The organism is Desulfothermus sp. (genome assembly GCF_053993635.1).
On record NZ_JBMYBT010000013.1, the window covers coordinates 1 to 51,469 of the forward strand.

The window sequence follows — 51,469 nt, forward strand, 5'->3', positions numbered from 1 at the left end:
TCATTTTTTAACTTTTTCGACCAGTTTTTTACAGATTTTTAGCCTTTTCTGGTAGATTATATTACATTAATTAAGACAAATTAGCAAGTATTTTCAGTGAATTATATACTTTTTAAGCATCGACTAAGATAGGAGAAGAAGATAGCGAGTATTTGCCAATAATAGATAAATGGACGGAAAAAGAAATTTTGTTTTATGACCCCCTGGAGCTTAAAGTAACTGGAAACAGTAGAATATACGAAAAAGGAATGGAGTTGTTGCTTGAGCGGTAATTTTACTCTTATCAATACGCCCCTTCTCCCTTTATTACAGATTTAAAAGTCTGTAAAAGTATTACAATATCTAACCAGATACACCAATTTTGGATATACCATACATCCAACTTTTTTCTTTGTTCATAAGATGTGTTGTTTCTACCACTAACCTGCCAAAGACCAGTAATTCCTGGTTTTACCATTTTATAAAATTCTCCATCTTCTTTATAATATTCCTTTAATTCTTCCTCTGTCACAGGCCTTGGTCCAACTAAACTCATCTCCCCCTTAATAACATTAAAAAGCTGAGGGAGCTCGTCTAGAGAGGTCTTTCTTAAAAAATAACCTATTTTGGTAACCCTTGGATCTTTTTTTAATTTGAAGTTTAACTTCCATTCTTCTCTTGCCTCAGGATCTTCTTGAAGAATCTTTTCTAATCTTTCTTCTGCATCCCTATACATGGTCCTAAACTTATAGATCTTAAAAGGTCTCCCATTTCGCCCTATTCTGTTTTGTGTGTATATTATTGGACCTGGAGATGTTAATTTTATAATTAGTGCAATAACTATCATAATTGGCATGCATAATATTGATATTGGAATTATAAGACAATATTCTGAAATCCTTTTTAATATTCTATTAATTGGATTGGCCAAATTATTTTTTGTGTGTAACAAAAATATTTCTTCATAAAAAAGATAATCTAATTCAGATGTTATCAATGAAATTCCCTGAAGTTCTGGAACAATTAAAACATTTGGTACATAATGTCTAATTTTTATAAAAAGCTGTTTTATTTTTTCACTACCAATAGAAGGCATAGCTAAAATGGCTGTATGTATATTTTCTTTATCTGCCAATCTAAAAATTTCATTAATCCTTCCTAAAATTGGATAATTTTCTCCCTCAATATTCACCTCTCCTGTTTTATGGTCATCTAAGAAGCCTATAATCTTGTAATAATAACATTTATCTCTTTTAAAACCCCTTGCAACTGCAAGGCCTGCTCTTCCTGCGCCAAGGATTACCACTTTTTCTTGAATAGGTAAAATAGAAAATAAAATTCGCTTTGTGAATATTCTAATAAAAGGAATTGTAAAAAAATTAAAAGAAAAAGACAGAAGAAGTACTATTCTTGAAACTTTTGCTCCCAATTTTTGCAATGTAATTCCAGATAATACAACAACAGATGCTATTAAAATAGCCTTCCATGTTCTTTTTAACTCTTCCCAATACGATATTTTATTGGCATAAACATTCTCAAGTATCATAAAGAAAAAAAAGCAAAGAGGCATCCACCACAATAAAACATAAAAACGAAGAGAATGATCAAATAAAGGAAGCTGGGAGAAAAAATGCGAAATTATGGACTTTCTAACAAAAAATCCTGAAATAAGAGAAATGTGATAGGCCAATAAATCAGAAAATACGAGTAAAAATAAATACAACAATTTGAGATTATACTTTTTTTTCAGCCCCATATTGATCAACTCATAGCCGGCAACAGTGGATTTAACAATTTTGACTTTCAATCAAGTTACTATTAAATGGAACTTAATAGACATTGTAAATAATAACTTCTTCCTATTAAAATTTCAACAATAATAACTTCTTAATATGAGTTTACAAAAAGTTCTCAATTAATCTGTTGGAGAATCTAGCAAGGTCAAGGCAAAGAATTAGGTGCAAATTCCAGGAACAACTTAAAGCCAGCTTTTTTCAAAAGTTCTATTTTAGAACTTAAATTAATTTCTTTTTTTGGGAATAAATAGTAGTTTCTATACATTCTATCCATCCACATGGGTTCATTTCTTGGACTGTATATATATGTTTTGAGAGGAATTTCTTCATGCTTTGTCCTGGAAATTGTATAAGGCCAAAGACCTTTTACAAATACTCCTAAAGGAATAGGGGATGCCTTTGCTATCTCTGTAAGTAAATTAACATCTTTTAATTCTGGAGATAAAACTGCTCCCTTAAATCCCATATCAAATGCCAAATTTAAACCCTCACTATTTGTTATATTTGAAAATGGTCCAAGCCATGCATATATAGTATCCAAACAGGTAAGAGATGCATGGAACACAGAATTAAATATAAAAAATTTAACACCTTTGGACACAAGTTTATTAATACATTTTCTCCATCTATCTTCATCTTCTGGCCAGAGAACTGGCTCCATAAATATCCAGGTATCCTTTGGCAAAAATTCAGGATCGAAATCTGGATCAAAGACCCATATACCAGTTGTTCTTTTTTTGTGTCTTCTAACCATAGATGCATCTCTGTACACAGTGAGATAGACAATGGGAAGTCTTGACTTCTTAGGAATGATCCTTGTGTTTATGGGTCTTAACTCGCCTAGATTATATTTATATCTGTTTTTATTATCGGCTATCTTCAACCACTCTCCTCTTAGTTTGTCAATCTCATCTACAAGTTTAGATTCTTTTCTATCTATTAAAAACACAGGCTGACCTGCGTGTGTTTTGATATGTAAAGGATATTTTTTTCCTTTTTTAACAAACCTATTAATTTTTATTATGTTGTGGCCTTTTTTATCTTCATAGGAAATTCTTATCCTATCACCCGGCATTAGGTCTATTTTAGGTCTTATGTAACCCTTTCCCTTTGACTTAGAAGTCTTCCCAATCTCATATCCTGATGCAGATTCTCTGTATGGATCAATAGGGTTATATTTTCTGTGGGTGAGGAAAAAATAGTGGGTAGTAGGCCTTCCAAGGCTCATTTCAATTAATTCCATTGCCAATTTCTTTGCCTTAGAATCATTTATATTGTCTCTTAAAATCTTGTAGGCCTTTGTTATTAAATAGACATAATGGGGACTTTTTTTTCTGCCTTCAATCTTAAAACTCACTACCTGAGGAATCTTCATAAGTATTTTTATTAATACATCCAGGCCCAAATCCCTGCATGAAAAATACTTACCCTTCACATTATTAAATCTGTATGTACGTCGACATGGTTGCACACATTCTCCCCTAAGTCCCATCTTTCCACCAAGCATCCCGGACCAATAACACCTGCCAGACACACCATAACAAAGTGCTCCATGGACAAATACTTCTAGCCCAACATCTCCACAATTTTGAGCCAAATATTTCATCTCATCAATTGTAAATTCCCTTGGCACTACTACACGCTGAACACCAATTTTTTTTAAATAATCAAATGAAGAACCTAACGACACATTGGCAAGGGTTGAGATATGGATTTCAAAATCAAAATTTTTGTGGATTAAATTTAAAAGGCCTGGATCCTGAATGATCAATGCATCAGGCTTCACAAACTTATCTAACTCTTTTAAATAGTAATAAATCCTGGGGAGTTCGTCCTCCCGTATAGTAGAATTTAAAGCTACATATACTCTGACCCCTTTTAAATGTGCAAATTCCCTAAGGGTAATAAGTTCTTTTATATCAAAATTTGTTGCCTTGGCCCTGGCAGAAAATTCTTTTAATCCCACGTAAACTGCGTCTGCACCCGCTGAGATAGCAGCAAAAAAACACTCTTTGTCACCTGCTGGTGACAAAATTTCAGGCAACTTACCATCCATAATTCAGGCAATATTTAAATAAAAAAAGGGGGAATTATATTCCCCCTTTCCTTACGCAGGTTGATGGGCACTATCATGCCGTTTTTCAGGAGTAGGTCCTATGCCTAGAAGAATAGAGCCTGCTATATAAATTGAAGAATAAGTACCAACTATTATTCCTATAAAAAGAGAAAGGGCAAAATTAAAGATTACTCCTCCACCTAAAACCAACATGGACAAAACAACCAACAGTGTTGTTCCAGAAGTAAGTAGTGTCCTGCTAAGTGTTTGATTTATTGAGTCATTTATAATGTTAAATAAGGGCTTCTTCTTTTTAGGCCCTCTTAAATTTTCTCTTATCCTGTCAAATATCACTATTGTGTCGTTTAAAGAATATCCAATAATAGTCAAAAGGCCTGCAACCACTGTTAAATCAAACTCCCTGTTAAATAAGGAGAAAAATCCAACAGTGATCATTACATCGTGAATAAGGGCCACAACAGCTCCAAGCGCATAATTTAATTTAAGATACCAACATAAGACCAGAGTAATAATAATAGCAGCAATAATCAAAATTGAAATAGGCATATGAAGGAGCTTTAAAATATATACCCCTGTTGATAGGGCAATAGCCATTATGGCTGCAGTTCCCCACTTTTGTTCAAACCTCCCTGAGATATAAATGGATATCAACAACACAGCGTAAAACAACGCTTCAAGGGCCTTATTTTTTAGCTCTGAACCAATTTTTGGTCCAACCATCTCAAGACGTTGTATTTCAAAAGGTACTTTTAACTTTTTCAGACAATCCGCTACCCGATGTCTAATAATCTCAGGTTGTTCATCTGAGACCCCTGCTCTAAGTAAATATTGATTTAAGTCCTTTTGCCCAAATCTCTGGACCCTTAAACCTTTTAGATGAGCATCTTTTAAAACTTTTTTTATCTCTTTTACATCTAATGGTTGTGAAAATTTGACCTGGATATTAATCCCGCCAGCAAAATCAATCCCGTAATTTAATCCACCCTTAACAATTATACTTATTAGCCCAATTAAAATTAGTGAAACGGACAAAAAAGCAGCCAGCTTTCTCTTGCCCATAAAATCAATATTTGTATCTGGCTTAATCAGCTCTATACCCATGGTTTATGTATCCCCCAACTTCAAGTTTTATAATTTAAAGCTCGCACCCTGCTTTACTTTTTTTAACCACAGGGCGAAAAATATTTTTGAAACATAAATAGCTGTAAACATAGAAGCAAATGTACCAACAGATAGAGTCACAGCAAATCCACGAACAGGTCCACTACCAAATTGATATAAAATTATTGCAGCAAGTATAGTAGTTAAATTGGCATCTACTATAGTTAACGTTGACCTAGAAAAACCTATTTCCACAGCCTTTTGAGGAGGAAGACCTTTTCTTAATTCCTCCCTGATTCTCTCAAAAATAAGTACACTGGCATCAACTGCAGTACCAATTAACAGAATAAGTCCTGCAATACCTGGCATTGTCAATGTTGCGCCAAAACCTGCTAGCACGGCAATTACCAATATAAGATTTAGGATAAGGAGTGTATCAACTATTAACCCGCCCACACCATAGTAAATTATGGTGAAAATAAAGACCAGCGCACCTCCCACCAATATTGCTGTGAGCCCCTGTCTTATGGATTGCTCTCCTAAAGACGGCCCAACAGATGACTCATGAAGTACATGTACTGGAGCGGGCAGGGAACCAGCCCTTAAAACAATAGCAAGATCATGGGCCTCTTCTAAGGTAAATCTGCCAGTTATTGACGCCCTTCCACCACTTATTTTTTCCCTGATAACTGGTGCTGAATACACCTTGTTATCAAGGATAATAGCCAGCCTTTTATTTACATTTTCTCCAGTTATACGTTCAAAAATCCTGGCACCTTGCCTGTTAAAACTCAAGGTAACATATGGTTGATTAAATTGATCAAAGGCAACAGAGGCATCTGTGATATAATCTCCTGTAAGAACTGCAGTCTTTTTCACTACAATGGGCTCTTTTGCATAAGATCCATCTGGTCTTTTTCTATAGAGATATAAGACCTCATCGTCTATGGGGATATCTCCTTTTTCTATCTGTTCTTTGCTAACCCCATCATCCACAAGTTTAAATTCAAGATGTGCTGTTTTTTTGATAATATTTATAGCACGCTCGGCATCTTCAATACCTGGAAGTTGTACTTGTATCCTATAATTTTCTAACTTTCTAATATCTGGCTCAACTACTCCAAACTGATCAATCCTGTTTCTAATAACCTTTAAGACTTGATCAATAGTTAAATCTTTCAGCTTCTTTTTGTATTCCTCTTTGAGGGTAATTAAATACTTTTTCCTGGTTTTGATGTCCTCAATTTTGAGCACCTTAATTTGTGAATTAAAATACCTCTTAATTATATCATCCACTATTTGAGCCTTATCTCCATCTACTAGATAAAATGAAAGTTGATCTTTCCCTATTACACGAGGACGAATGATTATGGCTCCTTTTTTCCTGGCCTCTGCCCTTATGTCTTCACCTATCTGCTCAAGGGCATTTGATATGGCCTTATCCATGTCAACTCCCAGGACCAAATTGATCCCACCCTGGAGATCCAATCCCAGTTTAACCCTGTTGTCAGGTAAAAATTTTGCCAATGTAGATTCTTTGGATATAAAAGAAGGTAGAGCAAATAAAAGACCAAAACCCAAGACTATACACGCAACTACAACTCGCACCCTTAAGTTCCCGAACATTTTCCCCTTCCTCTAATTTTATTTAGATCCTTTTTCTTCTCTCTTGCGACTTGAAGCCATGGCAGAAATAAAATTTCTGTTTACTTTCACCACTACCTTATTTGCTACCTCCAAGGACAACTCATCTCCATTTATATCCACTATCCGACCATAAAGACCACCACTTGTTATAACCACATCCCCCTTTCTCAAACTCTCCAACATCTGCCTGTGCTCTTTTGCCTTTTTTTGTTGGGGCCGAATAAGTAAAAAATAAAAAATTGCAAATAAAATTATCAAAGGCATAAAAGCCATGATTGGATTCTGAGCACCAGCTCCACCCTGTGGTTGTGCCATTGCAAAGGCTATAGATTCAAAAAACATAACAACTCCCTTGTTCAAAGGTTAAAAAATTAATTGCCAATAATATTAGTGTATTGGTATATTGGTGTATTAGTGTATTGGTGTATTGGTGTATTGGTGAAAAACCACTAACCAATATACCAATATACCACTAACTACATTTAAAACTTCACACCAGATATCCTATAAAAATAAAGGGTGTCAAGTTTTTACCAGTATTTCTTCCATTTATTATACTCCTGCTCAAATTTTTTTAGCGCATTTTTTTCTTGATTTGATTTAGCAAGGGATTTTGCTCTACTCAAATATTTATTCATTCTATCCTTATCCCCGCTATATAGGGCTGCGTAGGCATAGTGGATATATCCGTAAAAGGGGGATACATATCTTCCCATAATTCGGCCTAATATTGTGTGTATTTCACTATCAAAGGGTACAAATTTTAAAATTTTTTTTAAATCATCAATTGCCAGCTTAGGTCTTTGCTTGTCTCCATATATCCTTGCTCTAAAATAAAGGGCAAAATAATCTTTATTGTTTATTTCTATAGCCTTATTTAGATATTTCAGGGCATAGTCCATTTTCCCAAGTTTAAAATAAAATCTACCTTTTTCCCTATACCAGAACTCAAGTCTCTTTTCACAATAGTCATTTCTAATTAGCTGTTCGGCTTCTTTTATCTTATTTTTTTTAACCAACACAAATATCTTGACTAATCTTCTACAGCACTGATCTTTTAATCTGTGAGCAAGATCCAGGGCCAGATCTGGATCTACATAGTGAGCTAGCACCAGGGCTTTAATTTTTTCAAATTCTTTATTTGATCTTGTTTTCCCTTTTGATGGAATAAACTTTTGCATATGTTCTAAATAGGATATCCTCTCCTCAATTCCTGGGTGAGTCAAAAAATATGGAGGCACGCTATTTTCTCCAGATAAGATCTTTTGCTTTTTTAATTTTAAAAAAGCTCCAACCATTGCAGAAGGAGGATAACCTGCTTTAACAAGATATTGAATGCCCACCTGATCTGCCTCTCTTTCTTGTTTTCTTGTATATTTTAAGATTGCACTATGAACGCCTGCAACAGAACCTACTGCAACAGCTTGACCTACAGAACTTCCCACAAGTGCACCAGCCAATACTCCTACCAGAGAGCCTATGGTAAATAATTTCTGCCTTTTTATACTAGCTGCAATATGCCTCTGCGTCACATGGGCAAATTCATGGGACAAAACAGATGCAAGTTCAGCCTCAGAATCCATAAGGGCAATTATGCCAGTGTATACAAATACATGTCCACCAGGTCCAGCAAAGGCATTTATTTGAGAATTGTAAATAACATCAACTGTTATATCAAATGGTTGAGGAGGAAGGACAGATTTGAGTCTATTTGCAACTCCTCTAATATAATTTACAATGTATGGATCATATACTATTGGAAAATGAGTGGTTATATAGACATAAAATTTTTTACCTAGCTTTGCTTCATCAGATATGGTAAAATCGCCCAATGAGGCAAAAGATATTTTATTTATCCATACTAAAATTATTAAAAAGACAATTATTTTCCTCTTCAATAAAAACCTTCTCCCATCTATCTATTTATTCATCATATCCAAAAATTCCCTGTTACTTTTTGTGCCCTTCATCTTATCCAACAAAAACTCCATACTATCTAAAGGACTCATGGTAGCCAATACCTTTCTAAGTATCCAAACCCTGTTTAACACATCCTTATCTAAAAGGAGTTCCTCTTTTCTGGTCCCAGATCTATTTACATCAATTGCAGGAAATACCCTCTTTTCTGCTAAATAACGATCTAGATAAATTTCCATATTGCCTGTTCCTTTAAATTCTTCAAATATTACCTCATCCATCCTAGAACCAGTATCTATAAGGGCAGTTGCAATAATAGTTAGGCTTCCTCCCTGCTCTATGTTTCTCGCTGCTCCAAAAAAACGCTTTGGTCTCTGGAGTGCATTGGCATCTAAACCACCAGATAAAACCCTGCCTGAAGATGGGGTAATGGCATTATATGCCCTGCCAAGTCTCGTAATACTATCAAGCAATATCACAACGTCATATTTTCTCTCAACCAACCTCTTTGCCTTTTCCAATACCATCTCAGCCACCTGAACATGTCTGTTGGGTGGTTCATCAAAGGTAGAGCTTATAACCTCACCTTTTACTGTACGCTCCATATCAGTTACTTCTTCTGGTCTCTCATCTATAAGTAACACAATCAAAAAAACCTCTGGGTGATTTACCATAATGGAATTGGCTATTGTCTGAAGTAAAACAGTCTTTCCTGTCCTAGGCGGAGCAACTATTAGTCCCCTTTGGCCCTTGCCAATTGGAGTGAGTAGATCAACTATACGTGCAGAATAATTCTCACCACCATTTTCTATCTTAAATTTTTCATTTGGATAAACAGGTGTTAAATTATCAAATAAAACCAAATTCTTGGAATATTCAGGAGGTCCATATCCCACCTGTTCTACCCTAAGGAGGGCAAAGTATCTCTCTCCCTCTTTAGGGGGTCTTATCTGACCTGATATAACATCCCCCTTTCTCAAACCAAATTTTCTAATTTGAGAAGGAGAAACGTAGATATCATCTGGACCAGGCATATAGTTGTATAAGGGGGACCTCAAAAAACCAAAACCATCAGGAAGTATTTCCAATACCCCTTCTCCATAAATATTACCATATTTTTGAGAATAAGCCTGAAGAATTGCAAAAATCAGTTCCTGTTTTCTGAGACTACTTGGATTTTCCACGTTGTACTGAGATGCAAGTCTCATCAACTCATCCATACTTTTCTTCTTCATCTCAGATAGATTCATCACTTTTGGATTCATATACTTTTCCTCTTAAGATAGTTTTTGAATTGAATAAAAATTTCCTACTGCCATGCTTTATTTAATAAAAGAACTTTTTTAGCTATATTATGGATGGTTATTTTTGAAGGAATTATTTATTTTGTTTGAATGATGTCTTTAAATATTCTATTGATCTCGTCTTTAATGTCTTCTTTATCCCTATTTAGAGAATAAGACAACTCAGTAGTTATTAGAGACATTGCATGCTCCATAAGACGTCTTTCCCCAAAGGACAATTCCTTATCCTGAGATATTAGGATGAGTTCCTTTAAAACATATGCCACATCAACCAAATCACCACTTTTTAATTTCTCTGCATATTCCCTATATCGCCTATTCCAGTTCTGTCCCGCATAACCTTTAAAATCGCTCCAATCTGCCAAATATTTCAACACATTTTGCCCATATTCAGGGTCACAGACACATCTGAGTCCAACATTTTTGGCATTATTTACAGGGATCATCACTGTACCATTGTTGCTTAGAATACGAATAATATAAAAATTAGTCTTAATACCACCAACTTCCTTTTCCATTATACTCTCTACTATTCCAACACCTTGAGCTGGGTATACAACTAATTGATTTTTTTTAAACACTTGTTTAAGCCCCCTTTAAATAAACCCCTATCAAAAAAAATATTACCTCAATATAAAATAGGCCCCCGACAGTGCAGGCAAGTTTACATGAAAACAATTCTTTAGTCCACTATTTTAGATTATATTGGTCAAAGTTTTCTACCCTGAAACCATTAATAAAATTTAAGGCTTTATCCTTACCTTCTAAAAAAAACCGGTAAATGCCTTCAATAGTACCATCCAAAACTCTCTCTATTATCCTTAACTCAATTTTTTTAAAAGGGGACAACACCCATTCAGTTATGGTCATTTTCTCGTCTGGACATGGTCTTCCAATACCTATTCTTATTCTAAAAAAATCCCTGGTACCAAGGCTATTTATTATAGATTTAATACCATTGTGACCTGCATCTGACCCCCCAAATTTAAATTTCATTCGTCCAAATAAAATATCAAGATCATCATGAACAACTATTATATTATGGGGGAAGATATTAAACTGTCTAACCATCTCCGCTACAGCTATACCACTGCGATTCATAAAAGTAAGGGGCTTTGCTACTATACAACCCGGAATTATCGGATCTGCCAACTCAAAGGATTCACAAATTTTATTTTTGTGCAGACTCCGGACAAAGACCTCTTTTTTGTCTTTTAGATGGTCAACAAATAAAAATCCAATGTTATGTCTTGTGGTTTCATACTCTGGGCCTGGATTTCCCAGGCCCACTATCAAATATCTTTCTTTCACTTGTTTTTTTTAGGACAAAAAATTTTTTGGAGTGGATACATTAGAGGGAAGTTAAATACTAGGCCTCTTCAGCTTCTTCAGATTCTTCCTCTTCTTCAGTGGCTTCCTTCTCTGGTGGCTCAACTCCTAACACAGCAAAATTATCCTCAACATCATCTAGTCTAACACCCTCAGGTAGTTTTATATCTTTTACATGGACATTGTCATTGATATCCAGCTCAGATACATCTATCTCAATCTTTTCAGGAATTGCTGTTGGGAGACAAACAACTGGTATGGTCTCCCTATACACGTTTAACACACCCCCTCTTTCTTCTCCCTTGGACTTACCAACAGGAACAACAGAGACATCAACATACACTTCTTCGGACAGATCCACACCCAAAAAATCCACATGCAAGGCAAAATTTTTCACAGGATCCCTTTGAACATCCCAGATCAAGGCATGCCTGGTCTCTTCTTCTCCTCCATTTTTTATCTTTAAGTCAACTATCTTTGTCTTATGTACCTGTGAATACATCTTTTCAAACTGGGATGTTTTAACTGTCAGTGGGATATTTTCCCCTTTATTGTTATAAAATATAGCAGGGACATATCCCTTGGCCCTAAGCTTTCTGGCTACACCCTTTCCTTTTCCTTCTCTTTTTTCAACTTCCAGAACAAATTCCCCAACCATTTGTATATCTCCTTAAAAAAATTTTACATAAATTATGTAAACAATACACTTACAGACGACTCATTATGTATGTTATTAATAGCCTGAGCAATTAGAGCAGCAATAGAAACCACCTCTATTTTACCGCATTCTCTCGCCTCTTTAGTGAGTGGTATTGTATCTGTCACTATTAACTTCTCAATATTGGATTTTGAGATCCTTTCCACTGCTGGACCTGATAAAACTGGATGTGAGGCACAGGCTATAACCCCTTTTGCACCATTTTCAAGCAAAGCATCCACAGCAGTCATAAGAGTACCTGCTGTATCTACCATATCATCAACAATTATAGCCAACTTAAATTTTACATCTCCAATAACATGCATGGCCTCAGCCTGATTGGGCTTATCCCTGCGTTTATCTATTATTGCCAGACCACAGTCAAGCCTCTTGGCAAAGGCCCTTGCCCTTTCCATACCTCCTGCATCTGGAGAAACAACCACCTTTTCTTCTTCTATTTCCTTTAAATATTCAAGTAGCACCTTTGATGCATAGAGATTATCAACAGGGATATCAAAAAAACCCTGGATCTGAGCTGCATGAAGATCTACTGTGAGCAATCTGCTGGCCCCTGCAACTGATATAAAATCAGCAACCATCTTTGCGCTAATTGGTACACGAGGAATAACCTTTCTGTCCTGCCTAGCATATCCATAATATGGCACAACAGCAGTAATCCTTTTAGCACTGGCCCTTTTTAAGGCATCTAACATGAGACACAATTCAATAAGATTGTCATTAACCGGCTTACAGGTGGACTGAATTACAAATACATCGCTACCCCTAACATTATCCCCTATTTCTATTCGAATCTCACCATCACTAAAAGGCTTGGCTATTCGTGGAGTCAGGGGACAGTCTAAATTCTCTGCTATTGCCTTTGCTAAAGACAAATTTGAATTTCCAGTAACTAATTTCAATGTTCCATTCCTACCCATTGTTACAAAATCTTCCTAAGATTTTTTTGTTAATAATAAAAACTTACGGAATCAATTTATTTTTTTAGGCGTGATTTATAGAAGGGAAATTTCTAAGACCCCTTCTTTTCTAGAATTATAACACAGGGGTGGGAGGATTCGAACCTCCGCATCACGGGGCCAAAACCCGTTGCCTTGCCACTTGGCTACACCCCTTTATTGACAAATACTCTCGTTCCCCTCTGTTCAAAAAAATTTTTTACCATATTAATGGAATCAAGTCCAGCAAACAATGCCACTATGGCTGAACCACTTCCGCTCAACACACAAGCTCTCGCGCCTAATTTATAACACCTGGATTTAATCTTTAAAAGATCAGGATAGGTCTCTAGCACCACATTTTCAAAGTCGTTTGACCACCATCTGTATCCAAAGTGGGTCATGTTTTTAATCTCAAAAGTATCAATTGTCAAGGAATTGGAATCAAGAGTTTCTCTTTTTTTATCCAGTTCTCTATATGCCCATTTTGTTGAGATACAAACTTGTGGACACAAGACTATTATATATTGTCTATGGAAATTGACTTGTATCTCTTTGATTTTATCTCCTATACCCTCCACAAGTGCTGGTTTTGATTTCAAAAAAAATGGCACATCTGCGCCACACCTTTTGGCAATATCCAATAAAACTTTCTCTTTATGCTCACATTTTAAGTAATTCCCCAAAAACCTCAAAAGGGTAGCAGCATCAGAACTTCCTCCTCCAAGACCACTTCCTATGGGAATATTTTTTTCAAGACTAACATTTAATCCTGGCCAGAGTCCTGTACTTTCTCCAAATAGTACGTAAGCTTTATGGATGATATTGTTATATTCTAACTCTTTTATATTACACTTTAAGTTAAGTCCCTTCTTATCTACCTTCTCAATATAGAGTTTATCATGGGGATTTTTTAAGGGAAGAAAGATACTAACAAGATCGTGGTATCCATCTTCCCTTCTGTCCAAGACCTTAAGGACGATATTTACCTTTGAAGGACAGAGCAATTCTACCATAACCTTTCTACTTCAAAGGAATAGTTCTAAAAATTGTCTGTCCCTTTCTTTTTATAAGAAGTAAAAGCGCTCCTTTTTTCTTACCATCTTTCTCAATTACTTCTCTCAAGTCACCAACTGTATTTAATTCTTTAAAATTCCCTTTTAACAAAATATCATAAACCCTGATATCTGCTTCATCTGCCTTTGAGCCTTGTCTTACATTTAAAACAAGTAATCCCTTATCACTATCCAGATTATATTTATCCACATCCTGCTGAGTTACTTCTCTAACTTTCATACCCAGAATATAGCCAGCCTGGCCTTCTGGAGCCTCCTCCTCACCCATTGCCATATTTATCTTTCTTTCACCCAACTTGACCCAAAATTCTTTGACCTTACCATTTCTCCACACAGTGATCTTGGCCTTAGAATGGGGTTTCAAAAGTCCTATTTTTCTAGTTAGGTCGTGGGAATCTGAAACAGGTTTATCATTAACAGCAATTATAACATCACCCACCTTAATTCCAGCCTTATCAGCAGGCTCACCTTTTAATACCGATGCAACCAAGGCACCTTTTGGTTCTTTTAGACCAAGGGCCTTTGCAGTATTTATGTCCACATCCTGAATGGTAACCCCAAGCCATCCCCGCTTTACTTTTTTATATTTTTTTAGCTGCTCAATCACTTGCTTGGCCATATTGCTTGGAATGGCAAAACCAATACCCTGTCCACTAGCAACTATTGCTGTATTTATACCAATAACTTCGCCCTTTAGATTTAAAAGTGGACCTCCGCTATTTCCTGGATTTATGGAAGCATCTGTTTGCAAAAAGTTATCATATGGTCCTGCACCAATCACCCTGCCTTTGGCACTTATTATCCCTGCTGTAACAGTGTGATCTAGACCAAATGGATTGCCTATGGCAATAACCCAATCACCTGGGCGCATCTTCTCAGAATCTCCAAAAGTCAAGTAGGGAAGATCTTCCTTGGTATCGATTTTTAACAAGGCCAGATCTGTCTCTGGATCAGTTCCTATAATTTTAGCTTTAAAAGATTTTTTCCCACCCTTTAATATAACCGTTATCTCATCTGCCTTTGACACAACATGATTATTTGTAACAATATATCCATCTGGAGAAATTATAAAACCAGAGCCAAGGGCATGTTCTTTTCTCTTTGACTCTGGAATTTCTCCAAAAAATTTTTTAAAAAATTCATTAAATGGATCGTTCTCACCAAATGGAGAAAAGAATCTTTTGAGTCTCTTGGAGACTTGAACAACTTTTACAGTGCTGATATTAACAACTGCAGGGCTGGCCTTTTCAGCAAGCTCACTAAAACTGGGCAATTTATTATTATCAAAAAAAGCATAAGAAGATGATGCCACAGTCACAAAACATAACGAGATAATAAAACAGATCAATTTTCTCATAACACTTCACCTCCAAATCTTGGTATAACTTTATTCTGAAAAAATAAAAAAACGGTTTATTATTTCAGCATCCTCATCATATGCACTGATTTTTAATTCCTTAACTTTGCCTTTACATATAAATTTTCCATCTTTTAAAAATACATATCCCCCCGAGATCACTTTGGAATAGGGTATCTGTTCCCTTATCTCTTCGTGGAGAATCCTTTCTGGAAACAAAATTGGGATAACATCTCCTGAAAAATCTTCAAAGATTAAATATTTCATAATAGCCTCCTAAAACTGTATACGCATATTTTTCTAACTAGGTTGCAGGGCTTCATTTATAAGATCAAGGGTCTGTTTTGCATCCTCTTCTTCCAACCGTCTAATGGCAAAACCAGCATGTATAAGGACGTAATCTCCAACTTTCACTTCTTCATCCATCAAAAGCAATGAAGCCTGAACTGTTCCCTCTCCAACCTTACAATAGACAACCTCATCCTCAATCTTTTCAACCCTCAAAGGCACTGCTATACACATACGTATCTCCTTAATTCATATTCTCTTCTAAGTTAGCAAATAACTCAAGTAAATCCTTTGCTACAAAATCAGGGTGTTCCTTTTTTAGGTCTTCTATTGGAGTGTTACCTGTTGCCACTGCTCCGCTAATGACACCTGCTCTTTTTGCACAGATAATATCTATTGGGTGATCGCCTATCATTATAGATTCTTGCTTTTTTGTTTCAAGTTTTTTAAGGGCTGTCTCAATATGATTTGGATCAGGTTTTACCCGTAAAACCTCTTCTCTTGGCAAAAACACGTCAATTGTGTCTTCTATATCAGGAAACACCATCTTAACTGCTGGGGTGCAATTTCTGGTGACCACAGCTACTTTTGCACCATTTTTCTTGCACTTATCCAGTATTTCATACGTGTAATCAAAGAGCTTTCCCCGTCTAGCAGCCCTCATTTCCATATCAACGAGTATTAACCTACATCTGGTATTAAATTCTTTGGCCAAATCCCCATCTAATTTTTTAAAATCTTCCGTTAATTTTTCAATACACTCAAGCAAAGGCAAATCAGGGACCTGTATATCTACCCCACAGTCCTTTACAAAAATATCCTTAAGTAACAAAATCTTGCGTTTAATCTTATCAAAATTAATGGTCAAATTTGCCAGAGTACCGTCAAAATCAAAAATTATTCCCTTAAATCTCATAAATAAATACCATACTCTAAATTTGCAACAGATTCTGAGTAAGCTTCTTATCAATTTAGATGAAAATAATTGGAAAATGCATAAAATAACCAATCTGCTGTGGATGAGATATTAAGGCATAATTGGAAAAAACACAATACAAAAAGGTGGCTAGGGCAAAAGATATCTGCCTAGGCCACCTTTGCAATCTTCACTGCACAGACCTTGTATTCTGGAATACCTGCCACTGGATCCAAAGCAGGATTGGTAAGCATATTGGCAGGAGCTTCACTATAATGGAATGGCATAAATACAACACCGTCCCTGGCCCTATGAGAAACCTTCACCTTTGCCACAACCTTTCCCCTTCTAGATGCTACTTCAACCATGTCACCATCTGATAATCCGTACGTGGCAGCATCCGTTGGAGATATTTCAACAAAACACTCTGGGGCTATTTTATTTAATCCCTCAACCCTTCTGGTCATGGTTCCAGTATGATATTGAAACAAGATCCTTCCAGTTGTTAGCCATAGCGGATATTCTTCATCTACTGACTCAGCAGGTGGGAGATATTCTATAGCATGGAACTTGCTTCTTCCAATTGGAAATTTTTCTGTGTGCAGTATTGGCGTGCCTGGATGATTTTCATCTGGACACGGCCAATGCAATCCTTCTTTCTCTATCCGATCAAAGGTTATACCTGCATAAGATGGGGTAACCTTTCTTATCTCTTCAAAAATCTCCTCAACAGAGCTATATTCCATCTTATATCCCATACGAGTGGCAAGTTCGCAAATTATCTCATGATCTGCTTTGGCCTCTCCTGGAGGCTCTATAGCCTTACGTACACGGGATACCCGTCTCTCAGTATTTGTAAAAGTACCATCCTTTTCTGCAAATGCTGCAGCTGGAAGTACTACATCTGCAAGCTTTGCTGTATCTGTCAAAAATATATCTTGCACCACTAGAAAATCCAGATTCTCCAGGGCCTTCTTAACATGGCTAATATCAGCATCAGAGACAATTGGATTCTCACCAACAATATATAATGCCCTAATTGATTTATCTAAGGCCATTGGCACCATTTCAGTGACTTTCAAACCCACTTTATCTGGCAACTGGCTAACGCCCCATGCCTTAGCCATTTTTTCTCTAATCTCAGAACTTGTAACCACCTGATAGCCAGTGTATACATTGGGTAATCCCCCCATGTCACAGGCGCCTTGTACATTATTCTGTCCCCTTAAGGGATTAACACCACCACCTGGGATGCCTAAATTCCCACACAACATTGCAAGATTTGCAAGGGATTTTACATTATCTGTTCCAGTTATATGCTGCGTAATGCCCATCGTGTAGCAAATAGCAGCAGATTTAGCCTTTGCATACATCCTAGCGGCTTCAATGAGTTTTTCCTTTGGAATAGATGTTATTTTCTCCACGTATTCTGGCGTATATTTCTCCACTACCTTTTTTAGTTCCTCAAATCCTTCAGTCCTCTGATCCACAAATTCTTTGTCCAACAAATCTTCTTTTATGATCACATGCATCATCCCATTGATCCAGGCGATATCAGTGCCAAGATTCTGCCTAAGCCAGATATCAGCAAACTCAGTCAATTTGATCTTTCTTGGATCAACAACAATTAACTTTGTTCCTTTATGTTTTACAGCCCTCTTTATAAAGGTTGAAATCACCGGGTGATTTTCAGTTGTGTTGGAACCAGTTACTAAAATCACCTCTGCATTTTCTAAATCTCCAATATTATTGGTCATTGCACCACTACCAAATGCAGCGGCCAGACCGGCCACTGTTGAAGAGTGTCAGAGACGCGCGCAATGGTCTATGTTATTTGTACCTAATACTGCCCTTGTAAATTTCTGAAGTATATAATTTTCCTCATTTGTAATCCTGGCTGAGGCAAAAACTCCGATACTATCAGGACCATGCTTTGTTTTAATTTCACTGAGTCTCTTGGCAACAAAATCCAAAGCCTCATCCCACGAGGCCTCTCTAAACTCTCCATTTTCTTTTATCAACGGTTTCTTTAACCTATCATCAGCACTTATAAATCTAAATCCAAACCTGCCTTTAACACATAAAGATCCATAGTTTGGTGCTCTGTTAGCTCCATTGACCAAAAATACTCTGTTATCCTTTACATACAACTCCAGCTGACAACCCACTCCACAGTATGAACAAGTAGTTACAACCTTTTTCATTTCCCATTTTTTTGGACCAAGCCACTCATAGGAAGATTTCAATGCACCAACTGGACACGCCTGCACACACTCTCCACAACTTACACAAAAATTTTCATCTGGTGCAGGTAAAATTGGCTCTTTAAAATCCGCCTTCAATCTTTCAATAATTTTTTTACTTTCCACCCTCGAGTCTTCAAACTCCTTATCTTCAACTTTTTTTGCCTCTCCATCAACTTCAAAGACCCGGATGGCATTGTTGACCTGAACATCAAAACAGGCCTGAATACAGCGTCCACATTGAACACACTTAGAAGAATCCCATCTAATAAAAGGCGTGATATATTTTACAACATATTCCTTTTTCGCCTTTGTAAAGTCAATACCTTTTGCACCATATCTAAAAACCAGATCCTGTAGTTCACAACTTCCTGGTACAGGACAGGTTGGACAATCATGATACCCCATTGCTAGCAAATTCTCTAAAATTTTCCTTCTGTGGATTATACATTTATCACTTTCAGTTAGTATCTCCATTCCATCTTCTGCTTTTGTAACACAGGCCCTAACAAGCTCGTCTTTACCTGCAATTTCAACGGCACATATATTACATTTACCAGTTGGAGTTGAGCTTTTCTTTAAATAACACAAGGTCGGTATAAATATATTATATCTCGTGGCGATCTCTAAAATTGTTTGTCCAGGATTAAATTCACACTCTATCCCATTTATTCTGCACTTCATAAAAAAGGCTCCTTTTAATCATGTAATTAAAGAGACACAGCCTTGATAGCTATTTCCAAGACCCTGTGAGGTAGAATGCCCAACATTAAGGTTCCAGCCAAAGAAATGATTAAGCCTATTCCATTATATATACTCCCTTTTGGAGACATAACCTCCACAGGTGTCTCTGACCTTGTATACATAACAATTATCACCCTTAAGTAGTAATAGGCCGCTACTGCACTATTTAAAACCCCTATTATCACCAACCAGATATAACCCGCCTTGATGGCAGAACTAAAAACTGCAAATTTTGCAACAAAACCACCTGTTGGTGGAAGTCCCATAAGGGAACACATAAATATTGACATGCATAAGCCTATAACTGGTCTCCTGAAGCCAAAACCTTTAAAAGAATCAATATTGTCCTTTTGTCCAAGGAGATTCTCAACATACACTACCACACCGAATGCACCTAAATTCATAAAAGTATATACCAAAAGATAATAGAGTATTGCACCATATCCATACTGGGATCCCGCTACCACTGCTACAAAAATATAACCAGCGTGAGCTATTGATGAATATGCCAGCATCCTTTTTAAACTATCTTGTAATAATGCACAGATATTGCCTATTGTCATAGTCAATACCGCCAATATCCACAGCAAGGTATTCCATTCAAAATTAAATTTTGGCAGTGCTTGTCCAAAAACCCTAATAAATACAGCAAAAGCAGCCGCTTTAACCCCTACAGCCATATAGGCTGTAATAGGAGTAGGCGCTCCTTCATACACATCTGGAGTCCACATATGAAAAGGGACAAGGGCTATTTTGAATCCAAGCCCAAATAAAACTAGTGACGCTCCCAAGACCAGGTATGTATTTGAAGTAATTTCTCCTTCAGATACCATGCTTGCGATTTTTAAGAGATCAAGGGTGCCTGTTGCTCCGTAAATGTATGTTAGACCATACAAGAAAAATGCTGCTGCAAACGCACCTAACAGAAGATACTTTAAGGATGCCTCTATGGAAACCCTCTTTTGTTTTGTTATACCCACTAAAATGTATATACCTAGCGAAAATATTTCTAATGCAAGGAATACCATAATAAGATTAATAGACTGAACCATAAGAATCATTCCAGCTGAACTAAATAAAAGAAGCATATAATACTCGTTTATTTCAGCTCCCTCTTTAGCCACTGCATTTCTAGAGATGAGTATTACTACCAAAGTACCTATTAAGATAGTAGCAGTTAAAAATAGAGCAAATTCATCAATTATTAACATACCATTAAATAAAATATGCCTCTTAAAAGCCACTAAAACATATAAACTTAAAATCGCTAGGACAGTACCTACAATGGCGACACCACTTCCATAACGACCACTATCCTCTCTGGCTGTAACTGCTGACCCAAGTAACACAATAAGTCCTGATGCCAACAAAATCAAAAATGGCAAACACCCAACACTATCTTTAATGTACTGAATTCCTGGTATCATGATCTTTCGCCCTTTATTATTTTCAAGATGTTAATACCGGCCATATCAACTTGTTTTTTATTTATTTTGTCATATTTTTTTACTATCTGTTTTATAGATGGCTCCATTTTAGATAAAAAGGTATTGGGGTGTACTCCAATCCATACAATAAATATTATTAGTGGAACCAAGAGGTATATTTCCCTTGGGACCAGATCATTTATCTTAAGATTCTCTTCCTTTGTCACCTTTCCAAACATCACCCGTTGATACATCCAGAGCATATACCAGGCTGCCAATATAACACCTGTTGCTGCCAAAACACCCCACCACCACTTGGCCCTAAAGGCTCCTACCATTATTAAAAACTCACCTATAAATCCATTTAATCCTGGAAGTCCTATGGAGGATAAGGTGACTATCATAAATAAAGTAGCAAACATAGGAAGTGGTTTTGCCAACCCTCCAAATTCAGCTATAAGCCTTGTATGTCTGCGCTCATAAATCATACCAACCAACAAAAAGAGAGCCCCTGTTGAAAGTCCATGATTTATCATCTGAATCAAGCCACCACTGAGCCCCTGCATATTTAAGGCAAAAACCCCCAACATAACAAAACCTAAATGACTCACACTTGAGTATGCAATGAGCCTCTTTAAGTCCTTTTGAACCAGGCACATAAAAGCACCATATATAATACCTATTATGGCCAAAATTGCCATCAGCTCCATAAAATATACCGAAGCATTGGGAAATAGAGTTAGATTAAACCTCACAAAACCATAAGTTCCCATCTTCAGCAATACACCTGCAAGAATTACACTCCCTATTGTTGGAGCCTCAGTATGTGCATCAGGAAGCCATGTATGAAATGGAAACATGGGAACCTTGATAGCGAACGCTATACCAAATGCAAGAAATAGCCAGAATTGATAATTAAAAGGCAGATCTAATTTCATGAGTTTTAAAAGATCAAAGGTGTATTCACCAGTGACCTTTGCATTGTAGAAATAGAGAACTAGGATCCCAACCAGCATCATCATGGATCCAGCCATGGTATAGAGAAAAAATTTAATAGATGCATACTTTCTCCTGGCTGGCGCACCCCACACCAATATGAGCAAAAACATGGGTATCAACATAAGTTCCCAGAAAATATAAAATAAGAACATATCCAGAGCGCAAAAAACACCTATCATGGAAATTTCTAAGAACAGGAAACAAATGAGAAATTCCTTTACTTTATCTTTTATATCACTCCAACAAGCAGCTATGCATATAGGACATAAAAACGTTGTAAGCAAAACTAACAATAAACTTATACCATCAATACCCACGTGATAACTAATTCCTAAAGATGGTATCCACTTGAGCTTTTCCACAAACTGAAACTGTCCAGTATTTTTAAAGAAAAAAAACAGAGTCAAGGAAATAATAAAATTTATTAACGTTGTCCAAAAGGCTATCCATTTTTGCAAATATCCGTCTGTTCTCTCTGTAAATGCTATAAATACTATGCCAACCAATGGAAAGAACGTTATTACTGAGAGTATGGGAAAGTTAAATTCATGCATAACTTAAAACCTTTCCTGTTTTTAAAATATATTTACGAGCAATACCACAACTGCCCCAATAAACATAATCAACCCATAAAATTGTACATAACCTGTATTAATACGTCTAAGGGTAGATGATGCATACACCATGGTCTTACCAGTACCATTTACAGCTGCATCAATAATATTTTGATCAACCACATATGATAAGATCTGGCTTAGATTATATAAAGGCTTGACTACTATTATCTGATATATTTCATCTACATAGTATTTATTGAACAGTAATCTGTATAGCCCCGCAAACTTCTCTCCAAGTCTCTTGGGGAGTTCTGGCTTTTTAATATAAAAATTATACGCAATATATATACCAATGCACGCAACAACTAAAGATAGAGCCATCAAAGCACCTTCTAACCATATTCCCGCCTCTGCCCCGTGTTCTATACCACCAATCTCATGAGCATGATGAAAAACTGGCTCTAAAAATCCACCTAAAATCTTTAAATTGTGGAAAAATGGTAGTTGAATCCAACCACCTATAAGAGACAATATCCCCAATACACAAAGGGGCAAGGCCATTCTCCATGATGGCTCATGGATGTGTTTTTCTACCTCTGGATCAACCCTGGACTCTCCATGAAATGCTATAAAATAGAGCCTGAACATGTAAAAAGCTGTCATAAGTGCACCAGCGATCCCAAGAAAATATAAAATATTATGGTGACCAATAAAGGTCTCAAAAAGTATCTCATCTTTACTAAAGAAACCAGCAAATGGGATTATCCCTGATATCGCTAAAGTAGCTGAAAGAAATGTTATATGGGTAATTGGCAGCTTTTTGTATAATCCACCCATTTTTCTAATATCTAGCTCGCCAGCGAGTGCGTGGGATACACTTCCAGCGCCCAAAAAGAGTAAGGCCTTAAAAAAGGCATGGGTCATGAGATGAAAAATACCAGCTGCAAAGGCACCTACCCCACAACCCAAAACCATATAACCTATTTGACTTATAGTGGAATAAGCCAATACCCTCTTCATATCCACCTGCACCAGGGCCATTGAAGCAGCGAACACAGCTGTTAATGCGCCAATTGTTCCAGCAACTCCTAAGGAAAATGGAGCCAAAGCATACAATACACTACACCTCGCCATCATATACACACCTGCAGTAACCATAGTTGCAGCATGAATTAATGCGGATACTGGTGTTGGACCTTCCATTGCGTCTGGCAACCACACATACAAAGGTATCTGGGCTGACTTTCCTGTTGCTCCTAAGAAAAGGAAAAGTGTAGCCAATGTGATAGTTGTGCTACCAACAGTGAACATTTCTGGAGCTTTTTCAAAAACTTCTCTAAAATTAAGAGTATGGAATGTGGTAAAGATTATAAACATGGCCACTAAAAAGCCAAAATCCCCTATTCTATTTACGATAAACGCCTTTTTCCCAGCATTAGAAGCAGAATCCTTTTCAAACCAAAATCCTATCAGTAGATAAGAACATAAACCTACTCCTTCCCAACCAACAAACATGAGAAGAAAGTTATTTGCCATCACAAGAGTAAGCATCATTGAAACAAAAAGATTTAAATACACAAAAAATCGTACATATCCAGGATCTTCCTCCATATACTCGCCAGCATAGATGTGAATCAAAAAGCTAACGCCACTCACAACCAAGACCATTACCATGGTCAGAGGATCAATTAAAAATCCCGCTGGGATATTTAATATACCAGTTTTTATCCAATCAAAAAAGACTACCTCCACTACCCTAGATTGTGGAGAGAGACTCAAAAGATCAAAAAGGGTGTATATTCCGCATACAAATGCAAGACCAATTGCACTTGCACCAATGGTAGCTACCACCCTTTTACTGAAATATCTTCCAAAAAATCCATTAATTAAAAATCCTAAAAATGGGAAAAAAACAATGAGCCATACGTATTTCATCATTAGTCTATCCCTTTACCATTTTAAAAGATTAGGTCTATCTGCTGAAATTGATTTAAAATGTCTATACATATTAACTATTATAGCAAGACCAATAACCACCTCTGCAGCTGCAACAACCATCACAAAAAATACATATACCTGGCCATTTAGATTACCCAAATATCTTGAAAAGGCTACAAAACTCAAATTTGCAGAATTTAACATGAGCTCAATAGACATAAAAATAATTATTGTGTTCCTCTTAAATAAAACACCTATAATTCCAATGGTAAAGAGCAGTCCGCTTAAGACTAATAAATAACTTAAGGGTATCATAACAATGTCCTCTTATGTATTTTTTTTCTTCCCTAAAACTATAATTCCAATAGCTGCAACTAAAAGTAAAAGTGAGGTTATTTCAAAAGGAAGTAAAAATTTACTAAAAAGAATTTTTCCAATTGCTTTAGTATTACTATTGTCTAAAAACATCCAGTCAAGGCCTTTTAAACCTTTCATTAGTCCAGCATTATATAATGATGTGGCAACAGAAAATACTATGGCAAGGAAAATAAAGCAAAAAGATAAGACTACAGATAAATTATTCTTAAAATAGACTTTTTCTTTAGCTGTGTGCTTTACATCTAATAACATAATAATAAACAAAAATAACACCATGATTGCGCCAGCATAAACGAGAACCTGCATTAGGGCTATAAACTCAGCATTTAAAATCACATAAATAGCTCCCATTGAAAAGAAATTAACAATAAGGCTAATAGCACTCTTGATTGGATTTTTAAAAAAAACCACACATAACGAAGATATTACACATAAAAATGCAAAAAAGAAAAATAAAAGCATCTCCATACTCAATACCCTTTACTTTATTAGCTTTGGTAAATCATATATTAATTTTGACCTCTCATATTGTGCCAACTCATATTCATTGCTCAATTTTATTGCGTTCTTTGGACAGACCTGTTCACAATATCCGCAATATATACATCTACCTAAATCAATTATATATTTTTTTGGATATCTAATTGAAGGATCAGCTCCTTCATCAGCTTCAATATATATTGCCTGGGGGGGACACACAGCCACGCATAAGGAACAAACAACACATTTAATTTTTCCAGCATCATCTAAGACCAATCTTGGTCTTCCCCTAAATCGCTCTGGTATTTCTCTTTTTTCTTCAGGATACTGAATAGTTATCTTTTTACTAAGGGCCTTTTCAAATGTCTTTTTCAGCCCTTGAATCAAGGGATAAATTATAGTTCTTACCATGCCACAATAACTCCTCTATAAGATAAGGACACATACACCCGTTGCAATTAGATTGGCCATAGCTATGGGAAATAGATATTTCCAACCAACACTCATAAGTTGATCAAACCTGACCCTAGGATAAGTCCCTCTCACCCAAATAAAAAATACAAATAAACAAGCTACCTTTATTATAAACCACAAGCCAGAAGGAAGCCATGGTCCTTGCCAACCACCTAAAAACAAAGTTACTGCAATTGAGCTAATAGTTATTATGTGAATGTATTCAGCAAGATAAAATAAGGCAAATTTCATGGAACTGTATTCTGTATTAAAACCTGATCCCAGCTCATTTTCACACTCTATTAGGTCAAATGGGGTCCTGCACGCTTCAGCAAAACCTGCTATCATATATAAGACAAATCCAACTGGCTGATACACTATATTCCACATATGCTTCTGTGCTTCCACTATCTCTGTCATTCTAATTGAGCCAGTTATCATTAATACCCCCATTATGGAGATACCTAAAAAGAGTTCATAACTCAGCATCTGGGAAGTAATTCTCATGGCTCCTAAAAAAGAGTACTTATTATCTGATGACCAACCAGCCAAAAGAACACCATAGATACTAAGGGAAGATACCGCGAGGATAAATAATACTCCCCCAGGCAAATCAGCAATTACTCCCCTGTTCATACTGTATTGGGTTAAATCTATGGTCCTGCCTAATAAATGAATGGCGTTTGGCAAGACTTTGTCTGCAAATGGAATGGCAACAAATGGGAAAAGGGCAGTAACTCCCGCAATTATTGGTGCAAGAACATAAAGGGTTTTTTCTGTAACAGGCAGGGTTATATCTTGTTTGCAGAAAAGCTTAATGCCGTCTGCGATGGATTGCAGAATCCCAAATGGTCCACACCTATTTGGCCCATAACGAAGCTGAATAAACCCTAAAATCCTCCTCTCTAAATAAACACCTATCATCACTCCTATCATTATGAGGGAAACCAATACCAAACTCTTAATTAGCGATATAATCACAAAAATTAGGGTATCAGACATAAACAATTCCCTTTTTAATGCTGTTAAAACCTATTACCTATCCACGTCTGCCAGTACAATATCTATAGTACCTATAAGTGCGATTAAATCTGACAAAAGCCTTCCCTTTGCAAGCTTTGATATAACCTGCAAGTTCACAAAGGAAGGAGTCCTTATCTTAACCCTGTAAGGATGTTCTGACCCATCGCTTACAATATAAAATGCAAGCTCACCCTTTGGTGCTTCTGTATGATGAAACACCTCTCCCTTTGGGGTTTTAAACCCCTTCACAACTAACAGATAATGGGGAATTAAATATTCACCATTTACCACTTTTTCTTTAGGGGGAAATGCTACTTTATAGTCATCTATCATTATGTCCCCTTTCGGTATCCTATCCAGGGCCTGAAGGATTATCCTGCAACTCTGTCTCATCTCTTCAAGGCGTATTAAATATCTGTCATAAGTATCTCCATTCTTCCCAAGGGGAACTATAAAATCAAACTCATCATAACCTAAATATGGATCCACCTTTCTAATATCAAAATCCAATCCAGATCCCCTTGCCATTGGACCACTTAGGCCCCAATCTAAAACTTCATCTATTGACAAGACCCCTACTCCCTTTGTCCTGTTTATCCATATGGGATTTTTGGTAAGCAGGGTCTCATAATCCTTCATCTTTTCTGGTAATTCTTCTGCGAATTTCCTTATCTCTTGCTCCATGCCGTCGGGAAAATCCTTTGCAACGCCCCCCACACGAAACATATTTGGAAACAACCGCTTTCCCGCCCATTTTTCAAAAAAATCCATTATCACTTCTCTATCCCTTAGGGCATAAAAAAGAGGAGTCATGGCCCCAAGGTCATGGCCATGGGTGGCCAACCAAAATAGGTGGCTGGCGATCCTTGTGAGTTCCGCTACAATTACCCTGATATATCTTGCACGTGGTGGAATTTCTTCAATTCCAAGTAGCCTCTCTACTGCCAAAACATAACCCAAACTGTTGGCAGCACCAGCCAAATAATCAACCCTTTCTGTTAAGGGGATAGACCTATGATAGGTCCTATTCTCCATGAGCTTTTCAATTCCCCTGTGCAAATACCCAATATCAGGGTCACAACTAACAACTACCTCGCCCTCAAGTTCCACAAGCAGCCTAAGTACCCCATGAGTACTTGGATGCTGAGGACCAACATTTAATTTAATTATTTCTTTTCTCATCTCTGCCTTCTACTGGATAATCCTTTCTAAGTGGATGACCATCAAACCCTTCCCAAAGCAAAATTCTTCTTAAATCAGGATGTCCGTCAAAAATTATACCAAACATATCATAACATTCTCTCTCATGCCAATTGGCTGTAGACCAAAGTCCCACAACCGAAGATATTGTGGGTGGCTCTCCCTTTGCAAAAGTCTTTACCCTAATGAGCCTTTTTTCTGAATGACACCACAGGTGATAAACCACTTCAAAACGTGGCTCATTAGGCAGGTGATCCACTGCTGTTAAATCTATCAAATATCTATATCCAAATCGATCCCTAAGTAGCTTAAGTACGTCTATGATACTTTCTGATTCAACAACCAATGAGACCTGTCCTCGAAATTCCTGAACTGATTTTACTGATTCTTTTGGTAACGCAGACAAAATTTTCTCAGTGTACTCTTTTATATCCATAACTAACTCTTCACTTTTTCAGGAAACTTTATGTGTTCATATTTTTTGGTAAGCCACTTATCCTGCATAATTTTTTCGTGAATCTTGGTAACTCCATAAAGCAAAGCATCAGGAGTGGGAGGGCAGCCTGGAACGTACACATCTACTGGGAGATATTTATCAATACCCTGCACAACTGCATAAGACCTAAAAATACCGCCACTAGTAGCACATGATCCCATCACCATTACCCACTTTGGATCCACCATCTGCTCATAAAGCCTAAGCACTGCTGGCAACATCTTCTTGGTTACTGTTCCAGCTACTATCATCATATCAGCTTGACGGGGAGATGGCCTATAGGCCTCCATGCCAAACCTTGCAATATCAAACCTTGCAGCTGCAGTACAAATCATCTCAATGGCACAACATGCAAGACCAAAGGTAAGAGGCCATACAGAATACTTCCGAGCCCAATTAACTACCTTCTCAAGTGTGGTTACTAGAATACCACCAGATTGTTCTATTCCCATCTTAACGCACCCTTCTTTATTACATAAAACAGTCCAATTAAAAGAATAGCAAAAAATATTATCATCTCCACAAACCCAACAACACCTAAATCCCTATAAACAATTAACCAGGGATAAAAAAATACCACCTCAATATCAAACACAATAAAAAGCATGGCTATAATATAGAATTTAATAGGCACATAAGCTTCTTTTGGTCCAGCAGGATCAAGACCACATTCATAGGGAATCTTCTGAATTTCAGTAAGTGGCTTTTTGCCTACAAGGGAGGACAAGAAAACAATAGCACACATCATTAATATTATAAGTATCAAATACAATAAAACAGGCACATAATAAACATTCATTGCCATCACCCTCAATTTTTTAACTACTTAATTTTTTTGGAATCTGAATAAATCGATAAAAAATATTTTGTCAAGAAGAAAAAAATTTTTTTGCTATATTTTTTTGCACAAATCCGCATTATCTTAAAAAATAAGGCATCCCATATTGTTTTAAAATATATGAGCCAATTAAGCTTAATGTGCATTTTATAAAAAACTACAACTCAAAAAATTTTAAACTCCTTTACGTGTCCTTTTGACTATACCAAAATCTTTTGTTATATACTATTTTTATAGTAAAAGAATTTGATTCAAATGTATTCGAGTCTTTTTGGGGACATTTAATTAAGGAGGGTCTTATATGCACATCAAAGTAATAGCTACAATAGGTCCAAGTTCCTCATCTAAAGAGGTACTAAAGGAAATGGTATTAAAAGGAGTCAGTATATTTAGGCTTAATTTCTCCCACAGCACACCAAAGGGGTTTATACCAATAATAGAAACCTTAAGGGAAATTGAATCAGAATTAGGGCTCCCAATAACTATAATGGGAGATTTAAGCGGACCAAAAATAAGGATAGGAGAAGTAAAAGATTCTCCATTATATCTTGGAAAGGGATATAAGGCAATCCTAGGTCTTGAATCTTTTAGAGAAAAATATGAAGACAGAGAAGTTCCGTTTTTAGGAATAAAAATTAAGGAGGCCATACAAGGGCTAAAGGTCGGAATGAAGGCTATTTTAAGCGATGGGATACCAATATTTAGGGTAGAAGAAGTATTAGTTCCGGATAAGGTATATCTATTAGAAGTTGAATCTGGCGGGAGTGTTTCTTCAAATAAAGGGATTAACTTTCCAGGCAAACACATATCATTGCCTGCCCTTACAGAAACAGACAAAAAGAATCTCCACGAGGCAATGGAACTTGGGATAGATGCATTTGCCTTATCTTTTGTTCAAAACAGACAAGATATTATTGATATCAAGGATGAAATACAAAAGCATAATAAATTTGTCCCTGTGATTGCAAAATTAGAACGTGCTAATGGCGTTGAAAACCTGGATCAAATACTTGAAGTTGCAGATGGAATAATGGTGGCCAGGGGTGACCTTGGGCTTGAGTGTCCTTTACCCTCCTTACCCATAATACAAAAAAGGATAATTAATGCATGTAATAAACAGCACAAACCTGCAATAGTTGCAACTCAAATGCTACTTTCCATGGTCCATAATCCCCTACCAACAAGGGCAGAAACAACAGATGTTGCAAATGCAATTATGGATGGTGCAGATTGTGTGATGTTGTCTGATGAAACAGCTGTCGGCAATTATCCCATTGAAGTTATCAATATTATTAAAGAGATAGCGCAAAATACAGAAAACTACATCTTTGAACAACAAAAAGAACCATTAAAGCCAACACACGAAATAGATCCTGGCTCTTATCTGGCCTATTCAGCTTGTTTACTGGCAAACTACGCCAATGCAAAGGGCATAGCCTGCCACTCCACCTCGGGAAAAACAGCCAGATTAATCTCCAGTTGCAGGCCTAAACAAAAAATCTATGGCCTCACTCCTCACATGGAAGTAATAAAATACCTAAATTTCATGAAAGGGGTTGTCCCAATATTATCAGATGCCAAAATTCCTAACCATTTAGATAGGGTGGAGAATTTTGTACAACACTCTAATCTATTTAAACCAGGAGACAAAATCATTATTACATCTGGTCAACCAACTCCAGGACAATTAAAAAAACATACAAACCAGATAAAAATATACTTTAAGTAGATTAAATAACACAACACTGTGACATCTTGCCTAATCCAATAATAAGCCAGGCACATTAACCTAAGTTTGTCAAAGCTTTTGACAGACTTAGGTTTGATAAAATCCTTTTTCTTTAAAAACACTTGCATAAAATAGGGATGTTATGTTAAAAAAGTACAAATTAAATTATTTTATTTTCGGAGGTAGATAAAAATGAAAAAAAGTCCTTACTGGCCAGACGGTGTACCAACTGAGATAAATGGATTTAAAAAACCTCTATACGATCTATTGGACGAATCAGCAAACCTATATCCAGATAAAACCTACACAATTTTTCAGGGAGCCACTAAGACCTTTAAACAAGTCAGAGATTATGCAGACAGGATTGCCAATTTTTTAAAGAAAAATGGTCTGAAAAAAGGCGATAGGGTGGCAATATTTCTACCCAATATTCCACAATATCCAGTTATTTTCTTTGGAGTACTTAAGGCTGGTGGAATCTGTGTGAACTGCAATCCCCTCTATACTCCAGGAGAGCTAAACCACCAATTAAATGATTCAGGAGCAACTTGGGTATTTTGTATGGATCACCCACAATTTTATAAAACTGCCATAGAATCAATAAAAAATACTAATGTAGGAAAAAATAACATAGTTATTTGCAATATAAAAAACTGGTTGCCCAAGGTAAAATCTATACTTGGTTCTTTACTTGGGAAAATCCCCAAAGCTGAGTCCCATAGACCAGAACACAAATTTTTAGATGATATTTTAAAAAATACTCCTCCAATAGAAAAAAACCAAGAGGTGGATCCAGATGATCCAGCTGTCTTAATTTATACAGGAGGTACAACAGGTCTTCCCAAAGGAGCTGTATTGACTCACACTAATTTGGTATTCGACGTCATGGCTTTGGAGCAATATGTGAGGATCCCCCACGAAGAGGGCGCTCCCCCTGAACCACCTAGAAAGGGAGGATTTCATTGCTATCTTGGTGTACTTCCATGGTATCACAGCTTTGGGCTGACAGTTTGTATGTTGGCAGCCTGCAGTAGTGGTTCAAAAGTTATATGTATCCCTGATCCACGGGCAGGTAATCCACCTTTTACTGAGGTATTAAAACAAGTGGAAAAATTCAAGCCAACATTTGTTGTAGGGGTTCCTACTTTGTTTTCTGCCTTTGTGAATCATCCTTTTATTGACAAATTTGACCTGACCTCCATTATTTGCTGTGCTTCAGGGGGTGCTCCATTGCCAGTGGAACTGGCTAAAGAATTTGAAAGGAGAACTGGCTGCACAATATATGAAGGCTATGGACTAACTGAGACATCTCCAGTAATTTGCGCAAATCCATCAGACAAGGAAAAAAGAAGATTTGGTACCGTGGGATTCCCACTTCCAAATACTGAGATCAAAATAGTAGATCTAGATACAGGTACAATTGAACTACCTCAAGGAAAAGATGGAGAAATAGCTGTATCAGGCCCCCAGGTGATGAAAGGCTATTGGAAAAATCCACAGGCTGATGCCCAAGTTTTCAGAGAGATAAAAGGAAAAAGATTTTTCTTAACTGGTGATATTGGGCACTTTGACGAAGATGGATTCTTAGTAATAACTGACAGAAAAAAGGATCTTATAATTGTGGGCGGATTTAATTGTTATCCAAGGGAAGTTGAAGAAGTATTATACGCCCATCCAAAAGTAGCACAAGCAGCAGTAATTGGAGTACCACACCCAAAAAGTGGAGAAGTAGTAAAGGCCTTTATCCAATTAAAAGAAGGGGTGAGTGCCACTGAAGAAGAAATATTGGAATTTTGCAAAGAACGCCTCGCAGGTTATAAACGACCAAGATACATAGAATTTAGAAAAGAACTCCCAACTTCTGCAGTTGGAAAGGTACTTAGAAGAGTACTTAAAGAAGAGGAACGCCCCTAACTAACTGGTTGTTGACCTTTTCATATATGTATGTTTTCTAACAAGTAGTTTATGGCACCAAGGAATTTAGATAAAAATGCCTATTTGCATGAGGAAAACTCAAACCCAAAAAAATCTTTAACTAATAATATTCTCAAAAAATGTACATTTCAAAGGATAAACTATCTGATTTACACCTCGGTGAACTTAGCCCAGGCAAATTAATGGACCAACTCAAATTTTGTCCTGAAGTCTTTAATTTCTTAAAATCAAAGGAGATCGCCCTGGGAAAAATCAGGCCCATTATCACTTATATGACATGTTTCACCATATGGATACTCAGACAAACCACTACAAAAAAAAGAGAAACACCTGAAGGATTTTTTGACGCATTGTGGGACAAATTCTCAGCAAATAAAAAAGTTGCAAAACTCGCTGGAGATATTGTAGAAGCACTGGAACCTGAGCTTTGGAACTTCTTTTTAAACATACTAGAAAAAGAGTGCCAGAGAGGGGAAAACATAACAAAAGAAGAAATAGGAACAGGTGCCCTTGTATTTTCCATAGAAGTAATGGGTCTTATCTATTCCTTTGGCAATGATGAAACATTACAAAAATTAACCAATTTACTTGCTGAAAAATGAGACATCTAACATTACCTTTAAAAAGAAATCCCCTAAAAATTACCTACCGTTTAGAAAATAAAAAAAATACCCCTCCATCCACCTTAAATATCTGCATTTTGAGCTATAGGAGCAATCCATTTTGTGGGGGACAGGGGGTTTATGTAAAATATTTAAGCAAGGCCTTACGTGATTTAGGTCACCATGTAGATGTGATTAGTGGAGAACCTTATCCAGAATTATTTCAAGGGATAAGGCTAATTCCACTCCCTGGGATGAATTTTTACGGTTATGAAAAGACCTTAAGCGCCATAAAGAAGAGAAAAATAAAAAATATTGCCGACTTATATGAAGTCATTTCTTACAATACTGGAGGATTTCCTGAACCCCTTGCTTTTAGCATGAGGGCAGCAAATCTTTTATTAAAAAAAATAAAAACCAAATACCATATTATCCACGACAACCAGTGTCTCAGTTATGGGCTCTTACCTATAAAAAAGAAGTTCCCTTTAGTTGCCACAATACATCACCCCATAACCAAAGATCTAAAATTTTCCCTGCGCCATGAAAAAGATTTTTTTATGAGGCTGCTTATAAAGAGATGGCATAGCTTTTTGTCCATGCAAAAGAGGGTGGCAAGGAAAATTTCCCACATACTCACAGTATCAGAAACTGCAAGAAAGGATATTCACAGGGATTTTAAAATAGATTTGGAAAAAATCTACGTGGTTCATAATGGAGTGGATTTTGAGAGATTTAGACCTCTGCCACACATAAAAAAAGAGCCTTTTCGAATCATCACCACTGCCAGTGCAGATGTCCCATTAAAAGGGCTTAATTATCTAATTGAGGCCACTTTTATTGTAAAAAAAGAATTCCCTCAGATAAAATTAACTGTAATTGGCAAACCCAAAAAAGGCGGTTCAACAGAAAAAATTATAAAGGATTATTCTCTTGAAAATATTATAAAGTTTGTATCAGGATTAGATGAAGAGCAATTAGTAGAAGAATATGCTAGCTCCTCATTGGTAGTAGCCCCATCACTTTACGAAGGTTTTGGGCTCCCTGCAGCAGAGGCCATGGCGTGTGAAAAGCCAGTTATTTCCACAACAGGCGGAGCACTAAAGGAGGTTGTTGGAGATGCTGGAATCTTAGTCCCTCCTGGAGATCCCAAGGCCATTGCTAGGGCCATTATATACGCATTTAACAATCCAAAAAAGATGGAAGAGTTGGGGAAAAAGGCTAGAAAAAGGATAATTGAAAACTTTAACTGGAATTTGGCCGCAAAAAAGAGTGTTGAGGTCTATGAGGAGGCCATCTTAACTCATGCTAACAGTTGATTTTTCCAATTTAAGTATAAAACCAGGCACCAAAATACTAGACCTTGGGTGTGGAGAAGGAAGACACCTTCACAATGTATACCTCAGGGACTCAGTTACCGCTGTGGGTCTAGATCTAGATTTTAATTCATTAAAAATGACCAATGAAACCTGCAAAAAATATTTCCCCATGGGAAATAACAAAGATAAAAATTGGCTCCTTTTACAGGGCAGATGCGAAATATTACCTTTTAAACGAGAAATATTTGATATAGTAATTTGCAGTGAAGTTTTGGAACATATAGAAAACTATCACAGGGTAATAAAGGAAATATGGGGCGTCCTGACCCCCAATGGCCATTTAGTTGTGTCTGTTCCCAGATATTTACCTGAGAGGATATGTTGGGCCTTGTGTAATGACTACAAATATGAAAAGGGTGGGCATATTCGAATTTTTAAGGTATCTCCATTGGTAATAGAAATTGAAAGACTGGGGTTTAAACTCTATAAAAAACACTATGCCCATGGCCTGCACTCTCCATATTGGTGGCTAAAATGTCTAAATTGGAAAAAGAGAGACACTTGGTTTCCAATTAAGCTATATCATAAATTATTAATATTAGACATAATTAAAAAACCTAAGTTTACTAGATTCTTGGATAAAATACTTAGTCCCATAATTGGTAAAAGTGTAGTTCTATATTTTAAAAAGGTGGGGAAAAAGTGGTAAAAAATACATTTCCTTTTAAATTAATATCTAAAAAGGAGCTAAATGAGACTGCAAGGTATATAGCTAAAAATCAATATCCCTCAGGGGCTATCCCCTGGTTTAAAAAAAACATATTAGACCCATGGGATCACGTAGAAGCTGCAATGGGTCTATCAATTGCTGGATTTATTAAGCAAGCAAAAAAGGCTTTCATGTGGATGGCAAAGATGCAGGAGCCAGATGGGGGATTTTGGCCTGCATATGATGATACTGTTCCATTAGATAAAAGCAGGAAGGAATCCCACCACGCTCCATACCTGGCCACTGGATTATATCACTATTTTTTAATTACTAAAGATATAGAATTTTTATACACAATGTGGGAGCATGTAGAGGCGGCCATTGAATTTGCCTTGAATCTCCAAAGCCTAGAGGGAGAAATATATTGGGCCTTGCTACCTGAAAATAAAATTTATAAAGACTCTTTAATTACTGGATGCTCATCAATATATAAGAGCATTGAAAGTGCTATTTTAATAGCCAGAAAAATTGGCATAAGTAAACCTAAGTGGATAGAGGCCAGGGAAGAACTTAAATTAGCCCTGACAAAAAAGCCCCATCGATTTGACAGGACCTGGCCATCAAAAAATCGCTTTGCAATGGACTGGTTTTATCCTGTGATGTGTGGAGTGATTAGGGGAAATCAGGCAAGAAAAAGAATAAATGAAAAATGGTCTATATTTGTGGAACAAGACCTTGGATGTAGATGCGTAAGTGATGAGCCCTGGATTACTGTTGCTGAATCCAGTGAACTTGTAATAGCCCTTTTAGGAGCAGGGATGAACTCTAGAGCAATAAAGCTATTTAATTGGTTACACAAAAATAGAGATAAAGACGGAGCGTATTGGACTGGCTATCAAAAGGAGCTTAAAATATTCTGGCCAGAGGAAAAACCCACTTGGACTGCTGGAGTTCTCCTTCTGGCGGCAGATGCACTTTTAAAACTCACCCCTGCATCAAACCTATTCTTACAAAACTGGCTTATTACTCAGCCACAAATAAAAAAATTAATTTCTGTAAAAAGTGGGGTAAGCAGAAATGTATAAATACTCAGTACCCTATTCTTTTTAATATTCCAAGGGTATTTACAAATTTATATTCTTCAAAAAGCCCAGAGGCAAGAGCCATTTCATATACACGCCTTGGTGCATCTCCTCCCAGTGACGGGTCAAAAAATACGTCGTGTATCCCCAAAAAACCCCCAGGGATTATATGGGGTGCCCAGGATATATAATCTCTTTTGGCAGACTCAAAACTGTGACTTCCGTCTATAAAAACAAAGGATAAGGGAGTTGCCCATTTTCTTGCCACTATATGAGATTTAGCAACTATTGGAACAACATTATCTAACAATAAGGCCCTTTCTATGTTCTTTTCAAATTCATTAAAGGTATTTATTCTGCCCAACTTCTCATCATATAGCTCTGGGTCAAAATATTCTTCACCAACTTGATGTTCCTCTGAGCCCCTGTGATGATCAATGGAAAAAAGTATTCCTCCACTTTCTCTAACACCAACGCCTATGCAAATTGTAGAGAGGCCACAATAACTGCCAATCTCAAGGCATGGACCCATTCTAGCAGAGCTTAGCCCCATTTCATACAATGTATCCATTTCATCTTCTGCTAAAAAGCCTTTGACTTCTGATAAAAAAGGAACCTTTTCTTTTATTTTTGTCATAACTATCACCAGACAAACAAGGGGATGGAAAATCCCTTAGCCATCCCATCCCCTGTTACATAATTTAAATAACATTTGCATTCTTTAATGCATAAAGAACCACTTTTTGCATTAATTTCTCTTTTATTGTACTTGGATTATCCAATTTCATCCGCTCCAAATAAGGTCTTGCTTGAGCAGGATACGATCCTTTTGTAAACAAGGTCTTGGTAAGTTTTAGTTTGCCAAAAACATTTTCCTTTGCCAAGGCCTTTAATGCTCTTCCAAGAACCAATTCTTCTTTCGTAAAATCAGTTCCAAAAGGAAACTCCTTTATAACACCCTTTTGCTTGTATTTTTGCATCACACTATTAATTTTTTCTGGGTTATTATACCTAAACCTATCAGGAACTCTATAGTCCTTTGGAATCTTCATACTTTCTTTGGCCTTTTTAAGAAGTTTCTCCTGAAAACGAGAATCTGTTACATTCAAAAGGGCCATCATAACCTCTTTGTCTGTTTTTCCCCTTAAATCAGCAATGCCGTATTCTGTAACCACGATATCCCTAAGGTGCCTTGGAACTGTGACTTCTCCATATTCCCAGACAATATTAGACATTACTTTTCCGTTAATTGTTTTTGTGCTCCTCAACATTATGACAAATCTAGCATCAGGCAGGGCATGCGCCATGGCAACAAAATTATACTGGCCTCCAGGACCACTTAACACCCGTGAATTATTTAGTGTATGAGATATTATTGCCCCATTTAACATAACCATAAGCGCAGCATTTATAAAACGCCCATCCTTTCTCTGTAGAGATCTCAATTTTTCATCACCATAAAGTTGATTTATTTCATTAACCCCCCTCATATTTATCTCTTTTAATCTCTCTTCAGGCATAGCCCTCAAGTACTCATAAAATTTATTAGGACCAAAGAAAAAACTTGCATTTATCAATATTCCATTTTTTAAATGATCTCCAAGGCAATATTTGGTAACCTCATTGAAATTTGACTTATCACCTAAATCATTTGAAAATTCCTTATCACCAATTTTCAATACATTATTTTCTAAGGCTACTTCTTGTTTAAAGATCCCAAATTTTTTCAGGTAATCCACATCTTCTTGGGTCAACTGCTGATGAATGGCAAGCTCATCCATTAAATACTTTAGAACATCTGGATGGATCTTTGAATTTATTTTTCCCTCATTAACCAATTTTTGAATAGCAATATCATCATAAACCCGTCTCTTAATGATCCCTGCCTTATAAAGTTCTATCATTGTGTCAACAAACATCTCCGAGGATATATGCAGTCCTTCCTCAAATGTGCCTGTACCTCCGTAATTTCCTATTAATTCACTAGCAGTGTCTAATACACCAAGATCATTTAGAATATTTTTATACTCTGAATTATTTTGATGCCTTAATACAAGTCCACTTATAACAGCATCCCCAAGGGAGCCTATTCCAACCTGAAGTGTCCCACCATCCTTTACAAGACTACTTGCTTGCAATCCTACTGTCCAGTCAGTAAGAAATACGGGCTCCTTTGGCACATGAAACATCTCAAAATCATATTTTCTATTATCCACAACCACATCGTAAAAATCCTCTTCAACCAGTGCCTTGCCATACATAAATGGGGCCTTTTCATTGGTCTGGGCAACAATAACTCCTTTTTTGCCGTTTTCAATTTCCTTTCTCATTATTTGTCCGGCTTCTAGATGTGTATCTGGATCTGAACTCATGCTAAAATATCTTTTACCATTTATATCCTTTTTGTTTATTTGCTGGACAAGGACATTTACACCCTGAATTATTCCATCTCTCACTGCATGGGTGTAATTGGAACAAAGAAAATTTTGTTGAGAGTGTGCACAGTTAAGCCTGGCTCCTGGTTTGAAAAAAAACTGGATCAATTCAAAATTTGAAGGAGGATTAGAGAGTTCATTCACATATTCTAAAACAGGATAGTCAGGCCAAAGCCTTTTCACCATGGGCTCAATGAGCCTTTTTTCTAACTCGTTTTTCCAGGATGGGGGATTTAAATTAAGGGCTGTAATGAGTTTTAGATGGATAGACTTATCTTTTTTTATCCTTTGATAAAGGGCATTTAAAAGATGATTTGGCTTACCTATGCCAAAAGGAGCTGCTACTATAAGATCCTTGCCCACCCTTTTTATAATTTCATCAACACATGTTTCAACATCGTCTAAATATAAAGGTCTTTGATTATCCATAATAAATACTCCCCTACTAGATTTTAAATTTTATATCCTATGAGAAAATTTATCTACTATGTCAAGAAAAGTTAGAAAGGAAACAAAGTTTTTAAAAGGAAAGCACAATTTATATTAAACACAAAATTATTAAAGCAAGGCTGTAGTTATTTTTTCTAAGTAGCAATATAGCTCTTTAAAAAAACCGCCATCTCCAGGAAATGGCCCTGTTAATTTTAAAAGCAGGTTGTGGATTTTTGATGAGCCAAATTTATCCGGCGGGCGTTGGGTATTTTCCAGGAAAAATTGTCTCTGCAATATTATATACTCTTCAAAAGACTGAATGAATTTATTGAAAAGAGCCAAAAAGTCTTTTTTTGTTCTCCTCCAAAGTTCTTTGGAACTCTCTGTTGGTTGAAATTCCAGCAATAATGAACACATACACAAAAGGCTGTTTAAGCACAGACCTATAACTCCCCTTCTCCATCCAATGAGCCACTTCTTTCTCCAGCATATAAGAAAATTTTCCTGCGCCTTGTCTATAAGCTCTATAAGAGAATTTTTAACATAGATTAAGTCTTCATCTCCCCATCTTATATTAGGGTTTTTTAGATCAAGCTCCTCAATTTCTCTATATTCAATTTGATCTTGAATAAAATCAGACAAAATATGGACAAAAAACCTGTTGGCAAACTCAGACGCAGGGGTCTCAAGGTGGGGATAACTTAAAAGAAATCTTCCCTTAAAATAATCCCCAATAAGAATACATGGTTCAGATACAAGTAACTCAAAATTTAGATTTATGCCATATATATCCTCTACATGGGAGATGTCCATTTTTTCTAAGATATTATAAGGGATATCTGCAATCCAGAGGTCATCTCCTGGGGCATTATATCTTGCCAAGACTTTTACATTTTCAGAAGGAATCCAATCAAACTGAGAGGGCCACCATACTGGCATCTGCCCTTTATCCTCTACAAAAGAGCCATCTAAAAATGCATCATGATCTAAATCAACCCATATATGTCCACTAAAGTTTGGGAGACGCAAAGACATATTCTTCCTACCAAAGGGACATAATCCAAGGTTCAACTCCCCATGATTTAGAGCCAAACCTGCCCCTCCACAAATACCAATATAAATCCCACCTGTTTTCACATACTCCCTTAGTGTCTGAATCCCCCTATCTTTTAATGTTCTGGCCTTTTGTGATGCAAATCCCCCAGGAACTATTAAAACTTTTATATCCTTTAGTTTATCAAGTTTGGTGTTATCAATGAGCTCAAAATCAACCTCTAGTTCCTTGAAAAAATGGATAAACAAAACACCCCACATGTGTGAATCGGGAAAGTAGAGACCAATCATGAACTTAATTTTCCTCAGATTTTAGTGCATGGATTGCTGCATCTAAATCATACAGTTTCAATGGATTCATGCCTCCTCCCTTATACATCTCTGATGCAAGTCTTGCTGCCTCATAGGTAATCCACCCATGTTCCTCATAGAGTTTTGGGTCATCATCATTGTGTAACCTGAATTCAATAACTCCGTCTACCTCCCTCACATACATCTTTACCCTTTTATTTAAGGGCACGGGATAATAGAAAACACCACGACTATCCTTCACCTTGTACCTCCTCAATTTTTTTTGTTTTTCTTGGCCACGTCTTTATTATGGTGTGAATCAGAGTAAGCAAAGGTATGGCAAAAAATACTCCCCAAAGGCCCCAAAGACCCCCAAATATAATAACGCCCAACATTATTGCAACTGGATGTAAATTAACAAATCCTGACATAAGTATGGGGACCAATAGATTTCCATCTAAAAATTGAATAATTGAATATCCCAAAACTGAAACCACTAATTCTCTGGAAAATCCCCATTGAAAATATGCCACCAATGCTACTGGAACAGTCATCACTATTGCTCCAACAAAAGGGATTAAAACCGAAAGCCCTATAAATAAACTAAGCAATAATGCAAATTCCAAATGAATAATAATAAAAAACACATAAGTTACGAGCCACACAATAACTATCTCCCACATCTTGCCTTGCAAAAATTTAGCAATCTTTTCATTTACTTCTCTCCAAACCTTTGACGTAAATTCTATATTTTCTGGTAATAAATTTCTTAAATACATTAAAATAGCGTTTTTATCTTTTAGCAAAAAAAATGTAATTAAAGGCACTAATACGAGATATATTAAAAAATTTACAATGCCCATAATGGATGAAATAGAATAAGATAAAGCATTTTTTCCCAAACTTCTTATTTGATCCACTATAAAACCAGTTAATGTGTCTAATTGAATTTTGGATATTATATTTGGATATCTTTGTAACAGGTTTTTTATATGGCTCTTCCAGGTAATTATCATTGCAGGTAAATCCTGTAAAAACTGTGAAAACTGTTTTATAGCAAGTGGTATTATCCACAAAAATAAGACAATCAATGAAGTCATAAACAAAATAAATACTAAAATAACTGCAACTGTTCTTGGAATTTTTAATCTTTCAAGAGGTTTAATAATGCCCTCTAATATATATGCCAACATTATACTGGTAAATACAGGCACTAAATATTGACCCAAAAAATATATTGATATTGCAACTACAAAAACTATAATTAAAAAGATTGAAACTTGAGGATCATTGAGATATTCTTTTATTTTTTCCTTTAACCACATATTTACTCCGCCTGTTAAATTAAACCATACAATGGTCCACCACGTCTACCTAACTCTTTAATCTTGTTTATAGTATCTGGATCTTCTTCTAAAACTGGTGCGTGATATTTTTTTAGCCTTGCATCTATAATAATTGGTCCACGACAACCCCAATGTTTACATCTAATAAATGAATCTACACCATATATATCAGTAGCAGGATCTGAACGGGTAAAAGTGACCCACAAAAAATTATCCCAATTTTTTGTTGTAAAATCCACATCATCTACAACCACAATAAAACAGATTTCCTTTAGATCTTGGTCTTTTAAGCTCTCAGTTAACTCTATTATGGCTGGATCATGTGTATCCCTGTCCAGATTATGGGGAGGGCCTTTTATTACCAAAATAGACTTAAAAAACATCTTGGGATTATAAAACCCTTTTGCTAGGCGCAAATCATTATTTAACTTTGAAGTAAGAGTTCTTTTCTTTTTGCCTGCAACTGAAATTATCACCTTTGAACCCTGATTTAAACTAATTCCTGAGTAATCTAGGGTATCCATTGTTGTCCTGGTAATAAAGTGTAGATCCCTTGTTGGATCTAGCCTTTCCATTACATGTGTAAAAAAATATGGAATATCCTTTGTTGTGAGATGGGGATCATCTTCTTTTGCAGCAATAAATACATATTTTGACAAAGATGTCTGGGTATTGCCCAAAACAGACATACCAGCAGTTAATATTTCTTGTGGAATTCTATTATCTTCAAAGGGAACATAACTTTCTCTGGAAATTGCAAGTAGCAATGGGTGTACACCTGCTGCATCCACTGCATGTACCTCATAAGCTCCACTAAAAACCTTACCAACAAAAGGAGCTACAATTTCATGGATCACATCTCCAATTATTGAATCCTCTTGAGGTGGTCTTCCAACTGTTGTAAATGGCCAGATGGGATTTTCTTTATTGTAATACACCTTCTCTACCTGAAGCACTGGAAAATCATGAACTAGGCTATAGTATCCAAGATGGTCACCAAATGGCCCTTCTTTTTTAGTTTGTTTCCCATTCACATAACCTGATATACAAAAGTCTGCATTAACTGGTATTGGCAAAGAGCCTTTAGACTTGATAAATTTTATCCTATGCCCAGCCATTAGTGATGCAAAAAACACCTCTGGCATACCTTGTGGAAGGGGCATAATTGCACTAAAGGTCATTGCTGGAGGACCACCAACAAAGATATTTACTTTAAATTTCTCGCCCATTAAAATGGCCTTTTGGTGGTGATAGGCAATCCCTCTATGTATTTGATAGTGAAGACCAACTTCTTTATTTTCAATAAATTGATTGCCATTTAACTGAATTCTATACATTCCAAGATTGGAATTTTTAAAACCACCCTTTGTAGGGTCTTCACTATATACCTGAGGGAGGGTTATATATCCACCCCCATCCATGGGCCAGGATTTAAGATAAGGAAGATCACTTATTTTGCAGGTCTTAAAAAATTCATCAATATCTTTTTTTATAACCCTGGGCATTATACATAAACCCATTTTAAAAATATAGTACCACGCCTTTGGATCCTTTATAAGGGCTTTAGGGTCTTTGATAATTTTTAAAACCTTGTCCCATGTTTTAAAAAAATCTCTGAAAATATATTTGATTCTCTTTTTTGTGCCAAAAAGATTCCCCACCATTGGAAATTTTGTACCTTTTACTTTAGTAAACAAAATAGCAGGTCCACCCTTTCTAAAGATCCTTCTCTGGATTGCAGCAATTTCTAAGTTTGGATCAACTTCTATATCTATTACAACAAGATCTTTATTTTTGTATAAATCCTTGATGCAGGAATTTAAATCACTGTATCCCATGGTTACATATCAATATATATATCTGTTTTTTGTATTTTATTTTTCATCCACCTCTTTAAATATCCTTTAAATATTTCCCGAGATGTAGGCACCAACATACAAAGACCAAGGACATCTGTTATAAGTCCTGGGGTAAGTAGCAAAAGACCTGCTACAAAGATCATAAATGCATCAACTAATTCTTCTGTTGGCATAATACCTTGATACATATTTTCCCTGATCTTGTATAAAGTTCTAAGGCCCTCCCTTTTTGCCAGATATGCCCCAAACACTGCTGTTACTATAACCAGCATAATAGTGTTAAATGGTCCAATTACAGAACCTATTTTTATTAAAAAATAGAGCTCAATAATTGGAACCAGAAAGAAGATTAAAGCTAATTGAAACATAAATAATCTCCCTTAAGTTTTAAAGTGCAACAATGCCTTCTATTTTTGCTGCTTTTTTATAAATAGATATGACCTCTTCTGATGAGGAAACAAAACACCGTGCAGTTATGCTAATAAATTTTCCGCTTTTTGAGTTTCTGAGCTTTACCTCCTCTCCTTGAAATAGTTCTATTACCTGTTTTTTCCTATCCACAGGCACTATGAATTTAAACACATAGTGTTCTGGAAATACGTGTATTTCCTCTAATTTTTCTTTAAATCCTGTCCATGTAAACCCCATAATATCACCTCTTGTTATTTAATTTTTTTAGCATGTTAAATATTTTTACTTTTGTTGCGTTAAATTGTATGTTATTTAGACCAATCATTCAATGATAAAGTTGCATTCATAAAATTGTCAAAAATAATAGTATCAAATGTCAAGATTAATAAAAAATACCTCAATTATTGCTGGTGCCACACTTCTTAGCAGGATACTGGGTTTTTTGCGAGATGTTGTAATTGCGTACTTCCTTGGAACTAGTGCAATGGCAGATGTCTTTTTCGTAGCATTCAGGGTGCCAAACCTACTCAGGAGGCTATTTGCTGAAGGCTCTCTTACCATGGCATTTGTGCCTATTTTTAAAAACCTCCAATTAAAAGAAGGTGAAGATTCCGCATTTTGTTTTGCCAGATCAACATTTTGTTGGTTATTGTCTGTGTTAACCATAATCACAATTTTTGCCATTATTTTTGCCCCATATATCACTTATTTAATTGCCCCTGGTTTTAAAAGCAGACCTGATGTATTTAATTTTACCACAAAGCTAATCAGAATATGTTTTCCATACATAATATTTATATCTGCAGTTGCCCTATGTATGGGAATACTAAATTCACTTGGACATTTTGCATCCCCAGCACTTGCTCCCTGTATTTTAAATATAGTTTTAATTGCAAGCGGATACATTGCATATGTTAAAAAGATAAATATTCCATTAGCACTTTCTTACGGAGTATTAATTGCTGGTATTTCACAATTTTTAATGCAACAACCTGCATTAAAAAAATTCAATTTCTCATGGATTGGCAAGATTGACCTAAAGCACAAGGGACTAAAATTACTTCTAAAACTCATGCTCCCATCTGTGTTTGGGGCGGCAGTATATCAATTAAATATTGTACTAAATACCATCCTGGCATCATATCTACAGGCAGGATCAGTTTCCTATCTATACTACGCAGATAGGCTGGTGCAATTTCCCCTTGGCATTTTTGGAGTGGCTGTTAGTGTAGCAGCCCTTCCAGACTTATCACATCTTGCAGCACAAAAGGACATAACAAAGTTCAAACAAACCTTAAACCAGAGCCTTTACCTGATACTTTTTATATGTCTTCCAGCAACTGCTGGTTTAATGGGACTATCAAGTCCAATTATTAAACTGTTATTTTATAGAGGTGCATTTAATGAAAATAGTGTGCATGCCACTTCTCTTTGTCTTATTGCATATGGCCTTGGACTTCCAGCATTTAGTTTAGTTAGGACTTTAGTATCTTCTCTCTATGCACTAAAAGACACAAAATCCCCAGCAATTGTTGCTTCAATTTGCCTTATTGTTAACCTTGTTAGTGGAGTTTTACTTATGAAAACTCTTAAATATTTTGGTCTTGCCTTAGCTGTATCAATCTCATCATGGGTAAATGTCATACTGTTATCCTATTCGCTCCACCAAAAAATTGGTCACTTCATACAGATACAAAAAAAGCTTTTTATCTTTAGTGTGCTGAGTATCTTTATCTACTTAACCTGCCTCAATCTATCTTCCTTAAACACCCTTTCTATCATGTTTATACCACTAATTGGGGTTTTGTATCTTCTTATCTGCTCACACATGAACATAGAAGAAGCCTCATTTATTTTTAGATTTATAAAAAAAACAAAATAATCTCAGTAAAAATATTAACTGCGTGATTAGTGATTCATGATTAGTGATCAGGGATTAGGAGGCATAAGCACATAAATATTTATAAAATTTCTTTGTAGACTTCTAAATTAAAATTAGTTGTTTTTTGGAATACAACCACACAAATCAAAAAGCTTTTTGGTGACATCTTTACTGACATTCACCGATATTTATGCACTTGTGCTAAAATATTGATTAGAAAATAGGAGTCACGATTCACTATTTACGATTTACGAATCACGAATCACCAATCACGAATCACGTATTTAACTTAGTCCAACAATTGTGTTATTTTTTTGAGAGCTATCTTGACATTATTGAATATTTTCAGTTAACAGTGACTATAGTTTATAACCAAAACCAACCAACCGATAAGGAGAAAGGTGCATGAAAAATGTAACAAAATTTATTCCTATTTTATTTGCTTTGCTCCTGCTGATTGTGGGCTGTGCAGGTAGTGGAGACAAAGACACAGCCACCCATGTATCGGGTAAAGTAATTCAAAGTTATGTTGCCAATGCAACTGTATGTATGGACTCAAATGAGAACAGAATATGTGATTCTGGTGAAGTTTCCACCAAAGCCGATGAAAACGGATATTTTTCTTTACCCATTCCTGATGATGTATCTGGTATGCTCCTGTCACAAGGTGGAGTTGTTAAATCAACTGGCCAACCTGCGCTTAACTTACTTGCTCCTGTGGGTGCCAAAAATATCACTCCATTGACTACTTTGGTAGCATTAAACCCAAATCTTAAATCCAAGATTGAAGACCTTGGCGGACCATATGACACAGATATTGCGGACCCAAATGGAGTTAATGCAAAATTATTAGGCATCGCCTTGTCTGTGGAAACTGTTTTATACAATCTAAAAAATCAGCTTCAACTTGACCCTGAAAAACAAATGGTGTTAATGACCAGTGTTGCAAAAGAACTGGGAGATACCACTTTAGATAGTGACACCAACATTATTAATGCCTTTAAGAAGGGGATAAAAGAAGCATTAGACATAAATGCAACTATTAGTGCTATAACCTCTAGTATTCAAAATATTCTTGATAATATTGGAGAAGGAACGGTTAAAGAAAAAGAGGTTTTATCTACTTTAAAGGACATTGTGTATGTAAATGTTTTCCCTGTGCTCGATCCCATAAAGGAGATCTTGCCTGTCCCCAATGACATTATCTGGGCCAATACCAATGGTAAAGTGATGTTACCCACTAATTCAACTGATCCTGCCCAAAATGCCCTGTATTCAGCTATAAACCAACTTGGAATTAAAGGTCTTAGCTGCAATTCTCCAATTGCTATCCCCCTTAGCAGTACAACACCACTAGATGAAGAATCTCTAAAAAATAATATCTACCTCATCAATACAACCACTTTGGCTGGAGCTATCTATATGGCTCTTAGTCAAATGGGAATGCAACCTTCAGGTACTGATTTACCCAGCATATTATCATCATTATCGCAATTAACCCCTGATGATTTACAGAAGTTAATTAGCAATTTGGATTTAGAAAATGTAGACATGGATAAAATCAAGATAGTGCAAGAGGGAAATTATCTTAAAATCTTTCCATTAAAGCCACTTGATCCTGGCGTCCAATATCTGGTTGTGCTAAAATCAGGAATTAAATTGGAGTCAGGAACAAATTTGACATCTAGCATGCTATTTGACCTTTTAAAATCATCGTCTGAGATAACTACAGAAGACTTGAAAAATTTGGAACCCTTAAGAAAAGCGTACTCACCTCTTTTTGCACTTCTAAACGCCTATGGAATTAACAAAAATGACATTTTGGAACTCTTTACATTTACAACTGCAGACAAGACATTGAGTTTACAAGACTTTGGTCTGATTGCCGCTGACCTCAACAGGACACACTCAAAATATTTTATAATTGCTTCTGATCTTCCAATTTCTGGACTTAAATTATCTAATGCAACATCTGAATACTATCAAATAAACAGCGCCATAGGCCTTCTCAAAGGCCTTGCAAGTGTGAACAGCAGTGCATTTACTTCCTTTGATATTACAACTCTAACAAACAATCCACCAACTTCTATATCTGTTCCTTATATAGTAGTTAATGGTAATCTATACTCCGATTCAGTGCTGGTGTTTCAACATGGGTTAGGTGGAAAGAAAGAAGCTGCACAAATCCTGGCGCAAAAAATAACAAATATACCAATAATCGCCATGGATCTTCCAAAACATGGTGAGAGGAGCACAGACCCTGCAAATTCAGGAGCAGATTATCTAACTGGTAATATTGGCCAGGATAGAATCAATCTATATCAATCTTACTTTGATATAGGAATGTTTTTAAATTTAATAAAAGATGGTAAATTTGATATAGATGGAGACGGAAATCCCGATCTGCCTACAAATATATATTTTGTAGGGCAATCTATGGGCTCAATTACTGGATCTGTTGCAACATCTCTAAATAGCAATATTGTTGATAAAGTTGTATTAAATGTTGGTGGTGCTAACTTTGCTGCACTTGTTGACCAGGCTTCAAATAAGCTTATTCAGGGGCTCTTAAATAGCATGGGACTTACAAAGAACAATACCGAATATTTTATCACTCTGGGTATCTTACAACTACTTTTAGATCCATCAGATCCAGTATATCTTGCTAAAAACACTATTCATGACAAAGTTATGGTACAGACTTCATACCATGACACTGTTGTTTCCAATATCTCAAATAAATTACTTGCTTATACACTTGGATTTGACCGACCTAACACCGTTACTCCTAGTTCTTCTGATCCCACCAACTACAGCAACTGGTTTATGTTTAAAGGAGATGGAGATAAGAATTGGATAACCCATGGTATATTACTTGGAGTTCATCCAGAATATTATCCAGAAGCAGCAGACTATTTAGACAATAGTAATTTAGAATGGGCCTATGATAAGATAAATGATTTTATATTTAATTATCTTCAGTAAAAATTAGTGGAGGTACTTATGAAAAAATTGATGTTATTTTTTGGTATTATCTTGCTTATCTCTTCAAATACTCTTTTCGCAGCAAATGTGGATACATTTGGCATTGGAGCAAAGGCAACAGCCCTTGGTGGAGCTTATGCTGCCTATGCTGATGATGTATATGCTGTCTACTACAATCCAGCTGGCTTAACTCAGATAAAAAACAAACAGATCTCCATTGGATCTGTTATGATAGATCCATACCTAAAGGGTAAAAATTACAAAATAGAAAAAAATGGCTCGACCTTAGCTGGACCTGTTGATTTTGAAGATGAATCACCATTATTTATTGTCCCACATCTTGGTTTTGCCATGCCCATAAATGAAAAAATAACCATTGCAATAACAGCTTACGTCCCCTATGGCCTCCACCTAAGATGGGATAATACTGAAAACTTTTATCAAAATCCTGGTTCATACAATTGCTATGAATCATGGTACTGCAGAGAAGCAGTCACACCTACAATTGGATATAAAATAAATGAGAAGTTCTCTATTGGTTTTGGTGTATCCTTAGAAAAGTCAGAAGCATGAACTTAGTTAAATTCTTATGCCATGTGGCCTCTCACTGTGAGAGAAAAAATTGAGCTCACAGATGATTTTAACTATTCATTTAATTTTGGAGTTATGTACAAAATTACTGACCAATTTACTATAGGTGTGACCTATCGTAGTATGGCGGATGCAGACTTTGAAGGCGATTTAAAACTAAAAAACCTCTCTCAAACAGAGAAAGCCATATTAGCTGCCCAGGGAATCACCAGATATAAAACAGATGTGTCATTGGACGATGTGGATCATCCAAATCAGGTCCAAATAGGACTTAGATATTCCCCAAATCCCAAACTCTCAATAGAAGCAGACCTTGTCTGGACCCAGTGGTCTATGGTTGATTATCAGACATTAGAAATAAAAGATCCTATGTTTCAACAAGCCCTTGGAGTAAAAGAGATAAAAATGAAAAGAGACTGGAAGGATACAAATCAGGAAAAAATAGGTATTGAATACAAACTAACAGATATCCTCACTTTGAGATGTGGTTATTTTTATGATCCAAGTCCAATACCTGACGACACCTATGATAGTATATGGCCAGATGTAGATAAAAAGACCTATTCAATTGGCGCGGGTCTAAATTTCGGGAAATGGCAAATCGATGGAACCTTACAGTATACTATAACAGAAAAAGATAGAGTAATTGGAGGGGAAAGTGTAAATCTTAATAACACATATGGTGATGATGCCAAGGTATCCCTTAAGGGAAGTGGAGAACTCTGAGGCTATGGTATAACAATTACTTATAACTTCTAAAAACACAGGAGGGGTAGGGCGACTACCCTATCCCTCCTTAATTTCCTTCTGTTTTCTGTTCCAGCTTCGAAATCCTATCTTCCAGTTCCCTAATTCTGTTCAAGGCTTCATTAAATTCTTCACGTCTTACAAGATCCAAGGAACTTAGAGACTTTTTTAAGGCATTATTAATATCTTCTTTATAAGTCTCCAATTCCTTTTCTCCAGCTTCTATTATCTCTTTTGTCAGGCTCTCTGCCTCCTTGGCACTTATCTTACCCTCTTCCTCCAATTTTTTCATAACCTCTAACACCTTTTTTTTAGTAACCACCATTGTGCCAAGTCCTGCAAACATAGCTTTTTTAAAAAAATCAAACATATTTCCCCCCCTTTTATTAATTTATTATACAATCATGTTTCATTTAACCATCTAAAATCTCTTTTTTAAAATTAATTATTGATGGGGGAATTGACAAGATATACTTTTTATATTCATGGGACTTTGCTATAGCCCTATTTAAAAATATATCTGCCACCTTTTGTTTTCGTAACTCTTTTTTAGCATCAATTGCCAGCAAACAAGAGGTTATCAAAAATATCCCTAGCTCAACTAATCTCCTTGCATGATAGTGCTGAAATTGAGAATCACCAACTTCTTTAATGTGTTTTATGCAACTATCTAAACACTCCTTTAGCTCTAAAATCCCTTGTTTTAGATTTAAATCACTAATTTTGGGAATAAGTTCATCTGTAAGATTCATTACCCCACCAGTTATAACCCCTCCAATAGCTGCATGAACCTGGAGCTGGGTAGTGCCTTCATAGATATTTGTAATCCTTGCGTCCCTGTACAA

Annotated in this window: 46 protein-coding genes, 1 tRNA gene and 1 pseudogene; 9 read left to right on the plus strand and 39 right to left on the minus strand. The window is 36.3% G+C overall.

Annotated elements, in window-relative coordinates; all coding sequences use genetic code 11:
- Nucleotides 1-283 precede the first annotated feature (283 nt).
- The 29 genes from wbaP to ACY2V1_RS00970 all read right to left on the minus strand — a co-directional run bounded on the left by wbaP (nt 284) and on the right by ACY2V1_RS00970 (nt 29,177).
- Nucleotides 284-1,735, minus strand: coding sequence for an undecaprenyl-phosphate galactose phosphotransferase WbaP (wbaP, locus tag ACY2V1_RS00830; RefSeq protein WP_461832895.1), 1,452 nt, complete (start codon nt 1,733-1,735; stop codon nt 284-286).
- A 185-nt stretch (nt 1,736-1,920) separates the two neighbouring features.
- Nucleotides 1,921-3,819, minus strand: a complete 1,899-nt coding sequence (locus ACY2V1_RS00835; RefSeq protein WP_461832896.1) for a peptidase U32 family protein — start codon at nt 3,817-3,819, stop codon at nt 1,921-1,923.
- Nucleotides 3,820-3,882: 63 nt separating this feature from the next.
- Nucleotides 3,883-4,953 (minus strand): protein translocase subunit SecF, encoded by a 1,071-nt coding sequence (secF, locus tag ACY2V1_RS00840; protein WP_461832897.1) that lies wholly within the window; start codon nt 4,951-4,953, stop codon nt 3,883-3,885.
- Nucleotides 4,954-4,980: 27 nt separating this feature from the next.
- Complete coding sequence (secD, locus tag ACY2V1_RS00845) at nt 4,981-6,579, minus strand: protein translocase subunit SecD (RefSeq protein WP_461832898.1); 1,599 nt, start codon at nt 6,577-6,579, stop codon at nt 4,981-4,983.
- A gap of 18 nt (nt 6,580-6,597) precedes the next feature.
- On the minus strand, nt 6,598-6,942 hold the full coding sequence (yajC, locus tag ACY2V1_RS00850; protein ID WP_461832899.1) for a preprotein translocase subunit YajC: 345 nt from the start codon (nt 6,940-6,942) through the stop codon (nt 6,598-6,600).
- A gap of 188 nt (nt 6,943-7,130) precedes the next feature.
- Entirely contained in the window at nt 7,131-8,498 is a 1,368-nt protein-coding gene (locus ACY2V1_RS00855) for a M48 family metalloprotease (protein WP_461832900.1), read from the minus strand.
- Nucleotides 8,499-8,519: 21 nt separating this feature from the next.
- A complete protein-coding gene (rho, locus tag ACY2V1_RS00860) occupies nt 8,520-9,767 on the minus strand; it encodes a transcription termination factor Rho (RefSeq protein WP_461832940.1) in 1,248 nt (415 codons plus the stop codon).
- A gap of 131 nt (nt 9,768-9,898) precedes the next feature.
- Nucleotides 9,899-10,402, minus strand: coding sequence for a CarD family transcriptional regulator (locus ACY2V1_RS00865; protein ID WP_461832901.1), 504 nt, complete (start codon nt 10,400-10,402; stop codon nt 9,899-9,901).
- Nucleotides 10,403-10,511: 109 nt separating this feature from the next.
- Nucleotides 10,512-11,132, minus strand: a complete 621-nt coding sequence (gene pth / locus ACY2V1_RS00870; protein ID WP_461832902.1) for an aminoacyl-tRNA hydrolase — start codon at nt 11,130-11,132, stop codon at nt 10,512-10,514.
- 58 nt (nt 11,133-11,190) lie between these two features.
- A complete protein-coding gene (locus ACY2V1_RS00875) occupies nt 11,191-11,808 on the minus strand; it encodes a 50S ribosomal protein L25 (RefSeq protein WP_461832903.1) in 618 nt (205 codons plus the stop codon).
- Nucleotides 11,809-11,840: 32 nt separating this feature from the next.
- The gene (locus tag ACY2V1_RS00880; protein ID WP_461832904.1) at nt 11,841-12,785 is read right to left on the minus strand and encodes a ribose-phosphate pyrophosphokinase; all 945 of its coding nucleotides are present in this window, start codon (nt 12,783-12,785) and stop codon (nt 11,841-11,843) included.
- A 123-nt stretch (nt 12,786-12,908) separates the two neighbouring features.
- Nucleotides 12,909-12,980 (minus strand) — tRNA-Gln (locus ACY2V1_RS00885).
- Nucleotides 12,971-13,819 carry a 4-(cytidine 5'-diphospho)-2-C-methyl-D-erythritol kinase gene (gene ispE, locus ACY2V1_RS00890; protein WP_461832905.1) on the minus strand — a complete coding sequence of 283 codons (849 nt, stop codon included), beginning with the start codon at nt 13,817-13,819 and terminating at the stop codon, nt 12,971-12,973. Before ispE ends, ACY2V1_RS00885 begins: the two co-directional genes overlap by 10 nt.
- 7 nt (nt 13,820-13,826) lie before the next feature.
- The gene (locus ACY2V1_RS00895; protein ID WP_461832906.1) at nt 13,827-15,236 is read right to left on the minus strand and encodes a DegQ family serine endoprotease; all 1,410 of its coding nucleotides are present in this window, start codon (nt 15,234-15,236) and stop codon (nt 13,827-13,829) included.
- A gap of 30 nt (nt 15,237-15,266) precedes the next feature.
- Nucleotides 15,267-15,503 (minus strand): hypothetical protein, encoded by a 237-nt coding sequence (locus ACY2V1_RS00900; protein ID WP_461832907.1) that lies wholly within the window; start codon nt 15,501-15,503, stop codon nt 15,267-15,269.
- Nucleotides 15,504-15,536: 33 nt separating this feature from the next.
- On the minus strand, nt 15,537-15,758 hold the full coding sequence (locus ACY2V1_RS00905; protein WP_461832908.1) for a HypC/HybG/HupF family hydrogenase formation chaperone: 222 nt from the start codon (nt 15,756-15,758) through the stop codon (nt 15,537-15,539).
- Between the two features lie 10 nt (nt 15,759-15,768).
- Nucleotides 15,769-16,440: an HAD family hydrolase gene (locus ACY2V1_RS00910; protein ID WP_461832909.1), complete on the minus strand. Its 672-nt coding sequence runs from the start codon at nt 16,438-16,440 to the stop codon at nt 15,769-15,771.
- A 170-nt stretch (nt 16,441-16,610) separates the two neighbouring features.
- The gene (gene fdhF, locus ACY2V1_RS00915; RefSeq protein ID WP_461832910.1) at nt 16,611-19,367 is read right to left on the minus strand and encodes a formate dehydrogenase subunit alpha; all 2,757 of its coding nucleotides are present in this window, start codon (nt 19,365-19,367) and stop codon (nt 16,611-16,613) included.
- 26 nt (nt 19,368-19,393) lie between these two features.
- A complete protein-coding gene (locus ACY2V1_RS00920; RefSeq protein ID WP_461832911.1) occupies nt 19,394-20,854 on the minus strand; it encodes an NADH-quinone oxidoreductase subunit N in 1,461 nt (486 codons plus the stop codon).
- Entirely contained in the window at nt 20,851-22,407 is a 1,557-nt protein-coding gene (locus tag ACY2V1_RS00925; protein WP_461832912.1) for an NADH-quinone oxidoreductase subunit M, read from the minus strand. Before ACY2V1_RS00925 ends, ACY2V1_RS00920 begins: the two co-directional genes overlap by 4 nt.
- Before the next feature lie 21 nt (nt 22,408-22,428).
- Nucleotides 22,429-24,348, minus strand: coding sequence for an NADH-quinone oxidoreductase subunit L (gene nuoL, locus ACY2V1_RS00930; protein ID WP_461832913.1), 1,920 nt, complete (start codon nt 24,346-24,348; stop codon nt 22,429-22,431).
- A gap of 12 nt (nt 24,349-24,360) precedes the next feature.
- Nucleotides 24,361-24,663: an NADH-quinone oxidoreductase subunit NuoK gene (nuoK, locus tag ACY2V1_RS00935; RefSeq protein WP_461832914.1), complete on the minus strand. Its 303-nt coding sequence runs from the start codon at nt 24,661-24,663 to the stop codon at nt 24,361-24,363.
- Nucleotides 24,664-24,675: 12 nt separating this feature from the next.
- Complete coding sequence (locus ACY2V1_RS00940) at nt 24,676-25,194, minus strand: NADH-quinone oxidoreductase subunit J (protein ID WP_461832915.1); 519 nt, start codon at nt 25,192-25,194, stop codon at nt 24,676-24,678.
- Between the two features lie 12 nt (nt 25,195-25,206).
- A complete protein-coding gene (locus ACY2V1_RS00945) occupies nt 25,207-25,617 on the minus strand; it encodes a NuoI/complex I 23 kDa subunit family protein (protein ID WP_461832916.1) in 411 nt (136 codons plus the stop codon).
- A 15-nt stretch (nt 25,618-25,632) separates the two neighbouring features.
- Nucleotides 25,633-26,661, minus strand: coding sequence for an NADH-quinone oxidoreductase subunit NuoH (gene nuoH, locus ACY2V1_RS00950; RefSeq protein WP_461832917.1), 1,029 nt, complete (start codon nt 26,659-26,661; stop codon nt 25,633-25,635).
- A 33-nt stretch (nt 26,662-26,694) separates the two neighbouring features.
- Entirely contained in the window at nt 26,695-27,864 is a 1,170-nt protein-coding gene (gene nuoD / locus ACY2V1_RS00955) for an NADH dehydrogenase (quinone) subunit D (protein WP_461832918.1), read from the minus strand.
- Nucleotides 27,845-28,318, minus strand: coding sequence for an NADH-quinone oxidoreductase subunit C (locus ACY2V1_RS00960; protein ID WP_461832919.1), 474 nt, complete (start codon nt 28,316-28,318; stop codon nt 27,845-27,847). Before ACY2V1_RS00960 ends, nuoD begins: the two co-directional genes overlap by 20 nt.
- A gap of 2 nt (nt 28,319-28,320) precedes the next feature.
- A complete protein-coding gene (locus ACY2V1_RS00965; protein ID WP_461832920.1) occupies nt 28,321-28,830 on the minus strand; it encodes an NADH-quinone oxidoreductase subunit B in 510 nt (169 codons plus the stop codon).
- Nucleotides 28,821-29,177 (minus strand): NADH-quinone oxidoreductase subunit A, encoded by a 357-nt coding sequence (locus ACY2V1_RS00970; RefSeq protein ID WP_461832921.1) that lies wholly within the window; start codon nt 29,175-29,177, stop codon nt 28,821-28,823. The genes ACY2V1_RS00965 and ACY2V1_RS00970 overlap by 10 nt, the downstream gene beginning before the upstream one ends.
- Before the next feature lie 340 nt (nt 29,178-29,517).
- Here ACY2V1_RS00970 and pyk point away from each other — a divergent pair, with 340 nt between their 5' ends.
- The 6 genes from pyk (at nt 29,518) to ACY2V1_RS01000 (ending at nt 36,595) form a co-directional block, all read left to right on the plus strand.
- Entirely contained in the window at nt 29,518-30,945 is a 1,428-nt protein-coding gene (pyk, locus tag ACY2V1_RS00975) for a pyruvate kinase (protein WP_461832922.1), read from the plus strand.
- 192 nt (nt 30,946-31,137) lie between these two features.
- Nucleotides 31,138-32,859 carry a long-chain-fatty-acid--CoA ligase gene (locus tag ACY2V1_RS00980; protein WP_461832923.1) on the plus strand — a complete coding sequence of 574 codons (1,722 nt, stop codon included), beginning with the start codon at nt 31,138-31,140 and terminating at the stop codon, nt 32,857-32,859.
- Nucleotides 32,860-33,062: 203 nt separating this feature from the next.
- Nucleotides 33,063-33,482, plus strand: a complete 420-nt coding sequence (locus ACY2V1_RS00985) for a hypothetical protein (protein ID WP_461832924.1) — start codon at nt 33,063-33,065, stop codon at nt 33,480-33,482.
- Nucleotides 33,479-34,801, plus strand: coding sequence for a glycosyltransferase family 4 protein (locus tag ACY2V1_RS00990; RefSeq protein WP_461832925.1), 1,323 nt, complete (start codon nt 33,479-33,481; stop codon nt 34,799-34,801). Before ACY2V1_RS00985 ends, ACY2V1_RS00990 begins: the two co-directional genes overlap by 4 nt.
- A complete protein-coding gene (locus ACY2V1_RS00995) occupies nt 34,788-35,510 on the plus strand; it encodes a class I SAM-dependent methyltransferase (protein ID WP_461832926.1) in 723 nt (240 codons plus the stop codon). The genes ACY2V1_RS00990 and ACY2V1_RS00995 overlap by 14 nt, the downstream gene beginning before the upstream one ends.
- Nucleotides 35,504-36,595 carry a glucosidase family protein gene (locus ACY2V1_RS01000; RefSeq protein ID WP_461832927.1) on the plus strand — a complete coding sequence of 364 codons (1,092 nt, stop codon included), beginning with the start codon at nt 35,504-35,506 and terminating at the stop codon, nt 36,593-36,595. Before ACY2V1_RS00995 ends, ACY2V1_RS01000 begins: the two co-directional genes overlap by 7 nt.
- A gap of 4 nt (nt 36,596-36,599) precedes the next feature.
- Here the strand turns inward: ACY2V1_RS01000 and ACY2V1_RS01005 are convergent, their stop codons facing one another.
- The 8 genes from ACY2V1_RS01005 to ACY2V1_RS01040 form a co-directional block, all read right to left on the minus strand.
- A complete protein-coding gene (locus tag ACY2V1_RS01005; protein ID WP_461832928.1) occupies nt 36,600-37,229 on the minus strand; it encodes a class I SAM-dependent methyltransferase in 630 nt (209 codons plus the stop codon).
- Between the two features lie 64 nt (nt 37,230-37,293).
- Nucleotides 37,294-39,456 (minus strand): acetyl-CoA hydrolase/transferase C-terminal domain-containing protein, encoded by a 2,163-nt coding sequence (locus ACY2V1_RS01010; RefSeq protein ID WP_461832929.1) that lies wholly within the window; start codon nt 39,454-39,456, stop codon nt 37,294-37,296.
- Nucleotides 39,457-39,585: 129 nt separating this feature from the next.
- Complete coding sequence (locus tag ACY2V1_RS01015; RefSeq protein ID WP_461832930.1) at nt 39,586-40,803, minus strand: BPL-N domain-containing protein; 1,218 nt, start codon at nt 40,801-40,803, stop codon at nt 39,586-39,588.
- Between the two features lie 4 nt (nt 40,804-40,807).
- Nucleotides 40,808-41,065, minus strand: coding sequence for a hypothetical protein (locus ACY2V1_RS01020; protein ID WP_461832931.1), 258 nt, complete (start codon nt 41,063-41,065; stop codon nt 40,808-40,810).
- The gene (locus ACY2V1_RS01025) at nt 41,055-42,128 is read right to left on the minus strand and encodes an AI-2E family transporter (protein WP_461832932.1); all 1,074 of its coding nucleotides are present in this window, start codon (nt 42,126-42,128) and stop codon (nt 41,055-41,057) included. The genes ACY2V1_RS01020 and ACY2V1_RS01025 overlap by 11 nt, the downstream gene beginning before the upstream one ends.
- 14 nt (nt 42,129-42,142) lie before the next feature.
- A complete protein-coding gene (locus ACY2V1_RS01030) occupies nt 42,143-43,987 on the minus strand; it encodes a UbiD family decarboxylase (protein ID WP_461832933.1) in 1,845 nt (614 codons plus the stop codon).
- A 2-nt stretch (nt 43,988-43,989) separates the two neighbouring features.
- Nucleotides 43,990-44,376: an FxsA family protein gene (locus tag ACY2V1_RS01035; RefSeq protein ID WP_461832934.1), complete on the minus strand. Its 387-nt coding sequence runs from the start codon at nt 44,374-44,376 to the stop codon at nt 43,990-43,992.
- Nucleotides 44,377-44,395: 19 nt separating this feature from the next.
- A complete protein-coding gene (locus tag ACY2V1_RS01040; RefSeq protein WP_461832935.1) occupies nt 44,396-44,656 on the minus strand; it encodes a DUF493 family protein in 261 nt (86 codons plus the stop codon).
- Between the two features lie 136 nt (nt 44,657-44,792).
- Between ACY2V1_RS01040 and murJ the strand changes: the two genes are divergently transcribed.
- From murJ to ACY2V1_RS01055, 3 genes and pseudogenes are all read left to right on the plus strand, one after another.
- Nucleotides 44,793-46,301 carry a murein biosynthesis integral membrane protein MurJ gene (murJ, locus tag ACY2V1_RS01045; protein ID WP_461832936.1) on the plus strand — a complete coding sequence of 503 codons (1,509 nt, stop codon included), beginning with the start codon at nt 44,793-44,795 and terminating at the stop codon, nt 46,299-46,301.
- Between the two features lie 405 nt (nt 46,302-46,706).
- A complete protein-coding gene (locus ACY2V1_RS01050; RefSeq protein ID WP_461832937.1) occupies nt 46,707-49,286 on the plus strand; it encodes an alpha/beta hydrolase family protein in 2,580 nt (859 codons plus the stop codon).
- A 30-nt stretch (nt 49,287-49,316) separates the two neighbouring features.
- Nucleotides 49,317-50,603 (plus strand): annotated as a pseudogene (locus ACY2V1_RS01055) (OmpP1/FadL family transporter).
- 70 nt (nt 50,604-50,673) lie between these two features.
- Here the strand turns inward: ACY2V1_RS01055 and ACY2V1_RS01060 are convergent.
- Nucleotides 50,674-50,994, minus strand: a complete 321-nt coding sequence (locus ACY2V1_RS01060) for a phasin family protein (protein WP_461832938.1) — start codon at nt 50,992-50,994, stop codon at nt 50,674-50,676.
- Between the two features lie 43 nt (nt 50,995-51,037).
- The coding region (locus ACY2V1_RS01065; RefSeq protein WP_461832939.1) for an Acyl-CoA dehydrogenase C-terminal domain-containing protein at nt 51,038-51,469 on the minus strand (432 nt) is incomplete at its 5' end.

Bases quoted from the DNA above. Each gene is read 5' to 3' on its own strand.
- ACY2V1_RS01005 (WP_461832928.1), bottom strand. From the start codon at position 37,229: ATGACAAAAATAAAAGAAAAGGTTCCTTTTTTATCAGAAGTCAAAGGC.
- ACY2V1_RS01040 (WP_461832935.1), bottom strand. From the start codon at position 44,656: ATGGGGTTTACATGGACAGGATTTAAAGAAAAATTAGAGGAAATACAC.
- ACY2V1_RS00980 (WP_461832923.1), top strand. From the start codon at position 31,138: ATGAAAAAAAGTCCTTACTGGCCAGACGGTGTACCAACTGAGATAAAT.
- ACY2V1_RS00880 (WP_461832904.1), bottom strand. From the start codon at position 12,785: ATGGGTAGGAATGGAACATTGAAATTAGTTACTGGAAATTCAAATTTG.
- pyk (WP_461832922.1), top strand. From the start codon at position 29,518: ATGCACATCAAAGTAATAGCTACAATAGGTCCAAGTTCCTCATCTAAA.
- yajC (WP_461832899.1), bottom strand. From the start codon at position 6,942: ATGTTTTTTGAATCTATAGCCTTTGCAATGGCACAACCACAGGGTGGA.
- ACY2V1_RS00995 (WP_461832926.1), top strand. From the start codon at position 34,788: ATGCTAACAGTTGATTTTTCCAATTTAAGTATAAAACCAGGCACCAAA.
- rho (WP_461832940.1), bottom strand. From the start codon at position 9,767: ATGAATCTATCTGAGATGAAGAAGAAAAGTATGGATGAGTTGATGAGA.
- ACY2V1_RS00970 (WP_461832921.1), bottom strand. From the start codon at position 29,177: ATGAATGTTTATTATGTGCCTGTTTTATTGTATTTGATACTTATAATA.
- murJ (WP_461832936.1), top strand. From the start codon at position 44,793: ATGTCAAGATTAATAAAAAATACCTCAATTATTGCTGGTGCCACACTT.
- ACY2V1_RS00985 (WP_461832924.1), top strand. From the start codon at position 33,063: ATGGACCAACTCAAATTTTGTCCTGAAGTCTTTAATTTCTTAAAATCA.
- ACY2V1_RS00965 (WP_461832920.1), bottom strand. From the start codon at position 28,830: ATGGGAATAGAACAATCTGGTGGTATTCTAGTAACCACACTTGAGAAG.
- ACY2V1_RS00905 (WP_461832908.1), bottom strand. From the start codon at position 15,758: ATGTGTATAGCAGTGCCTTTGAGGGTTGAAAAGATTGAGGATGAGGTT.
- ACY2V1_RS01035 (WP_461832934.1), bottom strand. From the start codon at position 44,376: ATGTTTCAATTAGCTTTAATCTTCTTTCTGGTTCCAATTATTGAGCTC.
- wbaP (WP_461832895.1), bottom strand. From the start codon at position 1,735: ATGGGGCTGAAAAAAAAGTATAATCTCAAATTGTTGTATTTATTTTTA.
- secD (WP_461832898.1), bottom strand. From the start codon at position 6,579: ATGTTCGGGAACTTAAGGGTGCGAGTTGTAGTTGCGTGTATAGTCTTG.
- ACY2V1_RS00910 (WP_461832909.1), bottom strand. From the start codon at position 16,440: ATGAGATTTAAGGGAATAATTTTTGATTTTGACGGTACTCTGGCAAAT.
- ACY2V1_RS00945 (WP_461832916.1), bottom strand. From the start codon at position 25,617: ATGGTAAGAACTATAATTTATCCCTTGATTCAAGGGCTGAAAAAGACA.
- nuoD (WP_461832918.1), bottom strand. From the start codon at position 27,864: ATGAGAAAAGAAATAATTAAATTAAATGTTGGTCCTCAGCATCCAAGT.
- ACY2V1_RS00960 (WP_461832919.1), bottom strand. From the start codon at position 28,318: ATGGATATAAAAGAGTACACTGAGAAAATTTTGTCTGCGTTACCAAAA.
- ACY2V1_RS01025 (WP_461832932.1), bottom strand. From the start codon at position 42,128: ATGTGGTTAAAGGAAAAAATAAAAGAATATCTCAATGATCCTCAAGTT.
- ispE (WP_461832905.1), bottom strand. From the start codon at position 13,819: ATGGTAGAATTGCTCTGTCCTTCAAAGGTAAATATCGTCCTTAAGGTC.
- ACY2V1_RS01050 (WP_461832937.1), top strand. From the start codon at position 46,707: ATGAAAAATGTAACAAAATTTATTCCTATTTTATTTGCTTTGCTCCTG.
- secF (WP_461832897.1), bottom strand. From the start codon at position 4,953: ATGGGTATAGAGCTGATTAAGCCAGATACAAATATTGATTTTATGGGC.
- ACY2V1_RS00875 (WP_461832903.1), bottom strand. From the start codon at position 11,808: ATGGTTGGGGAATTTGTTCTGGAAGTTGAAAAAAGAGAAGGAAAAGGA.
- ACY2V1_RS00925 (WP_461832912.1), bottom strand. From the start codon at position 22,407: ATGCATGAATTTAACTTTCCCATACTCTCAGTAATAACGTTCTTTCCA.
- ACY2V1_RS01030 (WP_461832933.1), bottom strand. From the start codon at position 43,987: ATGGGATACAGTGATTTAAATTCCTGCATCAAGGATTTATACAAAAAT.
- nuoK (WP_461832914.1), bottom strand. From the start codon at position 24,663: ATGATACCCTTAAGTTATTTATTAGTCTTAAGCGGACTGCTCTTTACC.
- ACY2V1_RS01060 (WP_461832938.1), bottom strand. From the start codon at position 50,994: ATGTTTGATTTTTTTAAAAAAGCTATGTTTGCAGGACTTGGCACAATG.
- ACY2V1_RS00940 (WP_461832915.1), bottom strand. From the start codon at position 25,194: ATGGAGATGCTTTTATTTTTCTTTTTTGCATTTTTATGTGTAATATCT.
- ACY2V1_RS00920 (WP_461832911.1), bottom strand. From the start codon at position 20,854: ATGATACCAGGAATTCAGTACATTAAAGATAGTGTTGGGTGTTTGCCA.
- ACY2V1_RS01010 (WP_461832929.1), bottom strand. From the start codon at position 39,456: ATGGATAATCAAAGACCTTTATATTTAGACGATGTTGAAACATGTGTT.
- ACY2V1_RS00895 (WP_461832906.1), bottom strand. From the start codon at position 15,236: ATGAGAAAATTGATCTGTTTTATTATCTCGTTATGTTTTGTGACTGTG.
- ACY2V1_RS00990 (WP_461832925.1), top strand. From the start codon at position 33,479: ATGAGACATCTAACATTACCTTTAAAAAGAAATCCCCTAAAAATTACC.
- nuoH (WP_461832917.1), bottom strand. From the start codon at position 26,661: ATGTCTGATACCCTAATTTTTGTGATTATATCGCTAATTAAGAGTTTG.
- nuoL (WP_461832913.1), bottom strand. From the start codon at position 24,348: ATGATGAAATACGTATGGCTCATTGTTTTTTTCCCATTTTTAGGATTT.
- ACY2V1_RS01015 (WP_461832930.1), bottom strand. From the start codon at position 40,803: ATGATTGGTCTCTACTTTCCCGATTCACACATGTGGGGTGTTTTGTTT.
- ACY2V1_RS00900 (WP_461832907.1), bottom strand. From the start codon at position 15,503: ATGAAATATTTAATCTTTGAAGATTTTTCAGGAGATGTTATCCCAATT.